The 56,041-nt window shown below is 68.8% G+C and carries 53 protein-coding genes (2 of these 53 only partly in view); 29 read left to right on the forward strand and 24 right to left on the reverse strand.

Features of this window, described 5'->3' with window-relative positions; translation table 11 throughout:
* The 3 genes in view from IB269_RS14860 to IB269_RS14870 are tightly spaced (each overlapping or abutting the next) and all read left to right on the forward strand, a layout consistent with a single transcriptional unit that may run on beyond the window.
* Positions 1-174, forward strand: partial view of a LysR family transcriptional regulator gene (locus tag IB269_RS14860; protein ID WP_192367488.1) — the end only. 864 nt of this gene lie to the left of the window's left edge; 174 of the gene's 1,038 nt are visible here — the last part of the coding sequence; its start codon lies beyond the left edge, outside the window; it ends in the stop codon at positions 172-174.
* A complete protein-coding gene (locus tag IB269_RS14865; RefSeq protein ID WP_017405896.1) occupies positions 155-883 on the forward strand; it encodes a HipA family kinase in 729 nt (242 codons plus the stop codon). Before IB269_RS14860 ends, IB269_RS14865 begins: the two co-directional genes overlap by 20 nt.
* Positions 880-1,713, forward strand: a complete 834-nt coding sequence (locus IB269_RS14870) for a DUF3037 domain-containing protein (protein ID WP_099734931.1) — start codon at positions 880-882, stop codon at positions 1,711-1,713. Before IB269_RS14865 ends, IB269_RS14870 begins: the two co-directional genes overlap by 4 nt.
* Before the next feature lie 49 nt (positions 1,714-1,762).
* Here the strand turns inward: IB269_RS14870 and IB269_RS14875 are convergent, their stop codons facing one another.
* Positions 1,763-2,782 carry a LacI family DNA-binding transcriptional regulator gene (locus IB269_RS14875; protein WP_318652157.1) on the reverse strand — a complete coding sequence of 340 codons (1,020 nt, stop codon included), beginning with the start codon at positions 2,780-2,782 and terminating at the stop codon, positions 1,763-1,765.
* A gap of 177 nt (positions 2,783-2,959) precedes the next feature.
* Between IB269_RS14875 and IB269_RS14880 the strand changes: the two genes are divergently transcribed.
* Genes IB269_RS14880 through IB269_RS14905 form a run of 6 tightly spaced genes read left to right on the forward strand, consistent with a single transcriptional unit; the run spans position 2,960 to position 9,027 of the window.
* A complete protein-coding gene (locus IB269_RS14880; RefSeq protein ID WP_192367490.1) occupies positions 2,960-3,949 on the forward strand; it encodes a substrate-binding domain-containing protein in 990 nt (329 codons plus the stop codon).
* A gap of 13 nt (positions 3,950-3,962) precedes the next feature.
* The gene (locus IB269_RS14885) at positions 3,963-5,462 is read left to right on the forward strand and encodes a sugar ABC transporter ATP-binding protein (RefSeq protein ID WP_192367491.1); all 1,500 of its coding nucleotides are present in this window, start codon (positions 3,963-3,965) and stop codon (positions 5,460-5,462) included.
* Positions 5,455-6,489: an ABC transporter permease gene (locus IB269_RS14890; RefSeq protein WP_192367492.1), complete on the forward strand. Its 1,035-nt coding sequence runs from the start codon at positions 5,455-5,457 to the stop codon at positions 6,487-6,489. Before IB269_RS14885 ends, IB269_RS14890 begins: the two co-directional genes overlap by 8 nt.
* Complete coding sequence (locus IB269_RS14895; RefSeq protein WP_192367493.1) at positions 6,486-7,523, forward strand: ABC transporter permease; 1,038 nt, start codon at positions 6,486-6,488, stop codon at positions 7,521-7,523. The genes IB269_RS14890 and IB269_RS14895 overlap by 4 nt, the downstream gene beginning before the upstream one ends.
* Positions 7,520-8,389, forward strand: a complete 870-nt coding sequence (locus tag IB269_RS14900) for a sugar phosphate isomerase/epimerase family protein (protein ID WP_192367494.1) — start codon at positions 7,520-7,522, stop codon at positions 8,387-8,389. Before IB269_RS14895 ends, IB269_RS14900 begins: the two co-directional genes overlap by 4 nt.
* The gene (locus tag IB269_RS14905; RefSeq protein WP_192367495.1) at positions 8,386-9,027 is read left to right on the forward strand and encodes a nucleoside/nucleotide kinase family protein; all 642 of its coding nucleotides are present in this window, start codon (positions 8,386-8,388) and stop codon (positions 9,025-9,027) included. Before IB269_RS14900 ends, IB269_RS14905 begins: the two co-directional genes overlap by 4 nt.
* A gap of 22 nt (positions 9,028-9,049) precedes the next feature.
* On the opposite strand, the gene IB269_RS14910 is transcribed toward IB269_RS14905, so the two are convergent.
* Entirely contained in the window at positions 9,050-10,651 is a 1,602-nt protein-coding gene (locus IB269_RS14910) for a gamma-glutamyltransferase family protein (protein WP_192367496.1), read from the reverse strand.
* A gap of 157 nt (positions 10,652-10,808) precedes the next feature.
* Positions 10,809-11,816, reverse strand: a complete 1,008-nt coding sequence (locus IB269_RS14915) for a Bug family tripartite tricarboxylate transporter substrate binding protein (protein WP_043825478.1) — start codon at positions 11,814-11,816, stop codon at positions 10,809-10,811.
* A 153-nt stretch (positions 11,817-11,969) separates the two neighbouring features.
* Here IB269_RS14915 and IB269_RS14920 point away from each other — a divergent pair, with 153 nt between their 5' ends.
* From IB269_RS14920 to IB269_RS14940, 5 genes are all read left to right on the forward strand, one after another.
* Complete coding sequence (locus IB269_RS14920; RefSeq protein WP_034389667.1) at positions 11,970-12,890, forward strand: LysR family transcriptional regulator; 921 nt, start codon at positions 11,970-11,972, stop codon at positions 12,888-12,890.
* Positions 12,891-13,326: 436 nt separating this feature from the next.
* Positions 13,327-13,995, forward strand: coding sequence for a hypothetical protein (locus tag IB269_RS14925; RefSeq protein WP_034389665.1), 669 nt, complete (start codon positions 13,327-13,329; stop codon positions 13,993-13,995).
* Positions 13,992-14,540, forward strand: a complete 549-nt coding sequence (locus IB269_RS14930; RefSeq protein ID WP_043820163.1) for a GTP-binding protein — start codon at positions 13,992-13,994, stop codon at positions 14,538-14,540. Before IB269_RS14925 ends, IB269_RS14930 begins: the two co-directional genes overlap by 4 nt.
* Positions 14,530-14,913: a roadblock/LC7 domain-containing protein gene (locus IB269_RS14935; protein ID WP_016449547.1), complete on the forward strand. Its 384-nt coding sequence runs from the start codon at positions 14,530-14,532 to the stop codon at positions 14,911-14,913. Before IB269_RS14930 ends, IB269_RS14935 begins: the two co-directional genes overlap by 11 nt.
* A gap of 95 nt (positions 14,914-15,008) precedes the next feature.
* Entirely contained in the window at positions 15,009-15,368 is a 360-nt protein-coding gene (locus tag IB269_RS14940) for a hypothetical protein (protein ID WP_047219048.1), read from the forward strand.
* Positions 15,369-15,395: 27 nt separating this feature from the next.
* Here the strand turns inward: IB269_RS14940 and IB269_RS14945 are convergent, their stop codons facing one another.
* Complete coding sequence (locus tag IB269_RS14945; RefSeq protein ID WP_192367497.1) at positions 15,396-16,109, reverse strand: Crp/Fnr family transcriptional regulator; 714 nt, start codon at positions 16,107-16,109, stop codon at positions 15,396-15,398.
* 87 nt (positions 16,110-16,196) lie between these two features.
* Between IB269_RS14945 and IB269_RS14950 the strand changes: the two genes are divergently transcribed.
* A complete protein-coding gene (locus tag IB269_RS14950; RefSeq protein ID WP_192367498.1) occupies positions 16,197-18,230 on the forward strand; it encodes an alkyl/aryl-sulfatase in 2,034 nt (677 codons plus the stop codon).
* Here the strand turns inward: IB269_RS14950 and IB269_RS14955 are convergent.
* The 11 genes from IB269_RS14955 to IB269_RS15005 form a co-directional block, all read right to left on the reverse strand.
* The gene (locus IB269_RS14955) at positions 18,224-18,955 is read right to left on the reverse strand and encodes a uracil-DNA glycosylase (RefSeq protein WP_192367499.1); all 732 of its coding nucleotides are present in this window, start codon (positions 18,953-18,955) and stop codon (positions 18,224-18,226) included. The genes IB269_RS14950 and IB269_RS14955 overlap by 7 nt on opposite strands.
* A gap of 157 nt (positions 18,956-19,112) precedes the next feature.
* The gene (locus IB269_RS14960) at positions 19,113-20,606 is read right to left on the reverse strand and encodes a fibronectin type III domain-containing protein (RefSeq protein ID WP_192367500.1); all 1,494 of its coding nucleotides are present in this window, start codon (positions 20,604-20,606) and stop codon (positions 19,113-19,115) included.
* A gap of 18 nt (positions 20,607-20,624) precedes the next feature.
* Complete coding sequence (locus IB269_RS14965) at positions 20,625-21,359, reverse strand: hypothetical protein (RefSeq protein WP_225614107.1); 735 nt, start codon at positions 21,357-21,359, stop codon at positions 20,625-20,627.
* 194 nt (positions 21,360-21,553) lie between these two features.
* Complete coding sequence (trpC, locus tag IB269_RS14970) at positions 21,554-22,357, reverse strand: indole-3-glycerol phosphate synthase TrpC (RefSeq protein ID WP_012202702.1); 804 nt, start codon at positions 22,355-22,357, stop codon at positions 21,554-21,556.
* Positions 22,358-22,407: 50 nt separating this feature from the next.
* Positions 22,408-23,442 (reverse strand): anthranilate phosphoribosyltransferase, encoded by a 1,035-nt coding sequence (trpD, locus tag IB269_RS14975; protein WP_013804671.1) that lies wholly within the window; start codon positions 23,440-23,442, stop codon positions 22,408-22,410.
* Positions 23,443-23,471: 29 nt separating this feature from the next.
* Positions 23,472-24,059: an anthranilate synthase component II gene (locus IB269_RS14980; RefSeq protein WP_012202700.1), complete on the reverse strand. Its 588-nt coding sequence runs from the start codon at positions 24,057-24,059 to the stop codon at positions 23,472-23,474.
* A gap of 398 nt (positions 24,060-24,457) precedes the next feature.
* Positions 24,458-25,081: a hypothetical protein gene (locus IB269_RS14985; protein WP_099752556.1), complete on the reverse strand. Its 624-nt coding sequence runs from the start codon at positions 25,079-25,081 to the stop codon at positions 24,458-24,460.
* A gap of 28 nt (positions 25,082-25,109) precedes the next feature.
* On the reverse strand, positions 25,110-26,720 hold the full coding sequence (locus IB269_RS14990) for a vWA domain-containing protein (protein ID WP_192367548.1): 1,611 nt from the start codon (positions 26,718-26,720) through the stop codon (positions 25,110-25,112).
* A 2-nt stretch (positions 26,721-26,722) separates the two neighbouring features.
* Positions 26,723-27,967 (reverse strand): toxic anion resistance protein, encoded by a 1,245-nt coding sequence (locus IB269_RS14995; protein ID WP_192367502.1) that lies wholly within the window; start codon positions 27,965-27,967, stop codon positions 26,723-26,725.
* A 22-nt stretch (positions 27,968-27,989) separates the two neighbouring features.
* Positions 27,990-29,102, reverse strand: a complete 1,113-nt coding sequence (locus IB269_RS15000; RefSeq protein WP_192367503.1) for a hypothetical protein — start codon at positions 29,100-29,102, stop codon at positions 27,990-27,992.
* Between the two features lie 139 nt (positions 29,103-29,241).
* A complete protein-coding gene (locus IB269_RS15005) occupies positions 29,242-30,738 on the reverse strand; it encodes a hypothetical protein (RefSeq protein ID WP_192367504.1) in 1,497 nt (498 codons plus the stop codon).
* A gap of 382 nt (positions 30,739-31,120) precedes the next feature.
* Here IB269_RS15005 and IB269_RS15010 point away from each other — a divergent pair, with 382 nt between their 5' ends.
* The 10 genes from IB269_RS15010 (at position 31,121) to IB269_RS15055 (ending at position 44,438) form a co-directional block, all read left to right on the forward strand.
* Entirely contained in the window at positions 31,121-31,285 is a 165-nt protein-coding gene (locus IB269_RS15010; protein ID WP_192367505.1) for a hypothetical protein, read from the forward strand.
* 15 nt (positions 31,286-31,300) lie between these two features.
* Entirely contained in the window at positions 31,301-32,068 is a 768-nt protein-coding gene (gene fabI, locus IB269_RS15015; protein ID WP_099752560.1) for an enoyl-ACP reductase FabI, read from the forward strand.
* Positions 32,069-32,101: 33 nt separating this feature from the next.
* Positions 32,102-33,577, forward strand: a complete 1,476-nt coding sequence (locus IB269_RS15020; protein WP_192367506.1) for an efflux transporter outer membrane subunit — start codon at positions 32,102-32,104, stop codon at positions 33,575-33,577.
* A 17-nt stretch (positions 33,578-33,594) separates the two neighbouring features.
* Positions 33,595-34,686, forward strand: a complete 1,092-nt coding sequence (locus IB269_RS15025; RefSeq protein WP_012202692.1) for an HlyD family secretion protein — start codon at positions 33,595-33,597, stop codon at positions 34,684-34,686.
* The gene (gene rbbA / locus IB269_RS15030; RefSeq protein ID WP_192367507.1) at positions 34,683-37,439 is read left to right on the forward strand and encodes a ribosome-associated ATPase/putative transporter RbbA; all 2,757 of its coding nucleotides are present in this window, start codon (positions 34,683-34,685) and stop codon (positions 37,437-37,439) included. The genes IB269_RS15025 and rbbA overlap by 4 nt, the downstream gene beginning before the upstream one ends.
* Position 37,440: 1 nt before the next feature.
* Positions 37,441-38,571, forward strand: coding sequence for an ABC transporter permease (locus IB269_RS15035; RefSeq protein WP_097204274.1), 1,131 nt, complete (start codon positions 37,441-37,443; stop codon positions 38,569-38,571).
* Positions 38,572-38,624: 53 nt separating this feature from the next.
* Positions 38,625-39,134 (forward strand): hypothetical protein, encoded by a 510-nt coding sequence (locus IB269_RS15040; protein ID WP_013804682.1) that lies wholly within the window; start codon positions 38,625-38,627, stop codon positions 39,132-39,134.
* A 137-nt stretch (positions 39,135-39,271) separates the two neighbouring features.
* Complete coding sequence (locus tag IB269_RS15045) at positions 39,272-41,743, forward strand: DUF3141 domain-containing protein (RefSeq protein ID WP_192367508.1); 2,472 nt, start codon at positions 39,272-39,274, stop codon at positions 41,741-41,743.
* On the forward strand, positions 41,740-43,194 hold the full coding sequence (locus IB269_RS15050) for a bifunctional enoyl-CoA hydratase/phosphate acetyltransferase (RefSeq protein ID WP_192367509.1): 1,455 nt from the start codon (positions 41,740-41,742) through the stop codon (positions 43,192-43,194). The genes IB269_RS15045 and IB269_RS15050 overlap by 4 nt, the downstream gene beginning before the upstream one ends.
* Positions 43,191-44,438 (forward strand): acetate/propionate family kinase, encoded by a 1,248-nt coding sequence (locus tag IB269_RS15055; protein ID WP_192367510.1) that lies wholly within the window; start codon positions 43,191-43,193, stop codon positions 44,436-44,438. Before IB269_RS15050 ends, IB269_RS15055 begins: the two co-directional genes overlap by 4 nt.
* 13 nt (positions 44,439-44,451) lie before the next feature.
* On the opposite strand, the gene IB269_RS15060 is transcribed toward IB269_RS15055, so the two are convergent.
* Positions 44,452-44,802, reverse strand: a complete 351-nt coding sequence (locus IB269_RS15060; protein ID WP_016449526.1) for a chorismate mutase — start codon at positions 44,800-44,802, stop codon at positions 44,452-44,454.
* Entirely contained in the window at positions 44,799-46,298 is a 1,500-nt protein-coding gene (gene trpE, locus IB269_RS15065; protein WP_013804687.1) for an anthranilate synthase component I, read from the reverse strand. The genes IB269_RS15060 and trpE overlap by 4 nt, the downstream gene beginning before the upstream one ends.
* Positions 46,299-46,655: 357 nt before the next feature.
* Here trpE and IB269_RS15070 point away from each other — a divergent pair, with 357 nt between their 5' ends.
* From IB269_RS15070 to IB269_RS15080, 3 genes are read left to right on the forward strand one after another with little or no spacing between them, the layout of a single operon-like run.
* A complete protein-coding gene (locus tag IB269_RS15070) occupies positions 46,656-47,051 on the forward strand; it encodes a hypothetical protein (RefSeq protein WP_063327577.1) in 396 nt (131 codons plus the stop codon).
* Positions 47,048-47,497, forward strand: coding sequence for a hypothetical protein (locus IB269_RS15075; RefSeq protein WP_034389628.1), 450 nt, complete (start codon positions 47,048-47,050; stop codon positions 47,495-47,497). Before IB269_RS15070 ends, IB269_RS15075 begins: the two co-directional genes overlap by 4 nt.
* On the forward strand, positions 47,497-48,477 hold the full coding sequence (locus IB269_RS15080; protein ID WP_013804689.1) for a CBASS cGAMP-activated phospholipase: 981 nt from the start codon (positions 47,497-47,499) through the stop codon (positions 48,475-48,477). The genes IB269_RS15075 and IB269_RS15080 overlap by 1 nt, the downstream gene beginning before the upstream one ends.
* Positions 48,478-48,525: 48 nt before the next feature.
* Here the strand turns inward: IB269_RS15080 and IB269_RS15085 are convergent, their stop codons facing one another.
* On the reverse strand, positions 48,526-48,840 hold the full coding sequence (locus IB269_RS15085) for a hypothetical protein (protein ID WP_034389625.1): 315 nt from the start codon (positions 48,838-48,840) through the stop codon (positions 48,526-48,528).
* Between the two features lie 1,133 nt (positions 48,841-49,973).
* Between IB269_RS15085 and IB269_RS15090 the strand changes: the two genes are divergently transcribed.
* Entirely contained in the window at positions 49,974-50,570 is a 597-nt protein-coding gene (locus IB269_RS15090) for a chalcone isomerase family protein (protein ID WP_013804690.1), read from the forward strand.
* On the opposite strand, the gene IB269_RS15095 is transcribed toward IB269_RS15090, so the two are convergent.
* The 6 genes from IB269_RS15095 to IB269_RS15120 form a co-directional block, all read right to left on the reverse strand.
* Positions 50,545-51,960 carry a sensor histidine kinase gene (locus IB269_RS15095; RefSeq protein ID WP_192367511.1) on the reverse strand — a complete coding sequence of 472 codons (1,416 nt, stop codon included), beginning with the start codon at positions 51,958-51,960 and terminating at the stop codon, positions 50,545-50,547. The genes IB269_RS15090 and IB269_RS15095 overlap by 26 nt on opposite strands.
* Positions 51,929-52,615: a response regulator transcription factor gene (locus tag IB269_RS15100; RefSeq protein WP_013804692.1), complete on the reverse strand. Its 687-nt coding sequence runs from the start codon at positions 52,613-52,615 to the stop codon at positions 51,929-51,931. Before IB269_RS15100 ends, IB269_RS15095 begins: the two co-directional genes overlap by 32 nt.
* Positions 52,593-53,093, reverse strand: coding sequence for a hypothetical protein (locus tag IB269_RS15105; RefSeq protein ID WP_034389620.1), 501 nt, complete (start codon positions 53,091-53,093; stop codon positions 52,593-52,595). The genes IB269_RS15100 and IB269_RS15105 overlap by 23 nt, the downstream gene beginning before the upstream one ends.
* A gap of 170 nt (positions 53,094-53,263) precedes the next feature.
* Positions 53,264-53,956, reverse strand: coding sequence for a hypothetical protein (locus tag IB269_RS15110; protein WP_192367512.1), 693 nt, complete (start codon positions 53,954-53,956; stop codon positions 53,264-53,266).
* Positions 53,957-54,199: 243 nt separating this feature from the next.
* Positions 54,200-55,495 carry a polyamine aminopropyltransferase gene (speE, locus tag IB269_RS15115; protein WP_065347164.1) on the reverse strand — a complete coding sequence of 432 codons (1,296 nt, stop codon included), beginning with the start codon at positions 55,493-55,495 and terminating at the stop codon, positions 54,200-54,202.
* 147 nt (positions 55,496-55,642) lie between these two features.
* Positions 55,643-56,041 carry the 3' portion of a phosphoglycolate phosphatase gene (locus IB269_RS15120; protein WP_404826771.1) on the reverse strand. It continues 273 nt past the right edge of the window, so only the last 399 of its 672 coding nucleotides appear in the window; its start codon lies off the right edge, out of view; it ends in the stop codon at positions 55,643-55,645.

Below are 56,041 nucleotides of genomic sequence, written 5' to 3' on the forward strand. Positions count from 1 at the left end.
CAGGCGCAGGTGGATTTCACGGTGATGCCGGGGTTGGTGGGGTCAGGGCCGCACGCCTCGCCGCATCACACTCGCAGCAAAGGCCATCCAGCCGAAATCGGGCAAGATGGCACTTGGAAGCAGACCTCCCCCAACCTGTACGACACAGACGAAGATGCCGCCTGCCATCGCTGAAGTCATTGAAATCCAGGGCCGCTCCGAGCAAGGCGCGCAAAAGCCGTTTCTGTGCCGGGCCGACGATGGCCAGACCTACTACGTCAAAGGACGGCAGACGGATCGGTCCAGCCTGTGCAACGAGTGGATCTGTGCGCATCTGGCCGTGCAGTTGGGCCTGCCGCTGCCGCCCTTCAAGCTGCTGCATGTCAGCCAGGAACTTCTGGACGAGGCGCCCAGGCCATGGCGTGAATTGGGCTGCGGCATAGCGTTCGGCTCGCAGCGTCATCCCGGATGCACCTGGTTCGACAAAGCCCAGATCCTGCATGTACCGCAGGACCTGCAGGCCAACATCCTCGCCTTCGACTGGTGGGTACAGAACGTGGACCGCATGGACGGCAACTCCAACCTGCTGTGGGATGCGCATCGCAGCGCATTGGTGGTCATCGACCACAACCTCGCCTTCGACCCGCATCTGGACGCCGCAACCTTTATCGAGAATCACATTTTCAGAGGCTGCTGGCAGAAGACAGATCTTGTGTCGCGCGACCGGCTACAGGATCAACTTTCCGAGGCGATGGATGCCGTTTTCCGCTTTGCCTGCGACAATATTCCACCGGAATGGCATTGGAACAACCCGGAATGCGACATCCCCGCCAGGGTGGACATCAATGCCATTGCCGCGACGCTTGCGAAGTGCAAATCGCCCGACTTTTGGAGGTTCACATGAAGCCTCTTGCCTGCCGCTATTCGATAGTCCAATTTGTCCCGTATGCCGAGACCGGCGAGTTCGCCAACGTCGGCATTGTGCTGACCTGCCCGCAAAGCGGGTACTTCGGTTTTCTGCTGCAAAGCCGCAAGTCCAAGCGCGTCACCGATTTCTTCGATGCGCTTGACAGGGATTTTTACAAGAGCGCAGTCAAGGCCGTGGAGGAAGAGTTGTCGCGGCTCGAGACCCTCGCCCACAGCCTGGCGCCGCAGGCGAAGACAGATGCTTTGAGGGGGATGATGGCCGCGCTCGAGCAGCCACGTGAAGCCATTGTGCGCTTCAGCCCCGCCAAAGTGGTGCTCACCCAGGATCCGGCCCGGGAGTTGCAGCAGCAGTTCGACCACTATGTCGACCATGCTTTTGCCACGCCCGAGTACGTGGAACGCACGATGAACGAACGCCTGAGGGCTTTGCTGGGCGGCCTCGAATTGGATGCGCCGTTCAGGCCGGCGCGCATAGGCAACGAGTACGTCAGTGCCCGGTTCGACTTCGTGCAGACGGTGGGCGACAAGCCCCGCAAGATCATCAAGGCCCTGCATCTGGGCCAAAGCGATGCCAACGACATTGCTGCGCATGGCGACGTCTGGACCGGCAAGATCGCGCGACTGATCCGGCAGCGTGAATTGCCCGGAGACATCCTCGTCAACGTGAACCTGCCTCCACAGGACAAGCAGGCTCACAGGGAAGTCAGCCAGGACATCATGCGGGAGCTCGAGCACCACAAGGTGATCGTGGTGGCTGGCGAAGGCCAGTCCGCCATGCAGAGTATCAAGGAATTCGCGCAGCACTAGGCGCAGCCCTGCCGACCGCGCGTTTACTGGGCACAGCGCCGTCCAGCGGTCAGCCCTCCCCCCACTCCACCAACTGCGGCCGCACCTGCACCACCTGCCCCGCGCGCAGGCCTTCGCCGTCGATGGCGCGGAAGGCCTCGGCCATCAGGCCTTCGACGTTCTGGCGCACCATGTGCACCGGAAAGCGCAGGCATTCGGCATAGGGGTCCCAGTCGTAGCTGCCAAAGCTGCATTGCGCCAGTTCCGCATCGGGCAGTGCGCGCAGGAAGCGGATGGCGCCCTGCAGCGTGATGCCCGATGAGAACAGCAGGGCGCGCGGCAGGCCGCCCAGGCGCTGGTAGAGCGCTGCCATGGCAAGGCGGGCCGCTTCGGGGTCGTAGCCGCAGCAGAGGATGTGCTCGTCCGCCACCGGCGTGTGGGGCGCCAGGGCTTCGCGAAAACCGGCCAGGCGCTGCTCGGTGGCGTACTCCTTGCGGACGCCGCCCAGAAAGCAGATGGCGTCCTGCGGCGCACCTGCCGGTGGCCTGGAGCGCGCCAGCAGCAGGCGTGTGAGTTCGGCCGCACCCCAGCGGTTGTCGCTGGTGACGGAGGGCGCCTTTTTCCCGGGCAGATCCACGTTGACATGGCGCACGCCGGCCTTGCGGCATTCGGCGCTGATGGCGTCGGGCCGGGTGGCGCCCGTGACGATGAGGTGCTCCACGCGAAAGGCGATCAGCGAGCGCACGGTCTCCACCTCCAGCGCGCCGTCGCGCAGCGTGCTGACCACCAGCGGGCACAGGCCGCGCCCATGGGCCAGGCGCTCGAAGGCCTGGGACAGCGCGCCGAAGAAGCGGTCCTCGTGCGTGGGAATCACCATGCCGATCAGCCCCGAGCGCTGGCGGCGCAGGCCGCTGGCCTGGCGGTTCACGGCAAAGCTGTGTTCCTGCGCGAGCTGCTGCACGCGGCGCGCGGTCTCCTCGCTGATGCGCCGCGACTGCCAGCTGCCGTTGAGGATGGCGCTGACCGTCGAGGCCGAGGTGCCGGCCAGTTCGGCCAGGTCGTAGATGGTGGAGGTTCGGGGGCGGTTCACGGTGCTCTGCAGGGGTTGGGACGGGAGCGCTCGGCGGCCATCGTAGCCGCTGCGGCAGCGATTCGGGCGGACCGGCACCGGCACGCAGCAGCGGCCCGGGAAATCCCGCATCGGCAATGGAAGTCCATCTGTCTATAGTTTGCGCAATCGATTGTGCAAAACACAGGGAGGAGCGCCATGTTCCATGGATTCAGCCGGTTCTCGAGGGCACTGTTGGCTTGCACCCTGACGGCGCTGGCAGGCACCGCCGGTGCCGAGGATGTGTCGGTGGTGGCCAAGGTCGGGGGCATTCCGTGGTTCAACGCCATGGAGACCGGCATCCGCAAGGCAGGCCGCGAGCTGGGCATCTCCAGCGGCATGGTCGGCCCCACCGAGGCCGATGCGGCCCAGCAGGTGCGCGCGGTCGAGGACCTGATCGCACGCCGCAGCAAGGTCATCGCCGTGGTGCCCAACGATGCCAGGGCGCTGGAGCCCGTGTTCCGGCGTGCGCGCAGCGCGGACATCAAAGTGCTCACGCACGAGTCGCCCGACCAGAAGGGCGCCGACTGGAACATCGAGCTGAGCAGCGTCGCGGGCTTTGGCGAGCGCCACATGGACAGCCTGGGCAAGGCCATGGGTGGCGAAGGCAAGTACGTGGTCTTCGTGGGCTCGCTGACCGTGCCGCTGCACAACGCCTGGGCCGATGCGGCCATCGCCCACCAGAAAAAACAGTGGCCGAAGATGCAGCTGGTGTCCGAGCGCTTCGGCGTGGCCGAGAGCCTGGACGACTCCTACCGCAGCGCCCAGGACCTGATGCGCGCCCATCCCGACCTCAAGGGCTTTCTGGCCTTCGGCAGCCAGGGCCCCATTGGCGCGGGCCGCGCGGTGGCCGATGCGCGCAAAGCCGACCGCATTGCCGTGGTGGGCTCGTTCTCGCCGGGCCAGGGCGCAAAGCTGGTGCGCGACGGCGTGATCCGCGAAGGCTTCATCTGGAACCCCGCGCTGGCCGGCGAGGTGATCGTGCATGTGGGCAAGATGCTGATCGACGGCCGCGAGCCCACGGACGGCATGGAGATACCGGGCCTGGGCAAGGTGCAGGTGGACCGCGAGCGCCGCAACATCCAGGGCCAGAAGCTGGAGCCGATCAACCGGCAGACCATAGACCGGCTGGTCGGCCTGGGCCTGTGAGCCGCGCGCTGCCATGGATGCCACCACAACGGCGCTGGTCCGCATGCAGGCGGTCACCGTGCGCTTTGGCGACGCCACCGCGCTGCATGCGCTGGACTGGGACGTGATGCCCGGCGGGGTGCACTGCCTGATGGGCAGCAACGGCAGCGGCAAGAGCACGGCGATCAAGGTGCTCAGCGGCGTGCACGCGCCGCAGCCGGGCGCGCGCATCGACATCGGCGGACAGCCCGTGCAGCGGCTGGACCCGGCGCTGGCCAAGTCCCTGGGCATCCAGGTGATCTACCAGGACCTGTCGCTGTTTCCCAACCTGAGCGTGGCCGAGAACATCGCCTTCGACCAGGCCATGGGCCGCTGGTGGGCGCCCGTGCGCCGCAGGCGCCAGCGTGAGGCGGCCCAGGCCGTGATGCGGCGCCTGGGCATTGCGCTGCCGCTGGATGCGCGGGTGGGCGACCTGCCCATTGCGGGCCGCCAGCTCGTGGCCATCTGCCGGGGCATGGCGGCCCGGGCCAGGCTGCTGTTCATGGACGAGCCCACGGCCTCGCTCACGCGCACCGAGGTCGATGCGCTGCTGGCCGTGGTGCGCCGGCTCCAGGCCGATGGCATGGCCATCGTCTTCGTGAGCCACAAGCTGGACGAGGTCATGGAGATCGCCGACCGCGTCACCGTGCTGCGCGACGGGCGCAAGCTCGGCACCTGGCCCGCCGAACAGTTGTCGGGCAGGCAACTGGCCGCGCTGATGACCGGACAGGAAGTGGATGAACGCCTGCATGCGCGCGACATGTCCGCCGCGCCCGCGCTGCTGGAAGTGCGCGGCCTGGGCCGCGACGGCGACTACGAGGACGTGAGCTTCGATGTGCGCGAGGGCGAGATCCTGGGCCTGACCGGGCTGCTGGGCGCGGGCCGCACCGAGCTGGCCCTGGGCCTGTTCGGCATGCGCCGGCCCGATCGCGGCAGCATCCGCCTGGGCGGCCGCACGCTGGCGCTGCGCAGCAACCGCGACGCCATGGCGGCGGGCATTGCCTATGTGCCCGAGGACCGCCAGTCCATCGGCCTGAACCTGCGCCAGTCCGTGCAGGACAACCTGGTGCTGGCCATGCTGCCGCGCCTGTCCGGCCCGCTGGGCTGGCTGCCCGCCAGCCGCCGCGCCGCCACTGCGGCCCAGTGGCGCGACCGCCTGCACATGCGCCTGCCCGCGCTGGACGCGCCCGTGCACCAGCTGTCCGGCGGCAATGCCCAGCGCGTGGTGCTGGCCCGCTGGCTGGCGACCGCGCCACGCCTGCTGATCCTCGACTCGCCCACCGTGGGCGTGGACATCGGCAACCGCCAGGGCATCTTCGAGATCGTGCACGGGCTCGCCGCACAGGGCATGGCGGTGATCGTCATCTCGGACGAGGTGGCCGAGGTCCATGCCCACTGCGACCGCGTGTTGCACATGCGCGGCGGGCGCATCGCCGGCGAGTTCCTGCCACGGGCGCATTCCGAACGCGAGATCGAGGAGGCCGTCCATGCCTGAACACGCACACGCGCTGCTGCACCACCCCGTGGCCCGGCTCGGCCTGGCCATTGCCGCCATGGCCCTGCTGTTCGGCGCCCTGGCGCCGGGCTTCTGGACGCTGGGCAACTGGATGGACGTGGCCGAGGGCGCATCGGTCACCGCCATCATGGCCGTGGGCCTGCTGGTGGTGCTGGTCGCGGGCGGCATCGACATCTCGTTTGCCGCCACGGCCACGGTGGCGCAGTACCTTGCGGCCCTCGCGGCCACACGCCTGGGCTGGGCACCGGCGGCCAGCATCGCGCTGGGCCTGGCCACGGGACTGGCGCTGGGCGCATTCAACGCCCTGCTCATCCACCGCCTGCGCGCCACCTCCATCATCATCACCATCTCCACGCTGAACCTGTACTTCGCGCTGCTGATGCATGGCACGGGCGGCCGGTCCATCTACGACCTGCCGTCGTGGTGGAGCGATTCCGTGGTGCTGGCCCGCTTCGCAAGCGCCGACGGCGCAGACCCCGTGCGCCTGACCCTGCCCATCGCCGTGGCCGCTGCGGCCGCCCTGCTGACCGCGCTGCTGCTGGGCCACAGCGCGCTGGGGCGGCGCCTGTACGCCTTCGGCGGCAACCCCGAGGCCGCCCACCGCATGGGCATCGGGCTGGGCGCCATCCAGGGCGTGGCCTATGGCTGGCTCGGCATGATGGCGGCCATCGCAGGCCTGGTGCAAGCGCACCGCGTGGGCGAGTCGGTGCCCAACGCCCTGGTCGGCACGGAGCTGTTCGTGCTCGCAGCCGCCGTGCTGGGCGGCGCCAGCCTGTTCGGCGGCACGGGCAGCGTGGGCGGCGTGCTGATGGGCGTGCTGCTGCTGGCCGTGCTGCGCAACGGGCTGAACCTGCTGGGCGTGTCGCCGTATTTCTTTCAGGTGCTGCTGGGCGCCGTGGTGCTGGCCTGCGCCGCCGCAACGGGACTGCGGCGCACGCAGCGACGCAACCAGCAGCGCAGCGCTGACGCCACTCCTGCAGCGCGCTTGGCGGGGGCCGCGCCATGAACCGCAGCACTGGCGCGCCGCTGGGCCTGATCGCGCTGCTGGCGCTGCTGTGCGCCGTGTTCACGCTGCTGCTGCCCGGCAGCTTCGCCACCCTGGGCACGCTGCAATCGGTGCTGCTGCAAATCCCGGAACTGGGCCTGCTGGCACTGGCGCAGATGCTGCCGCTGGTCAGTGGCGGCATCAACCTGGCCGTGGTCGCCAGCGCCAACATGGCGGGCCTGGCCATGGCCTGGGTGCTGGTGGGAGGCCTGTCGGCGCTGGGCCTGGACCTGTCGGGCCATGAGGGCCTGCTCATCGCCGCAGCACTGACCGTGGGCGCCCTCGCCAGCCTGCTGGTGGGGCTGGCCAGCGGCTGGCTGGTGGCGCGCGTCAACGCCCATCCCATCCTCGTCACGCTGGGCACCATGTCGCTGATCAACGGCCTGTGCGTCTGGCTCACGCGCGGCAAGCCCATTGCAGGCTTTCCCGAGGCCTTCCAGGCCCTGGGCTCGGCCCAGTGGCTGGGCCTGCCGCTGCCGTTCTGGATCTTCGCGGCCGTGTGCCTGCTGGTGGGCCTGTACCTGGGCAGCACACGCCACGGGCTGGCCATCCGCATGGTCGGCTCCAATGCCGAGGCCACGCGCCATGCGGGCATCGATACGCGCCGCGTGCTGATCGGCGTCTACACCCTGTCCACGCTGCTGTGCTGGATCGCGGCCGTGCTGATGATGGCGCGCTTCAACTCGGCCAGTGCGGGCTACGCCCAGTCCTACCTGCTGGTCACGGTGCTTGCGGCCATCCTGGGCGGCACCGATCCCATGGGCGGCTTCGGCCGGGTGTCGGGGCTGTTCGTCGCCCTGCTCATCCTGCAGGTGCTGTCCAGCGGAGTGAACCTGCTGGGCGCCAATGCCCAGCTCACGCAGGCCCTGTGGGGCGCCACCATGATCGCCGCCGTGGCCGCGCGCCACCTGCTCGCGCGCTGGCGGGGCCGTGCCCGGGCACCCGCCGAACCCTCCCCTTCACGCTCTCGCAGAGTCCACCCGGAGCCCCTATGAACCCCCTCGGCATCCACGCCCTTGTCTGGGCCGGCGACCTGTCGCCGGCCTCCACCCGCCATGTGATCGAGCAGACGCGCCAGGCCGGTTACGACCTGGTCGAGCTGTCCCTGCACGGCCCCCGGCTCATGGACCTGGCGCTCACGCGTGATCTGCTGCAGGAGCATGGACTGGCCGTGGGCTGCTCGCGGGGCCTGACCTTCGAGGCCGATGTCTCCAGCGAAGACCCCGCCGTGGTCGCGCGCGGCCAGGCGCTGCTGCAAGAGGGCGTGGACATCACGGCGCGCCTGGGCGGGCGCTACTTTGGCGGCATCCTCTACGGCGCCATGGCGAAATACGGCCACCCCTGCACGCCGCAGGGCCGGCGCAACGCGATCGAGGCCGTGCGGCGCATTGCAGACTTCGCGGGCGAGCGCGGCGTCACGCTGGGCCTGGAGGTGGTCAACCGCTACGAAAGCAATCTGCTGAACACGGCCGCGCAGGCGCTGGAGTTCATCGACGAAGTCGGCCAGCCCCATGTCTGCGTGCACCTGGACACCTACCACATGAACATCGAGGAAGCCGACCTCGCCGCCCCCGTGCTGGCCTGCGGACAGCGGCTGGGCTATGTGCACATCGGCGAGAACCACCGCGGCTACCTGGGCGCGGGCCACATCGACTTCGCGCAGTTCTTCGGTGCGCTCGCGCAGATCGGCTACCAGGGCACCGTCACCTTCGAGAGTTTCTCGTCGGCCATCGTCAACGAGCAGCTGTCGAACGCGCTGGCCATCTGGCGCCCGATGTGGCAAGACGGCATGGACCTGGCCCTGCACGCACGCGACTTCATGGCCGACGGGCTGGCCAGCGCGCAGCAGGCACGCGCATGACGGCCATCCTGCCGCCCGAGGCCCTGGCGCGTGCGTTTGCGCTGGCGCGCTCCGGCCCCCGCCGCCTGCTGGGCCTGGCTGGCCCGCCCGGCGCAGGCAAGAGCACGGTCTGCGCCGCCCTGCTGCAGGCGCTGGGCCCGCTGGCGGCGGCCGTGCCCATGGACGGCTTCCACCTGGCGCAGTCCGCGCTGCAGCGCCTGGGCCGCGCGCAGCGCAAGGGCGCGCCCGACACCTTCGACTCGGCCGGCTACGTGGCGCTGCTGCGCCGCCTGCACACGCCCATGGCCGGTGAAACGGTCTACGCCCCCGAATTCCGGCGCGCCATCGAGGAGCCCATTGCAGGCGCCATCGCCATCGCGCCCGGCGTGCCCCTGGTCATCACCGAAGGCAACTACCTGCTGATGGATGAACAGGATGCGCCGGGCACGCGCTGGCATGCCGTGCGCGCGCTGCTGGACGAGGTCTGGTACGTGGACATGGACGACCGCCTTCGCATCGAACGCCTGACCCGCCGCCACGAACTCCACGGCCGCAGCCCCCAGGCCGCACGCGACTGGGTGGCGCAGGTGGACGAGCCCAATGCGCGCCGCATTGCGGCAACGCGGGGGCGGGCGGATTGGGTGTTGCGCTGGGGGTGAGACTGCCGAACGCAGCCCCCGCTCAGAACGCCACCACGCCCCCGTCCTTGCGCGGGTCCGATCCGCCGATGTAGTGGTCGCCGTCGCGCAGAACCAGTTGTGCGCCGCCGAAGGCGAAGACGCCATGGCCTTCCTCCACCGTGACTTCGTGGCCGCGTGCGCGCAGGGCGGCGACGACTTCGGCATCGAAGGCGGGTTCCACGGCCACGCCCTTGCCGCCCGTCACGCGCCAGCGCGGTGCGTCGGCGGCGGCCTGGGGGTTCTGGCCGTAGCGCAGCACGCGCAGGGCCATCTGCAGGTGGCCCTGGCTCTGCATGGGACCGCCCATGACGCCGAAGGCCATCTGGGGCGTGCCGTCGGCGTTCATCGCAAAGGCCGGGATGATGGTGTGCGAGGGGCGCTTGCGCGGCGCGACCTCGTTGGCATGGCCGGCTTGCGTGGTGAAGCCGTGGCCGCGGTTTTGCAGGCTGATGCCGGTGCCCGGCACGACCACGCCAGAGCCGAAGCCCATGTAGTTGGACTGGATGAACGAGACCATCATGCCGCTGGCATCGGCCGTCGCCAGGTAGACGGTGCCGCCCGGGCGCGGTGCGCCGTAGGTGGGCGCGCTGGCGCGCTCGCGGTCAATGAGCGCCGCGCGTTCGCGCAGGTAGCCGGCGTCCAGCAGATGGGCGGATTCGACGCGCATGTGGTCGCCGTCGGCGTTGTATTCGTGCAGGTCGGCCAGGGCCAGCTTCATGGCCTCGACCTGCAGGTGCACGGACTCCACGCCGTCCAGCGGCTCGGCGCCCACGCCCAGTGCGTCCAGCATGCCCAGCGCCATCAGCGCGGCAATGCCCTGGCCGTTGGGCGGGATCTCGTGGATCACCGAATCGCCAAAGGTCTGCGACACCGTGCCGACCCAGTCGGCCTGGTGGGCGGCCAGGTCGGCCTCGGTCATGGCGCCGCCGCAGGCCTTGGCGTGCTCGGCCATCGAGCGCGCCAGTGCGCCACGGTAGAAGGATTCGCCCTTGGTGGCGGCGATCTCCTCCAGCGTGCGCGCATGGGCTTCGCTGCGGAACACCTCGCCCGCCTTGGGGGCCTTGCCATCGGGCAGGAAGCACTCGGCAAAACCGGGCTGGTCGCCGAGCTTGGCTCCGCCCAGCGCCCACAGCGTGGCGATGGTGGGCGAGACCGCAAAGCCGTCTCGCGCATAGCGGATGGCGGGCTGGGCCAGTTGCTCGAACGGCAGCTTGCCGAAGCGGCGCGACAGCTCCACCCAGGCCGAGACGGCGCCGGGCACGGTGACGGCGTTCCAGCCCTTCTCGGGGATGCCGCCCAGCGCGGCGAAGTACTCGGGCGTCCAGGCTTCGGGCGAGCGGCCCGAGGCATTGAGGCCGTGCAGTTCCTTGCCATCCCACAGGATGCAGAAGGCATCGCTGCCCAGACCGCAGCCCGTGGGCTCGACCACGGTCAGCGCCATGGCCGTGGCAATGGCCGCATCCACGGCATTGCCGCCGGCCAGCAGCATGGACAGGCCGGCCTGCGCGGCCAGCGGCTGCGAGGTGGAGACCATGTTGCGGCCCAGCACCGAAGAGCGGTGCGAGGCGTAGGGAAGTGTCCAATCCGTAACAGTGCTTGTCATATCAATTTCCATAGCGCCAACGCGCCACCGATAGCTTGAGGAACCGCAGGCACGGCCCAGCTCAGGGACGCCAAGCAAGGGCCGCCCCGCAGCAAGGGCGTCGTCCCCCTCCCGCAGGAGAGGGGGAAGCGGCAAAGCCGCTCAGGGGGTGCTTCACTCAATCCAATGTGATTTTGTTGTCTTTGATGACCTGCGCCCAGCGCGCGCTGTCGGCCTGCACCATGGCAGCGAACTGCGCGGGCGTGCGGGGCGATGCGGCCTCCACGCCCTGCTTGGCCAGGCTGGCCACCACCTCGGGATTCTGGATGGCCTTGTTGAAGGCCTGATTGATCCGCGCCACCAGCTCGGGCTTCATGCCGGCCGGGCCATAGACGCCGAACCAGGTGACCGAAGAATAGCCAGGCAGGCCGGACTCGGCCACCGTGGGCAGGTCGGGCGCCAGCGCGCTGCGCTTGTCGCCGGTCACGGCCAGTGCGCGCAGGCGGCCGCTGGCCACATGGGGCATGCCGGTGGGAATGGAGTCGAACAGCAGGTGCACCTGGCCCGCGGCCAGGTCGGTGATGGACTGGGCCGTGCCCTTGTAGGGCACATGGGTCAGCTGCAGGCCCGCGCGCGCCGCGAAGGCCGCCGCGTTCAGGTGGACGATGGTGCCATTGCCGCTGCTGGCGTAGTTGAGGGCGCCAGGATGGGCCTTGGCATAGGCGATCAGCTCCTGCACGTTGCGCACGGGCAGCGAGGGCGTGACCAGCAGGATGCTGGCCGCGCCGCCGATCTCGGCAATGGGCGTGAAATCCTTGTCGGCCTTGTAGGCCAGACGGGTCATCAGATGCGGCGAGATGGCATGCGTGCTGCTGGTGGTGAACAGCAGCGTGTAACCGTCCGGCGAGGCCTTGGCGGCCTCGCCCGTGCCGATGGTGCCGCCCGCGCCGGGGCGGTTGTCGATGACCAGCTGCTGGCCCAGGTCCTGGGACATGCGCTGCGCCACCACGCGCGCCACGAGGTCGGTGGCGCCGCTGGCCGGAAAGGGCACGACCAGGCGCACCGGGTGCGAGGGCCAGGACGCCTGGCCCTGTGCCACGGCGGGCAGGGCGATGGCGCCAGCCAGGGCACAGGCTGCAGCCACGATGGCGCGGCGTGGAAGTAAAACGCTGGGCAATGCCTTCATGGGCACACTCCTGGACAGGGGTTGGACGGCTGCAGCCGCTGCTCCCCAGCAACGCCGCAACAGGCCATCGTAGAACCCTCGCCCCTTTGCCGCCATCAGCAAATTTGCAAACCTGCGTTGCCTCTGCGGCAAATTGATGACAATCGGGGCGACATGCCCGACGCCCGCCACCTTCTTTTGCAGGACACCGCGCTGCGCTACTTCCACGAAGTGGCGCAATGCGGATCGCTGACCGAGGCCTCGGCGCGGCTGCATGTGGCGGCCTCGGCCATCAGCCGCCAGATCGCGGCGCTGGAGGGGCTGCTGGGCACGCCGCTGTTCGAACGCCACCCGCGCGGCATGGTGCTCAATGCGGCCGGGGAGATCCTGGCCGACCATGTGCGCCGCGCCGGCCTGGACGCCGAGCGCGCGCTGGGCGAGATCGAGGCCCTGCAGGGGCTGCGCAGCGGCCGCGTGCGCATCGCAAGCTCCGACGCCTTTGCCAACGAGTTCCTGCCGCGCCTGTGCGCAGCGTTCCAGCGCGCGCATGCCGGCATCGTCTTCGAGGTGATGGTGCTGCCCACGCCTGCCGTGCCAGAGGCCGTGCGCAGCGGCACGGCCGACATCGGCCTGTGCTTCAGCCGCGCGCCTGAAAAAGGCATTGCCGTGGCCTGCCGCGTGGCGGCGCCCCTGGTGGCCCTGGTCGCACCCGGCCATGCCTTGGCCCAGGCGCGCCGCCTGTCGCTGGCCCAATTGGTACGCCACCCCCTGGCACTCACACCGGCCGATACTGCCGTGCGCCAGTTGCTGGACGCGGCCTGCAGCCGCCAGGGCCTGATGCTGATGCCGGTGATGGAGAGCAACCACGGCAAGACCCTGCTGAACTTTGCAGCCCAGGGCGCCGCCGTGGCCGTGGCCAGCGAGATCGCCGCGCGCCACATGGTGGCCACAGGCGCACTGGTGGCCGTGGCGCTCAGCGACCGGGGCATGGACCTGCGCGACATCGAGGTGCAGACCCTGGCCGGCCGCACGCTGCCCCATGCGGCGCAGTCCTTCCTGGAAATGCTGCAGCTGCGGTTGCCCGGTCCCTGGTAACCGGAGGGCATCGCGGGCAGCGCCCGCCAGACACCACGGAAACAGGGCCGGCCAGAAAAGAGACCACAGTCCGAACATGGGCGGAGGGGCAAAACTCGGAAAGCTCCGGTTTTTACTGCCCTGCAGACCCGTGATTCCTCCATCGCCCTGATCGGTCCACCGAAGACGGGAGCGGATCGGGCATGAATCGGATAGGACTACTCTGATTCTGACTCAGCCGATTCGGATTCTCCTGCGCGACCGGACAGCCAGCCGCCGGCGCCGTTCCTATCATTCGCATCTCTGTCGCCGGGCTTCCTTTACGGAACCCCTTGACTCCCGCTCCTGAATGAATACACGGACAACCCGGCCATCGCCGGACCTGCAAACAAGAGGCAAGGCATGTACACGAACCAGGCCGGAGGGCGCAAGCGGCAATTGCAGCGGGAGGCACAGCATGGATGAGCGAACCGAACTGACCTTCATGCTGCATGGCCTGTCGGACCGCGACGCCAAGCTGTTCCGCTCCTATGTGCTGATGGTGAATCACCGCACACGGCACCGCTGGACGTGGCGCGAATCCCAGGCGGACATGACGGTGGCGCATGGCGAACTGGCCGAAGCGCCTGCCGCCCCGCCCGCGTTGACGCTGCGCGTGGGCGGGCAGCCCAAGGGGGCCTTTCCTGCGGGCGGCCATCTGAGCATGCCCCTGCGCGCCGATGCGCTGGAGGAATGCCTCAACACCATGGGCGCACGCATCCTGTCGGTGCACGGCAAGCCGGCCAGCGCCAAGGCACACGCCAGCGGCCTGCACACGCAGCATCAGCTGATGCTGCTGCAGCTGCGGCGCTGGCCGTCGCCGCAACTGCTGACGAGATCCCACCATATCCGCCTGGCCACCTTGCTGACAGGCCAGCCCACGACGATGCAGACCCTGTGCCAGCGCTCGGGCCTGCCGCCCGAGATCTGTGCCGGTTTTCTGAACGAGCTGGACGCCGCCGGCCTGCTGCGCTGGGCCTCGGCCCGCCCGCCCGCCGCACCGCCCCCCGGCAACCCTGCGCCGGACAGGGGCGTGCTCGAACGCATACGCCTTCGCCTGGCCCGGTTTGCAGGAGCGCGCCCATGAGCGAACTCAAGATCCTGATTTCCGGCCCTCCAGGCGCAGGCAAGACGACGGCCATCCGCTGCGTCAGCGAGATCGCCCCCGTGAGCACCGACGTGCGCAACACCGATGACACCCTGGACAAGGCGCTGACGACGGCCGGCATGGACTATGGCGAGTTGACCCTGGACAACGGCGAGAAGCTGTACCTCTACGGCACGCCCGGGCAGGAGCGCTTTGACTTCATGTGGCGCATCCTCTCGCGCGGCGCGCTGGGCGTGATCTTGCTGATCGACAACAGCCGCTCCGATCCGCTGGCCGACCTGGATATCTATGTCCAGGGCCTGTCCGATGTCTTGCGCAGCACGGCATGCGTGGTGGCGGTATGCCGCATGCAGGAGTACACGGCGCCTGATCTGGACAGCTTTGCCGTGCACCTGCAATCGCGCGGCCTGCTGTGCCCCGTGGTGCCGGCCGATGTGCGCAACCCCCAGCAGGTGGTGGCCCTGATCGAGCTGTTGCTGCTGCAGATTGAAGCCCTTGCCCAGGAGAAGTCCCATGAAGAATGACGCTGCCTTGAAGGCTGCAGCCCAGGCGGCGGTGCAGTCGCTGATGAGCAGGTTGCACGGCGTGCGTGGCTGCGTGGTCAGCACCGAGGACGGCTTCGAGGTGGCCGCCCGTGCGCAAGGCCAGGGCAGCACGGCGCGGCTGTCGGCCATGGCCAGCTCGATGGCGGCGCTGGGCATGATCGCCGGCGAGGAGAACCAGCTCGGGCATTGCGCCAACGTGGTGGTCGAGGCGGCCGAGGGCTTCATCGTCATGCTGCAGGCACAGCGCCCGGGCCTGACGCTGGTCATCAGCGTGGTGGCCTCGCGCGAGGCCGTTCTGGGCCAGGTTCTCTATGTCTCGCGCGAGGCCGTGCGGACGCTGGAACAAGCGTGATGGCAAAGGCAGGCAAGGGCTGCTCATATGCATCCGGCAAGAAGGCACCGCGAAGGTGCAGAACATTTTCGCAACACAAGGGAGTTAGGAAAACAATGGCCAATATCAAGCAAACCATGGATGAACTGATGCGCTGTGACGGCGCCATGTGCGCCGCACTGGTGGACTACAACAGCGGGATGATCCTGGGACAGGACGGATCGGGCGTGGACCTGGAGCTGGCTGCCGCCGGCAACACCGAACTGGTGCGCGCCAAACTCAAAACCATGCGCTCGCTGGGCCTGGAAGACACCATCGAGGACATCCTCATCACGCTGAGCAAGCAGTACCACATCCTGCGCCCCTCCACCCACCACGAGGGCCTGTTCCTGTACCTGGTGCTCGACAAGACCAAGGCCAATCTCGCGCTGGCGCGCCGCAAGGTGCAGGACGTGGAGAATGCGCTGGTGGTCTGAACAACAGCCCTTGACTGGCTGCGCCGCTCAGAACCGCTCGGCGCACAGCGCCTGCCACTGCAGGATCTCGATCTCGCCGCGCTGCACCCGGATGAGGCCCCGCGCCTGCAGGCCCTGCAGCAGCACGTTGGTGGTCTGGCGCGAGATCGACAGCATGCGCGCCAGCTGCTCCTGCGTGATATCCAGGCGCGGCCGGGCCGGCACATCGTCCAGCCGCTCGCCGTAGCCGCGCGCCATGGCCACCAGGCGGCGCGCCAGCCGCTGGGGAGCGGGCAGGAGGGCCAGATCCTCCAGCGCCGCAAAGGCCGCCCGCATGCGCCCCGACATCAGCACGCCCAGGTCATGCCAGTGCGCGGGGTGCTGCTGCAGCCAGTCCAGCAGCGGCTGGCGCGGCACCTGCAGCACCACGCTGGGCTCCATGGCGTGGGCATCGTGGGTGCGCGGCGAACCGTCGAACAGCGCGATCTCGCCAAACCAGGTAGCCGGTCCCATGCGCGTGAGCAGGGCCTCGCGCGCATGCTCGCTCTGCCCACCCACACCAGAGAAACCGATGCTGCCCCGGACCACGGCGAACAGCCCACCCTCCAGCGCATCGCCGCGCAGGAACAGGGCCTCGCCCGTCTTCAGGCTGCGCGGCTGGGCCAGCGCCAGCAGCAAATCGGCAAACTGCGGCGCCAACGCGCTGAACCAGCGGCCGGCGCGCAGCGTGGGCAGGTAGGAAAAGGCGTGGGCAGTTTGCATGAGAGGGGACGTCGGGTGGCTGACAGACACAGCCGGCGGGCCTGCGTATTTTCGCCGCTGACATCGAACATGCCAGGAGACCTTTCCATGCAAGCCTCACACCCCCTGCCCCGCGCGCTGGCGCGCCCTTCCCGCCTGCTGGCCAGCCTGGCCACAGCCGCTTTGCTGGGCGCTTGCGCCCACGGCAGCCTGCCCGTCTCCGACATGGCCAGGCCCCAGCCGGCCAGCGCCGCCACGCGCGCGGCCCAGCAGGCGGCCTTGGCGCAGCAGCCGCTGGACGATGCGCAGGCCATGGAGGACGCCCGGCGCGGCCTGATCGCACCGGCCGACACCCTGGTCGTGCGCAATGCCCAGGGCCGTCCCATCTGGAGCATGCAGTCCTATGCCTTCCTGGAGCAGGACCAGGCGCCCGACACCGTGCACCCCGCGCTGTGGCGCCAGGCCCAGCGCAACCGCGTCAGCGGCCTGTTCCAGGTGACCGACAGGCTCTACCAGGTGCGCGGCCTGGACCTGTCGAACATGAGCATCATCGAGGGCGAGACCGGCCTGATCGTGGTCGATCCGTTGATGTACACCGAGACCGCCCAGGCCGCCATGGACCTGTACTTCCAGCACCGCCCGCGCAAGCCCGTGGTGGCCGTCGTCTACTCGCACAGCCATGTGGACCATTTCGGCGGCGTGCGCGGCGTGGTGCGCCAGGAAGAGGTGGATGCGGGCCGCGTGCAGGTCATCGCGCCGGCGGGCTTCATGGCCGAGGCCGTGGGCGAGAACGTGATCGCCGGCCACGCCATGGGCCGGCGCGCGCTCTACCAGTTCGGCATGCTGCTGCCGCGCGATGCCAGGGGACAGGTGGACGCAGGGCTGGGCAAGGCGGGTGCGCCCGGCACCATGGGGCTGATCGCGCCCACGCGCGTGATCGACAAGCCGCGCGAGACCCTGCGCATCGACGGCGTGGACATCGAGTTCGCGCTCACGCCCGAGGCCGAGGCGCCGGCCGAGATGATCATGTACTACCCCCAGTTCAAGGTGCTGAACATGGCCGAGATCGCCGTGCACACCCAGCACAACCTGCTGCCGCTGCGCGGCGCCCAGGTGCGTGACGCGCTGGGCTGGTCCCGCCACCTGAACGACGCCCTGCACGCCTATGGTGGCAAGGCCGAGATCCTGATCGCCCAGCACCACTGGCCGGTCTGGGGCCAGCCCCGGCTGCAGCACCTGCTGGCCGGCCAGCGCGACACCTACAAATACCTGCACGACCAGACCGTGCGCCTCATGAACCACGGCTACGTGGGCTCGGAGATCGCCGAGATGCTCAAGATGCCCGAATCCCTGGCCCGCGACGGCGCAACGCATGCCTTCTACGGCCACCTGCGCCACAACATCCGCGCCATCTACCAGCACTACCTGGGCTACTACGAAGGCAACCCGGCCCAGCTGGAGGCGCTGCCGCCCGTGCCCGCCGCGCGCAAGACCGTGGAATACATGGGTGGCGCCGACGCCGTGCTGCGCCGTGCGCAGGCCGACTACGAGCGCGGCGAATACCGCTGGGTGGCGCAGATCGCCTCGCAGCTGGTCTTTGCCGACCCGGCCAACCAGGCCGCGCGCCGGCTGGCGGCCAATGCCTATGAACAGCTGGGCTACCAGATGGAATCGGCCACGGCCCGCAACGCCTTCCTGCAGGGCGCGGCGGAACTGCGCCAGGGCGTGCCCCAGCTGCCCAGGCCCGGCAGCACCGCGCGCGACCTGGTGCGCAGCCTGCCGCTGGAGATGTTCTTCGACTACCTGGGCGTGCGGCTGGACGCGGGCAAGGCCGCAGGCCAGCGCATTGTGCTCAACTGGACCTTCACCGACACCGGCGAGCAGCGCAGCCTGAACCTGGAGAACAGCGCCCTCACCCAGAGCCCGGGCCTTGCGCCCGCCGCCCATGCCAGCCTGCGCCTGACGCGCGCCACGCTGGACGCCATTGCAGGCCAGGAGACCACGATGGCCGAGGCCATCAAGAGCGGCCAGCTGCGCATCGAGGGCGACGCCTCCAAGGTAGCGGCGCTCATGTCCATGCTGGACCGCTTCGACAGCGTGTTCCCCATGGTGGAGCCACGCCCCGAGCGGGCCGCTCAGTAACCGTGCTGGGCGCGGAAGTCGCGCGCCTTGCCGAAGTGCCCGTTGCCGATGAAGGGCACGGGCGGGCGCAGCGCCGACAGCGGCGAGGGATGGTTGCTGGTCAGCACCAGATGGCCCCGGTCGGCCGGAATGAAGGTGCGCTTGGACTGCGCATGGCTGCCCCAGAGCATGAAGACCACGGGGCGCGCGCCCTGGGCGATGTGCCGGATCACCGCATCGGTCAGCAGCTCCCAGCCCTTGCCCGAGTGGCTGGCCGCCTGGCCTTCCTCCACCGTGAGGCAGGTGTTGAGCAGCAGCACGCCGTTCCTGGCCCACTTGACCAGGCTGCCGCCCGGGTTGGGAAACGGCGGGAAGGGCACGCCCAGGTCACGCTGCATCTCCTTGAAGATGTTCTGCAGCGAGGGCGGCATGCGCACGCCCGGCGCCACCGAGAACGACAGGCCTTCGGCCTGTCCCCGGCCGTGGTAGGGGTCCTGCCCCAGGATGACCACGCGCACTTCCTCGGGCGGGGTCAGCTCCAGCGCGCGCAGCGGCTGGGGCGGAAAGATCACCGCGCCGGCTTCCAGGCGCTGGTGCAGAAAGGTCAGCAGCTGCTGGCCCGTGGCACCCGCGAAGAAGTCCTCGACCAGGGGCTGCCAGTCGGGCGCAACGGGCCAGTCGGCGGGATCGGCGGATTGGAGTTGGTCGGCTTGCGCCGGGGCGATTGCGTCGTCTTGAAGGGCCATGGCGGATGGGGCACCAGCGCACGCACGGCGCGCGATGGTGGTTCCTCGAAGGTACGAAAGAAACGGGAATGCACCGGCGCGCGGCCGGTGCATTGATGTCCTGAGGATACCCGCAGTCGCACAGCCGCCCGGCCTGTGCGACATGCACGTCAGCGCATCAGCGCGTCCGGCGGCGCCGGCGCATTGCCGCCATGGCCAGCAGCACCGAGGCCGATGTGGCCGCCAGACCCGCGAGGTTCCACACGGGAATGGCGGCAGCAGAGGTCGCCGCCATCACCATCAGACCACCCGGATCGACCACCACGCCATTGGCCTGCAGGTCATCGTCGCCCAGGCCGCCGTCCTGGACTTCCAGGGTATAGGTATTGGCCGAGGTCACCTTGAAGCCGTCGTTGAAGGCATACCAGTGCGGTGCCGGGTTGGCCGCCGTGGGACCGTACTTCCAGTACTGGGCACCCGCAGGCAGGGCCTGCGGCATGGTGACGCTGAGCTTCAGCGTCGCGCCTGAGTTGCAGCCCGACGAGCGCAGGTCCAGCACACCCAGCGGATAGGCCGCCGCACCCTGGGGCGGCGCCGTGGGCAGGCTTTGCGCGCGCACCAGCGATGCCGATTGCAGGCTGCAGCCGCTGGCCGGATTGCTGACGGTCAGCGTCGCGCTGCCGCCTTGCAGGGTCGAGATGGTGGTGGCGCCAGCGACAGGGGCGTTGACCGTCAGGGGCTGCGAGGCGGGCCCCGCACCGCTGCTGGACTGTGCCGCCACGCTGCAGTTGTAGGCCACGCCGGGTGTCAGGCCGTTGACCGCCACCGTCGGAGTGCTGGACGTGCCCGTCAGCACCGCGCCGCCGCCTTGCGGGACACATTGCGCCACATAGCCCGTGACCGTCTGGCCGGGGATGGAGGCCACCGGATCGAAGGTCAGCTGCACGGCCGTGCCCTGCGCGAAAAAGCCCGTATCGGCAGGTGGCTGAAGTGCGCCCGGAACGCTGCCGGACCAGACGCTCATCGCATCCACGCCGAAGAACAGGCTTTGCCGGTTGTCCACCTCGGCAATGCGCAGGCGCACGGTCTGGCCCGCGTAGGCCGACAGGTCGAACTGCAGCGACTGGTAGCCGCTGCCGCTGTCCGAAGGACCGGGCGCCGTGGCCGGCAGCCACTGGAAGACGTTGGCCAGCACACCGGCGCCCAGGCTGTCGGGCGCGGCGGCAGGGTTCATGATGTCGATGCGCACCTGCTGGTTGGGCGCAGCCACCGTGTAGTCAAGCGTGGCCGGCGCCGCAGCGACCTTGGCCGCATTCTGGACATGGACGCGGGCGCTCAGCATGGCCGGGCTGCCCGCCGGAATGGCGACGTCCTGGTAAAGCACATGGCTGCCGGGGCCGGGCTGGTCGCTCATGAGGGCAAACGCCCCGTCGGGAGGTGCAGGCACGGCCACGGGCGTGATGGCGCCCCTGGTGCCTTGCTGGGCGGCGAAGCCGCCCTTGGAGCCGGCCTGGGACACGGATTGCCAGCCCGTGAAAACCAGGGAACCCGGACCGGAGTTCTGCTCGAAACTGCCGTTGGCCAGCAGTTCGGCGGCTTGCGCCGGGCCCAGGGCCGCAAACACCGCAAGCCCCAGACAGGACTTGCGGGCAACGCCTTTTACGCTGTGCATGATGCTGCCTTGCGCCGATCAGCGTTCGTAGACGGTGTCGGTGGGCGCGCTGTCCTGGGTGTTGCCCATGACCCGGTTGTTGTTGAACGAGGTGATCTTCCCGCCTGCCACAGCGTTGAACGCCTTGTCATTGCCGAACACCGTGGTGTTGGACAGGTAGACCTGGGCGGTCGTGCTCTGGACACTGATGGCGGCGCGTTCCGGCTCGCCCTGTGCTGGCACTACATTGCCCAGCAATTGCGAGCGTTGCACCAGAACAGACACAGAAGTAGCGCTCGTCTCGACCTTGACCGCCGCCTGCGTGAAGCCCTGGATCCTGACGTTGTCCAGCACCACTTTGCCTGCCTGGAAGATTCTGACGCCGAACGTTCCTGTGCCGTTGCCGACGATGTCCAGATCCCGCAGCACCACGGTGTCAGAAACACCCGCGTTGATGGTGATGCCCGCAGTACCTGAGACCAGCACGCCGGCAAGCACGCCTGTGCCGTCCACCTGCATGGACTTGGTGATGGTGACTCCACCGACGCCCGCAGGATCCAGCACGTTGATCTCGCCATTGGCGGCCGTCCTGGCGATGGCGCCCGCAAACGTCTTGCAGGGAGCCGTGCGGCTGCAGGGGTTGGCGTCATCGCCCACGCCCGAGACCCAGGTGCGCGTGGCCTGTGCCCAGGCGCCGGACGATGCCAGCGCGGCCGATGCGCAAACGATGAGGGCAGCCCAGCCGCGGCTGGACAGGAAAGGGGCACGGGGCATGAACGACATCGAAGTCTCCGTAGGCGATGGGCTGCGGCCATGTTGCCGGATCGGCATTTCATGCGCATTGTCAATAATTATCATGCAAACGAAAAACTTTTAGAAACACTATTTGCACAAAAAAAAGCCCGCACGCATGGCTGCGGCGGGCTGCTTCGGTGGCGCTCCACCGAGGGACCGATCCGGTCTTGGCTTCAGGCAAACAGCTTGGCCAGCGCCTCTCCCGGCTCCTTGGCGCGCATGAAGGCCTCGCCCACCAGGAAGCTGTGGATGCCGGCATCGCGCATGGCCTTGACGTCCTCGCGGCTGCCGATGCCCGACTCGGTGACCAGCAGGCGGTCGGCGGGCACGTTCTTTTGCAGGTCCAGCGTGGTCTGGATGCTGACCTCGAAGCTGCGCAGGTTGCGGTTGTTGATGCCCACCAGCGGCGTCTTGAGCCGCAGGGCGCGGTCCAGCTCGGCGCCGTCATGGACCTCGACCAGCACGGCCATGTCCAGGCTGTGGGCGATCTGTTCCATCTCGGCCATCTGCGCGTCGTCCAGGCAGGCGGCGATCAGCAGCACGCAGTCGGCACCCATGGCCCGCGATTCGTAGATCTGGTAGGGATCGACCATGAAGTCCTTGCGCAGCACGGGCAGGTGGCAGCTGGCGCGCGCCTGCTTGAGATAGTCCACGCTGCCCTGGAAGAACTGCTTGTCGGTCAGCACCGAGAGGCAGGCGGCGCTGACGCCCTTGCCGTCGCCATCGGCATAGCTTTGCGCGATGTCGGCGGGGATGAAGTCCTCGCGGATCACGCCCTTGCTGGGGCTGGCCTTCTTGATCTCGGCGATCACGCCGGCCTGGCCGGCGGCGATCTTGGCACGCAGCGCGCCCACGAAGTCGCGCGTGAGCACGCGGCTTTCGGCGTCGCGGCGCATGTCCGCGAAGGGCATGCGCTTCTGGGCGGCGGCCACTTCCTGCACTTTCACGTCGCAGATTTGCTTGAGGATGTCGGACACGTTGCTTTCCTTGGTTTCTTGTATTCGGTGGTCGATGGGGGCTGCGCGGCTCAGGCCGTCAGCCGGGCCGTGTAGGCCACGAGTTCGTTGAGCTTGGCCAGGGCCGCGCCGCTGTCCAGCGCCGCCTGGGCGCGGGCCATGCCGTCCTCGATGCTGGAGGCCACGTTGGCCGCATACAGGGCGGCACCCGCGTTCAGGCAGACGATGTCGCGCGCGGCACTCTTTTCGCCATGGAGCACGCCCAGCAGCATGGCCTTGGATTCCTCGGGATTGTCCACCTTGAAGGCGCGCGTGCCCACCATGCGCAGGCCGAAGTCCTCGGGATGGATCTCGTACTCGCGCACCACGCCGTCCTTGAGCTCGCCCACCAGGGTGCCCGCGCCCAGGCTGATCTCGTCCAGGCCGTCGCGGCCATAGACCACGATGGCGTGCTCGGCGCCCAGGCGCTGCAGCGCGCGCACCTGGATGCCGACCAGGTCCTCGTGGAACACGCCCATGAGGATGTTGGGCGCGCTGGCCGGATTGGTCAGCGGGCCCAGGATGTTGAAGATGGTGCGCACGCCCAGCTCCTTGCGCACGGGCGCCACGTTCTTCATGGCCGGGTGGTGGTTGGGCGCGAACATGAAGCCGATACCCACGTCGGCGATGCTGCGCGCGATCTGCTCGGGGCTGAGCTGGATGTTGACGCCCAGCGCCTCCATGGCGTCGGCGCTGCCGCTCTTGCTGCTGACGCTGCGCCCGCCGTGCTTGCTGACCTTGCCGCCCGCCGCCGCGATCACGAAGATGGAGCAGGTGGAGATGTTGAAGGTGTTGGCGCCGTCGCCGCCTGTGCCCACGATGTCCACCAGGTGGCGCTTGTCCTCCACATGGACCTTGTTGGAGAACTCGCGCATGACCTCGGCCGCGGCCGTGATCTCGCCGATGGTCTCCTTCTTCACGCGCAGGCCGGTGACGATGGCCGCCGTCATCACGGGCGACAGCTCGCCGCGCATGATCAGGCGCATCAGGTGCAGCATCTCGTCGTGGAAGATTTCGCGGTGCTCGATGGTGCGCTGCAGCGCTTCCTGGGGGGTGATCTGGGTCATTGCGGTGTCTCGGTTGGGTGCCGGCCTGCTCAGGCCTTCTGTTCCAGGAAATTCTTGAGCATGGCGTGGCCATGCTCGGTGAGGATGCTCTCGGGGTGGAATTGCACGCCCTCGATGGCCAGGCTGGTGTGGCGCACGCCCTGGATCTCGCCGTCCTCGCTGGTGGCCGTGATCTCCAGGCATTCGGGCAGGCTGGAGCGCGCAATGGCCAGCGAGTGGTAGCGGTTGACCGTGAACTGTTCAGGCAGGTCGGCGAACACGCCCTTGCGGTCGGTGGTGATGACGCTGGTCTTGCCATGCATCTGCTGGCCCGCGCGCACGATGTCGCCGCCGAAGGCCGCGCCAATGCTCTGGTGGCCCAGGCACACGCCCAGGATGGGCAGGCGGCCCGCGAAGTGCTGGATGGCGGCCACGGAAATGCCGGCTTCCGCCGGCGAGCAGGGGCCGGGCGAGATCACCAGGCGGTCGATCTTCTCGCGCTCGACCAGGGCGATCACCTCGTCCAGCGTGGCCTCGTCATTGCGCACCACGGTGACATCGGCACCCAGCTCGCCGAAGTACTGGACGATGTTGTAGGTGAAGCTGTCGTAGTTGTCGATCATCAGCAGTCTGGTCATACCGGCTCCTGGGTCTCAAAGGGAAAAACGGGTGGCGCGGGCATGCCGCAGCGAAGGCTGGCGCGGGAATGCGCGCAATGCTGCCTGGGTCTGGAAGGGGGAATCTGAGGGCATCTGGGCAATCTCCTGGGTTCTGGGAGCCGCCGTGCCGGGGAGCCATCTGCTGGGTGAGCCTTGCTGCCGTCACGGCGGCAAGGCGCGGTACGCAACCGCAACGACGTGCCGCTTCCTTATTGGAAGCGCCACCACTGTGCAACGATGATCGAAACGGGCGTACCGTTCATGGCTGTCTTGGATCGAGAGTTCAGGTGTCTGGAAGACGGGAATGCAGCAGGCTGCATGGCGGAGCATGCTAACACAGGGTCCGCGCAGCGTGGCGGGACGACCCTGCGGGCGCCTCACTTCAGGAAATCCGGCTGGTCGAACTTCTGCTTCAAAAAGCGCCCGTTGGCCAGCAGCGCCTGCGCATCGCTGGCCGCCACATGGGCCACCACCTGCTGCATCTGCCCGGCCAGCAGCGCCAGCTGCTCGGTCAGCAGTTGCCTGGCCGTCTTGCCGTCCTGCACGGGCTGGGTGACACGGAACAGCGGCGGCAGCGCCGCATAGTGCGACAGCGTGGCGGGCAGGTACTGCAGCACCGTCTCGCGCACGGTGAACAGGCCGTCGTTGAAGACCGGGCCGGCGTCGGCCAGCGAGGGCAGCACCTCGTGCACCGAGCCGCGCACGCTGTCCAGGTGCTTTTGCATCTCGGGCGTGAGCATCGGGCGGGCCTTTTGCACCAGCTCGTCGATGCGTTCGCGGATGTCCTCGGCGCTCCAGTGCTGCTGCAGCGCCCGCTCGAAGCTGGCGCCCGCAGGCTGCAGGGCCCAGCCCAGCAGCAGGCCCGCGACGTACAGCCCCAGCGTGATCCAGCCCCAGCCGCCGCCGATCACGCCGGCAAACAGCAGCACCGGCCCCAGCAGGGCCAGCGCCAGGCCGGCGAGGTTGCCGTTGCCGTAGAAGAAAAGCTGCAGGCGGCGCATCAGGCGGGTCCGATCGGTGGCGGCGCTGTCACTGGTAGCCCCGGATTTCCTTGAACACCAGCGGCAGCCCGCTCTTGCCGGTGTTGCGCGCATCGAAGGCACGCCCGCCCGTCAGCGCGGCCAGGGCCTGCATTTCGCCGGACTGCGCCTCGCCAAAGATGATGGGAAAGACGCGCACCAGCGGCGCGCCGCCGTCGCGCGCCATGCGCTGCTCGCGCTCGAATGCGGCCCAGTCGCGGCCGGCCGTGTTGGCGCCATCGGTCAGCAGCACGATGCTGACGAAGCGCTCGGGATCGGCCCGCAGTTCCTGGCGTGCCTGCTGCTGGGCCAGCGTGAGCGCGTCGTAGATGGCCGTGCCGCCGTCGGCCACCAGGCTGTCGGCATAGGCCAGCACCTGGGCGCTTGCGGCCTGCAGGTCGCCCGCCGCGAACTGCACGCGCGCGGGCTGGCCGACCAGGCCCGAGAACGGAATCAGCAGCACGCGCTCGCGCGCCTGGAAGGCGGCATAGCGCTGGCTGGCGGCCGAGGCCTCGGCGCCGGACAGCAGCTTGAGCGCCTCCTTCATCTGCGCCAGCCGCGCACCCTTCATGGAGCCGCTCACGTCCAGCACGAAGATGCTGGTGGCCGGGCGGCGCAGATCGCTCTGGTAGGCCGAGAGCACGGCATCGATCACCTCCAGCCGGTTCGGAAAGCTCAGCTCCACCACGGGCGCCGTGGGCAGCGCCTGGCTGGCCTGCGCCTCGGGGCTGGCGGGGCGCAACTGGGCCTGGCGCAGCGGCTGGCCCTGGAAGGCGGGGGCCTTGAACTGGGCGACCAGCCGGTCATAGTCGGCGCGCCGTGCCGCGTTGAGCAGCATCAGCGGATAGTCGGCCGAGATCACGCCGTCGCGCGGGTAGACCAGGGTGAGCCGGTCGGCGGCGGGCAGCTTCTCGTTCAGGCGCAGGATCACGGCCTCGTAGTTGACCAGCGCATCGACGGCGCCGGGCTCGCGCTCGAAGGCCTCGGCCAGCCAGCCGGAGCTGCCGGCGGTGAGCTTCTGACCCGACAGGAAGTCCTTGAGCACCTTGGCATTGACCTCCCTGGCGTCCAGGTCCTCGGTCTTGCCGGCCACGGCCGAGGCCACGGCGAACAGTGCGCTCATGCCGGTGTTGGAGCTGGCCGGATTGGTCATGCCGTAGCGCAACCGGCCCTGGGCGGCAGCGCGTGCGATGTCGGCCCAGGTGGGCGGTGCCTTGTCCCAGCCCAGCTTTTGCAGCACGGGGGCCTTCACGCCCAGGGCCACGCGCGAGTAGAAAAGCTTTTCGCGCGCCAGCGGCTTGTTCGCCAGCGCCAGCGCGGGATAGGCGCCATTGGGCGGCAGGATGGCGTCGTACTGCTCGCCCGCATTGATGCGCTCGACCATCTCCAGCGTGCCTGCATAGCTGAGCTTGAGCGGCACGCCCGCCGCCGTGGCGGCCTGCTCCAGCGCGGGCGCCACGTCCTTGAGTTCGGAGCCGGCCAGCACGGTGAATGCACCCTGGGGAGCGGCGGACGGATCGGACTTGGCGGCGGCCTGCGGCGCGGGTTCGGGCGACTTGCCGCAGCCGGCCAGGGCCAGCGCAAGGCCCAGCAGCCACCAGGCCGCCAGGCGCCGGAACATGCTCACAGCACCACCTCGCCGGCGGGCGCCTGCAGCGCCTCGCGCACGTCCTCGCGGCGGCTCTTTTCCAGATAGGCGCGGGACTTGTCCACCTCCTGCGACAGCGTGTCCACCGTGGTCTGCATGGAGGCCAGGGCCTTGACCTTGAAGTCGGCCATGGCGTCCATGGTCTGGTAGATGTTGCCGAAGGCCTGCTGCAGCCTGGCGATGTCGATGGTGCTGCTGGCCGCCTGCTCGTGGATCTTCCCGCTTTGCTCGCGCAGCAGCTCGCTGGTGCCGGCGATCAGGTTGCCCGTGGTGGTGTTCAGCGCCGTGATCTGGTCCAGCACCAGCTTCTGGTTGGCCAGCGCCTGCGCCACGATGACGGCCGTGCGCAGCGCGGAGACCGTGGTGGTGGTCGCGCGGTCCACGCCCTTGGCCAGTTCGAGGTTGTTCTTGCGCACCAGGTCCAGCGCCAGGTAGCCCTGCACGTTCACCGCCATCTGGGTGAGCAGGTCGGTGACCTTCTGGCGTGCGTAGAACAGCATGTCCTCGCGCACCACGCGCGCCTTTTCCGGGTCGCTGGCGTCCAGCTGTGCCGCCTTGGCCTCCAGCGCCGCGTCCAGCTTCTTGCCGATGTGGATGTATTTCTCCAGCCGCTCCATCAGGCCCCACAGGTTGGCCTTTTCCTGCTCGATGGCGGCGTTGTCGCGCAGCAGCTCATCCTTGCCGCGCTTGAGGCTGTCGATGATGGCGTTCAGGTGGCTCTGGCTGGACTGGAACTTGTCGAAGTAGTCCACCAGCCTGTTGCCCATGGGGATCAGGCCCAGCAGCTTGCGCGGCTTGAACAGGTCGTCCTGGCGCGAGGGGTCCAGCGCCTCCACCTGGCGGCGCAGGTCGATCAGGCCCTGGCCGATCTGGCTGCCCTGGTCGAACAGGCCGTTGTTCAGCGTCTTGACGGGGCGCTCCAGCATGCGGTTGGAGACGGCGGCAGCGGCCTGCACCTCCTTGTTGCCCATGCCGTGGATGCGCTCGACCGCGCCCTTGAAGGCGGGCGACTGGCTGTCGTTGGCGGTGATGTCGTCGATGAACTGCGCCACCTGCGCGTCCAGCTGCTGCACTTCCTCGGCCTTGAGGCGGACCTTGCCGCTGGCCGACTCGATGGGCACGGGCAGGGCGGGCGCAGGCGGCTCCAGCACGAAATCCTGCTCCTGTGCAGGCACGGCCACGGCGGCGCTGGCAGCGGTGGTCTGGGGGGTGTTGCTCATCGGTTGCTCCTGGAACGTTCGGTCATTTGAAGCGCTGCTCCATGTCCACGATCATTCGCTCCAGCCACTCCTGGCTGGGCGGTTCGATCACATCCACCAGCTGCGCGGGCGCCTGCACGCCCTGCCCGGCCCAGCGCTCGGGCCCGTGCGTGTCGCCGCCGGTGCGAAAGCCGTATTCCTGCGCCAATGCGCGCAGTTGCGGATCGGATTCGAGCAGCTGGCCCACGCGATCGCCCGCAGGCGTGTAGGGCACGAGCACATGCTTGGAATACAGCGTGGGCTGTGGGTAGAGCATCACCATCTCGCCGCTCCTGCGCTGCGGGTGGCGCAGCAGGAACTCCACCAGCTGCGATTCATAGGCCACCAGCAGCGGCGCCTTGCCCATGCCCAGGGCCAGGTAGTCCTCGAAGGGGCCGGCCGACGAGCTTTCCTGGAAGCCCTGGCGCAAAAACAGCGGCGCCACCTGGGGCATCACGCGCTCCAGGTCGGCCGGGCTCTGCACCACCTGCTGGCCGTTGAGCACATAGCTGGCCAGCGCCAGGTACATGGCGGCGCTGTTGGAGCTGCGCACATCGGTGCTGGCGGGCAGCACGGCCTTGCCGGTGGCAAAGGCGCCGGAGGCCTTCAGGTCACGCCAGCGCGTGCCCTTGCCGGCCATGGCCAGCAGGGCGGGAAGATCGGTCACGTAAAAGAAGTCGCCCTGCTTTTGCACAACGCCGTTGGCGATCAGGATCTCGGCAATGGGCCGCCAGCTGGCGAACACGATGGGCGTGTAGAACGGCGTATAGACCGTGCCGGCCCTGGCCGCCGCCTTGAGCTGGGCCGCAGCCGGCGCCCCCGAGGGAAAGCCGAAGTCGTACTGCTTGGGGTCGTAGCTGTTGGCAATGCTGCGCGAGCCGGCCTTTTGCACCGTCACCGTCACGCCGTGGCGCGCCAGCACGTCGCGCACGCGCTCGTCCTGGAAGAAGGCTTCCTTCTCGGAGCCGATCAGGCCGCGTGCCGTCACGGACTGCTGCTGCGTCAGCTGCGCCTGGCGGTCCTGCACCAGGGCCGTGCGCGAGTACCAGACGCCGCCGCCCACGGCCGCCAGCAGCAGCGCCGCCAGCCCCGCCGCCAAAGCACGGCGCGCGTTCATTGAGAGGCTCCGCCCTGGATGACGGCAAGATGAAATTCGGTCATGAACGCGCGGGCCGTTGTCATGTCTTGTTCAAAAAAACTTCTTATACGGAAGTTTTGTGACACAACGACGACACGCGGCCCGGCCCGCGCCGCGACTACCTCAGCGCGAGTTGCTCAGTGAAGCTGCGCCCGCCGGGCGTTTCGCGGTGCTGCTGGGTGCGGTGCTCCACCAGCTGGTCCCACGTCTGCATCTGGCGCTCTTGCGTCTTGCGCAGCGCGCCGGTGACCTGCTTGCCGGCTGTCTCGATCAGCGTGGTGATGGTGCGGCTGTCCTGTACCTTGGTCAGGTCATAGTTGCCCGACTGCAAATCCAGCATGCTGCGGTTGCGCGCCTTTTTGGACTCGGCGTTCAGGGACTCGGTCACCACCTGGGCGATCGACTCGCCCTCCCTGCCGCGGGACTGCCGGGTGGTCTTCTGGCCCACCTGGTACTCGGCGCGGCCGATTTCGGTCACGGCGCCGAATTCATTGGTGTTCTCGAAATCACCGCTGAAGCTGGCCTGGAAATCGGCCAGGCCGCTTTGCAGGGACTGCACGGAACGCTCCAGCCCGGAGAGCGCGACGATGGCGCCCGGCGCGGCCGGCGCCTGCGCGTTGTGCAGCTGACTGAAGGCACTCTTGAACATGTCCACCAGCGCCGCATCCGCACGGCCGCGCTGCGCGGCGGCATCAAAGCGCTTCAGATGCTGGTCCAGCGCGGACTGGCGCTGTGAAGCGCTGGCGCCCACGGGGGCATCGGACTCCAGGTTGACGGCCAGCTCGCCCGCCGCGCCCTTCATCGCCACCGATCGGCCATCGGCGCCCACATGCAGGCTGAACGAGGACAGGGGCTGCGAAGGCTTGGGGTTCTTGATGTCCAGGTCCAGGCCGGACAGCACGCTGCGGTCGAAGTCCATCAGCTTGCCCAGTTCCAGCTGGGGCTTGCCCGGCTTTCCCAGGCCTTCCAGCGCTTCGTCCAGCCCGTCGGCCAGCTGGGCAATGGCCGCGCTCTCGGCCTTGCTCAAGGTGCCGGAACTCTTGACCTCGACCCGCAGCCCGCTGCTGCTTCCCGCTTCGCTGCCGTCGTTCGTGGCAATCCGCAGCTCCACGGTCTGGCCCGATTGCGTGCGGATCTTCAGGCTCACGGTGGCAGCGCCCACGGACACATCGCTCAGTGCGGACTTGTCCAGGGCCTGCGCATCCGCGCTGCCTGCGACGGAGTCGGCCGCCGTGGGCGCCTGGTACTCCGCCACCGTCTGTTGGTAGTCCGACGGCGTGGCCGCAAAACGCGACAGCAGGGCGCCGCCCAGGCCGCGCCAGCGGTCGGCCAGGCTGGCCGACGGGCCCAAGCCCAGGTTGCGCGCCATCAGGGTGCTGATGTCGTCCCTGTCTTGCGAGGCCCAGGCCCGGGTCAGCCTGAACTGGCCCAGTTCCACGGGCTGCGGTTTGGCATAGATGACGCTGGACCCTGTGGACTGGCCCAGCGTGACCTGCGTGCCCGGTTCGGCGGGTGCAGCAGCTGCCGTGGTCGCTGACGACCTCACGGACACCGTGGGCCGCATGCCCGCTGCGCTGGCGGCAAAGCTGGCGCCGGTGGATGAAATGCTGGTCATGGATTGATCGTCTTCCTTCGGTCTTGTCCTGACTGAATGTGGCGGCCCAAGCCTTTGCAGGCAGGGGATTTTCTCTGTTCATGGAGCATCGGCAGATTTCCGATTTTCTTTACCCCCCGTGCACCAATATGGTGTGAAAACCTTGTATTCATTGAAATCCGGCCAATACAGGGAATGTTTGGCTGTTGGCGCAAAAAAGACGCCATTGCTCTACTGGACGCAGCGGCCGGCGGCAAGCGACATCCTCTCAGTGAGGCCGCCCTCTTTGACCTGAGTCAAGACTATGAAGTGAACTGCATCGATATAACGAAACGGCATCGCCAAAATCGGTCGCTGCAGTGCAACATAGATAGAATGAAAAAGACCAGGAGACGATATTGGCATGCAAACCTTTGATTTGCATGCATCAAAACAAGCTATCAAAAGCTTCGTAGTCACAGGAAATACAAACATTCGCCGTGGCGCATATGTCGGCAATGCCGCGCCATGCCTCGTGATTCCTGACGAAGCCGCCCCAAGGCGGCCTGTTTCCCGGCAGACCTTCTGATCTGGAGCATTCGAGATGACGCTATTGGCTGGCAAAAAAGGCCTGATCGTCGGCATCGCCAACCGCGACAGCATTGCCTGGGCCTGTGCCCGGGCCATGCATGCGGCGGGCGCCGAGATCGGCGCGACCTGGCAGAACGACAAGGCCCGTGGGCATGTGGAGCCCCTGCTCGACGAGATCGGTGCCGAGCTGCGCATGCCGCTGGACGTGGGCGACGACGAGCAGATGCGCGCACTGTTCGATGCCGCCGCCGTGCGCTGGGGCCGGCTGGACTTCGTGCTGCACGCCGTGGCCTACGCCCCGCGCAAGGACCTGCAGGGCCGCGTGGTGGACAGCTCCCGCGAGGGCTTTGCGCTGGCCATGGACATCTCCTGCCACTCCTTCATCCGCATGGCGCACCTGGCCGAGCCGCTGATGGCCGCCAGCGGCGGCAGCCTCATGACGCTGAGCTACCTGGGCGCCAGCGAGGTCATGCCGCACTACGGAATCATGGGCCCGGTCAAGGCCGCGCTGGAGTCCACCACGCGCTACCTGGCGGCCGAGCTCGGCCCCTCGCGCATCCGCGTCAATGCCGTCTCGCCCGGGCCCATCGCCACGCGCGCGGCCTCGGGCATTGCCGCGTTCGATGAACTCGTGGCCGACAGCGTGCGCCGCTCGCCCATTGCCGGCGAATTGCAGCCCGACGACGTTGGGCCGCTATGCGCCTTCCTGGCCTCGGACGGGGCGCGCGCCATCACGGGCTGCACGCTGTATGTCGATGGCGGCCACCACATCCTCAACTAGCGGCTGCCGCACCGGCGCCCCGCAGCACTGCAGATGACCCTCCCATTCCCCCGAACCGCCGCCGCCGCGCTGGCAGCCGCACTGGCCGCCGCCCTGGCGGGATGTGCCTCCCTGGCGCCGCCGCACGAGCCGCCGCCCCTGCCCACGCCCGAGGCCTGGCCTGCCCATCTGCAGGCGGGCGCCCAGGGTGTCGCCGCCGCCGGCCTGCCCTGGCGCGACTACTTCACCGACCCCGTGCTGCGCCAGCTGATCGCCACCGCGCTGGAGCACAACCGCGACCTGCGCGTGGCCGCTCTGCGCGCCGAAGAGGCGCGCGCGGCCTTCCAGATCCAGCGCTCCGAGCTGTTCCCGGCCATTGGCGTGGGCGGCCAGGCCGCACGGGCGCGCGTGCCTGGCGACCTCAACCTCTCGGGCCGCTCCGTGGTCAGCGGCGAGTACCGCGCCGAGGTCGGCTTCAGCAGCTGGGAGCTGGACCTGTGGGGCCGCGTGCGCAGCCTCAAGGACGCGGCCCTGCAGACCTGGCTGGCCAGCGATGCGGGCCGCCACGCGGTGCAGACCGCGCTGATCGCCCAGGTGGCCGACGGCTACCTGGGCCTGCGCGAGCTGGACGAGCGCGTGGCCATTGCGCGCGAGACGCTGGCCACGCGCCAGGAATCCTTTCGCATCTTCACGCGCCGCGAGGCCGTGGGCGCCAGCTCGCGCCTGCAGCTGGCCCAGGTCCAGACCCTGCTGACCCAGGCGCAGGCCCTGCTGGCCCAGCTGGAGCTGGCACGCGCGCAGCAGCTGCACGCCCTGGCGCAGCTGGTCGGCGCCCACCCGGGCCCGCTGCCCGCCGCCGCACCCTTTGACGACGCCCTGGTGCTGGCCGAGCTGCGGCCGGGCCTGCCCTCGGAACTGCTCACGGCGCGGCCCGACATTGCCGCGGCCGAGCACCAGCTGCGCGCGGCCCGGGCCCAGATCGGCGCGGCGCGCGCCGCCTTCTTCCCGCGCATTGCGCTCACGGCCCGCTGGGGCACGGCCAGCGCCGAACTCGACGGCCTGTTCGACGGCGGCAGCCGCGCCTGGGCCTTCGTGCCCACGGTGTCCCTGCCCATCTTCGACGGCGGCCGGCGCCACGCCAACCTGGAGCTGGGCGAGATCCGCAGCGACATGGCCGTGGCCCAGTACGAGAAAGCCATCCAGACCGCCTTCCGCGAGGTGGCCGATGGCCTGGCCGCGCGCCGCTGGCTGTCCGAGCAGATCACCGTGCAGCGCACCGCCGTGCAGGCCCAGGCCGAGCGTGCGCGGCTGGCGCAGCTGCGCTACGACAACGGCTCGGCCGCCTACCTGGAGGTGCTGGACGCCCAGCGCGACCTGCTGGCCGCACGCCAGCAACTGGTGCAGGCGCGGCGCGCCCTGCTGTCCAGCCAGGTGGGCCTGTATGCCGCCCTGGGCGGCGGCAGCGGGGCGGAACCTGCCGCGCTGCCAGCCACCCTGCCGGCCACGCCTGCCGATCCCCCGAATTCCTGAAGCCTCCGGACCCGCCCATGGACAAGAACACCTCTCTGAAGAACAAGATCGTGCCGATCGCCGCCGTGGCGGTCCTGGCCCTCGTGGCCTGGTGGGCCTGGAAGACCTTCACGCCCAAGGGCCCGGGCGAGGGCTTCGTCGGCAGCAACGGCCGGGTCGAGGCCACCGAGATCGACATCTCCACCAAGCTGCCCGGCCGCGTGGAGGAAATCCTGGTGCGCGAGGGCGACTTCGTGCAGGCCGGCCAGCCCGTGGCGCGCATGCAGATCGACACCCTGCGCGCCCAGCGCCAGGAAGCCGACGCCATGCGCCAGCAGGCCGAGCACAGCGTGGCCGCGGCCGAGGCCCAGGTCACCCTGCGCCGCAGCGACCTGGCCGCCGCCCAGGCCCTGATCGTGCAGCGCGAGACCGAGGTGGACGCCGCGCAGCGCCGCTTCAAGCGCTCGGAAACGCTGGCGCGCGAGGGTGCCTCTTCGGTGCAGGAGCTCGATGACGACCGCGCCCGCGTGCGCGGCAGCGAGGCGGCGCTGGCCGCCACGCGCGCCCAGGCCGCCGCTGCCCAGGCCGCCGTGAAGGCGGCCGAGGCCCAGGTGGTGGGCGTGCGCTCCCAGGTGCAGGCGGCCACGGCCACGGTGGCGCGCGTGCAGGCCGACATCGACGACGGCGTGCTCAAGGCCCCGCGTGACGGCCGCGTGCAGCTGCGCGTGGCCCAGCCCGGCGAAGTGCTGGGCGCAGGCGGGCGCGTGCTCAACCTGCTGGACCTGTCCGATGTCTATATGACCTTCTTCGTGCCCGAGACCGCCGCCGGGCGCATCGCCCTGGGCAGCGAGGTGCGCCTGGTGCTGGACGCCGCGCCCGAGTACGTGATCCCCGCCCGCGTCTCCTTCGTCGCCAGCCAGGCCCAGTTCACGCCCAAGACCGTGGAGACCGCCAGCGAGCGCCAGAAGCTGATGTTCCGCGTGCGCGCCCAGATCCCGCCGGAGCTGCTGCGCCGCCATCTGGAACAGGTCAAGACCGGCGTGCCCGGCATGGCCTGGCTGCGCACCGATGCCAGCCATGAGTGGCCCGCCAACCTGGCCATCAAGCTGCCAGCCCAGCCCGCGCAATGAGCGAGAGCACGACGCCCCATGCCAGCGGCTGGGTCGTGCGCCTGAAGGGCGTGCACCAGCGCTATGGCCAGGTCGAGGCGCTGGCGGGCATAGATCTGGACATTCCCGAAGGCCGCATGGTCGGTCTGATCGGGCCGGACGGCGTGGGCAAGTCCAGCCTCATGGCGCTGATCTCCGGGGCGCGCAAGATCCAGGAAGGCAGCGTCGAGGTGCTGGGCGGCGACATGGCCCAGCGCCGCCACCGCGAGGCCGTCTGCCCGCGCGTGGCCTACATGCCGCAGGGCCTGGGGCGCAACCTCTATCCCACCCTGTCGGTGGAGGAGAACCTGCAGTTCTTCGCGCGCCTGTTCGGCCATGACGCGGCCGAGCGGCGCCGGCGCATCGACGACCTCACCCAGGCCACGGGCCTGCGCAAATTCCTGGAGCGGCCGGCCGGCAAGCTGTCTGGCGGCATGAAGCAGAAGCTGGGCCTGTGCTGCGCGCTGATCCACGACCCCGACCTGCTCATTCTTGACGAGCCCACCACGGGCGTGGACCCGCTGGCGCGCGCCCAGTTCTGGGACCTGATCGCGCGCATCCGCCGCCAGCGCCCCGGCATGAGCGTGCTGGTGGCCACGGCCTACATGGACGAGGCCCAGCGCTTCGACTGGCTGGTGGCCATGGACGAGGGCCGCGTGCTGGCCACGGGCACGCCGGCCGAGCTGCTGCAGCGCACAGACAGCCGCTCGCTGGAAGAGGCCTTCATCGCCCTGCTGCCCGAAGAGAAAAAGCGCGGCCATGCGCCCGTGACCATCGCCCCCCTGCCCGAGGGCGGCGAGGACGACATCGCCATCGAGGCCAGGGACCTGACCATGCGCTTTGGCGACTTCGTCGCCGTGGACCATGTGTCCTTCCGCATCCGCCGTGGCGAGATCTTCGGCTTCCTGGGCTCCAACGGCTGCGGCAAGAGCACCACCATGAAGATGCTGACCGGCCTGCTGCCGGCCAGCGAGGGCCAGGCCTGGCTGTTCGGCCAGCCCGTGGACCCGCGCGACATCGACACGCGCCGCCGCGTGGGCTACATGACCCAGGCGTTCTCGCTGTACGGCGAGCTGACCGTGCACCAGAACCTGGTGCTGCATGCGCGCCTGTTCGGCGTGCCCGAGGCGGACATCCCCGCGCGCGTGGCCGAGATGCTGCAGCGCTTCGACCTGCAGGCCGTGCAGCACAGCCTGCCGGCCGCCCTGCCGCTGGGCATGCGCCAGCGCCTGTCGCTGGCCGTGGCCATGGTGCACAAGCCCGAGCTGCTCATCCTGGACGAGCCCACCTCGGGCGTGGACCCCGTGGCGCGCGATGGCTTCTGGCGCCTGCTGGTGGAGCTGTCGCGGCGCGACCGCGTGACCATCTTCATCTCCACCCACTTCATGAACGAGGCCGAGCGCTGCGACCGCATGTCCATGATGCATGCGGGCAAGGTGCTGGACAGCGACACGCCCGCGCGCCTGGTGGCCAAGCGCGGCGCGGCCACGCTGGAGGAAGCCTTCATCGGCTACCTGGTCGAGGCCGGTGGCGGCGAGGCCCCGGCCGAGGAACAGCAGGCCGCACCAGCCACCCCCGCTGCCGTGGAAACGCACACTGCGCGCCGCCGCCATTTCAGCGCCCAGCGCATGCTCAGCTATGTCTGGCGCGAAGCGCTGGAGCTGCAGCGCGACCCGGTGCGCGCCACGCTGGCCCTGGTGGGCTCGCTGATCCTGATGTTCGTGATGGGCTACGGCATCAGCCTGGACGTGGAGGACCTGCGCTTTGCCGTGCTGGACCGCGACCAGACCACCATCAGCCGCAGCTATGCGATGAGCCTGTCGGGCTCGCGCTACTTCATCGAGCAGCCGCCGCTGACCGACTACGACGCACTGGACCGCCGCATGCGCAGCGGCGAGCTGACCCTGGCCATCGAGATCCCCCCGGGCTTTGCGCGCGATGTGCTGCGCGGCGGCTCCGTGCAGGTGGGCGCGTGGTTCGACGGCGCCATGCCCACGCGCGCCGAGACCGTGCGCGGCTACCTGCAGGGCATCCACCAGCACTGGCTGACCGAGCAGGCGCGCGAGCGCCTGGGTGTGACGCCGGCCGGCCTGATCGACATCCAGACGCGCTTTCGCTACAACCCCGACGTGCGCAGCCTGCCGGCCATGGTGCCGGCCGTCATGCCCCTGCTGCTGCTGCTTTTGCCCGCCATGCTGACGGCGCTGGCCGTGGTGCGCGAGAAGGAAAGCGGCTCCATCACCAACCTCTACGTCACGCCGGTCACGCGCACCGAATTCCTGCTGGGCAAGCAACTGCCCTATGTGGTGCTGGCCATGCTGAACTTCCTGCTGATGTGCCTGATGGCCGTCACCCTGTTCGGCGTTCCCGTGACGGGCAGCTTTGCCACGCTGGCCCTGGCGGCGCTGATCTTCAGCGGCGCCTCCACGGGCTTCGGCCTGCTGGCCTCCACGCTGACGCGCAGCCAGATCGCCTCGATGTTCCTGGTGCTGATCGGCACGCTGATTCCCACCACGCAGTTCGCGGGCCTGGTCGATCCCGTGTCCTCGCTGGAGGGGGCGGGCCGCATCATCGGCGAGGTCTATCCGGCCAGCCACATGATCGCCATCAGCCGCGGCGTGTTCAGCAAGGCGCTGGGATTTCGGGAGCTGGCCGGCTCGTTCGGGCCGCTGCTGCTGTCCGTGCCGGTGATCCTGGGCCTGGCCATTGCACTGACCAGAAAGCAGGAGAGCTGAAATGCGCACCCGCCTTTTCTCCAACATCTACCGGCTGGGCGTCAAGGAGCTGTGGAGCCTGTGGCGCGATCCCGTGCTGCTGGTGCTCATCGCCTATGTGTTCACGGTCTCCATCTACACGGCGGCCACGGCCATGCCCGAGAGCCTGCACAACGCGCCCATCGCCATCGTGGACGAGGACGGCTCGCCGCTGTCGCAGCGCATCGCGGGCGCCTTCTATCCGCCGCAGTTCGCGCCGCCGGCCATGATCGACCGCACGCAGATGGACCCGGGCATGGACTCGGGCACCTACACCTTCGTGCTCAACATCCCGCCCAACTTCCAGCGCGACGTGCTGGCGGGCCGCGCGCCCGAGCTGCAGCTGAACGTGGACGCCACGCGCATGAGCCAGGCCTTCACGGGCAACAGCTATGTGCAGCAGATCGTCACGGCCGAGGTCAGCGAGTTCGTGCGGCGCTTTCGGGGCGCCACCGCCCTGCCCGTGGACCTGGTGGTGCGCGCGCGCTTCAATCCGGCGCTGGACAAGGTCTGGTTCGGCGGGCTGATGCAGATCATCAACAACGTGACCATGCTGTCCATCATCCTCACGGGCGCGGCCCTGATCCGCGAGCGCGAGCACGGCACGGTGGAGCACCTGCTGGTCATGCCGGTGACACCGACCGAGATCATGCTGGCCAAGATATGGTCCATGGGACTGGTCGTGCTGGTCACCGCCTTTGCCTCGCTCAACCTCGTGGTGCGCGGCGCCCTGGGCGTTCCCATCGAAGGCTCGCTGCCGCTGTTCCTGGCGGGGGCCGCGCTGTGCCTGTTCGCCACAACGTCGCTGGGGATCTTCCTTGCCACGCTGGCGCGCAACATGCCACAGTTCGGCATGCTGCTGGTGCTCGTGCTGCTGCCGCTGCAGCTGCTGTCGGGCGCCATGACGCCGCGCGAAAGCATGCCCGGGCTGGTGCAGAACATCATGCTGGCCGCGCCGACCACCCACTTTGTCGAGCTGTCGCAGGCCATCCTCTACCGCGGAGCGGGGCTGGACGTGGTCTGGAAGCCCTTCCTCGCGCTGGCCGCGATCGGCTCCGTGCTGTTCGCCCTCACGCTCACCCGTTTTCGCAAGACCATCAGCCAGATGGCCTGATTTCGTTCCCGCCGCCAAGGCATCTTTCCATCTCAACCAGCAAGGAGTTTCATATGAGCGCACAGACCATTCCCCTCCATCTGCTCAAGGCACAGCTTGAACTGCAGCTGCACCTGAGCCGGCTGCTGCAGGAAAGCGGCCAACAGTGGCTGGAGCATGCCGCACGCAACGGCCCCGAGCGCATCGCCGAGACCGGCAGCGAGATCGAGGGCGTGCAGCAGACCAGCAGCTGGCAGGAGCTGGCCACCCTGCCCGCCCAGGCCTTCTGGCGCCACGCCCACCTGCGCATGGGCCATGCCCAGGCCCTGGCCCAGACCGCCATGGCCAGCCAGATGACCCTGGCCCAGGGCGTGCAACAGGCCGTGCACGACTGGCAGCAACAGGTGGCAGCCACGCTGGGCAACAGCACCCAGGGCGCAGCCGACACCGCCGTGCCGTGGAGCGACCTGCTCGCCCGCTGGACCTCGGCCGTGCAGTCCGTGGCCCAGCCCGCCCATGCGGCGCAGCAGCCCATTGCGGCAGCCGCCGCCGAAACGGCCCGCGACGCCACAGCCCAGGGCTGACGGGCCCCAAGGAAGCCGCCACGCGGTCCCGCAGGTTCGGGGCCGCATGGGCGCGGGGCGGCCATCCGCACCCAGCCACAAGCAATCACACGCAATCTAAGAGCAGGGCATGACATGCCGGTAAAGGAGTGGGCCAGATGAACGAGAACCTGCAGAGCCACGGCACCGTGGACGTGGGAGGGATGTGGGGCGATCCGATGAAGCTGTCGCAGGCAGCCGCGCAATACGCCACCGATGCCTGGCAGCGCTCGCTGCTGTATGCCGACATCCGGCGCCAGCGTGGCAACCAGTACCGCGAGCATCTGGCCGAGGAAGTGCCCAATGTGCTGAGCTTCCGGGCCGAGATCGTGATGTCGGGCCTGGACCTGCCGCGCCCCGTCAACTACGGCCTGGCACGCATCGCGCCCATGGAGGGCACGGTCATCGACCCGGCCAAGCGCCCCTTCATCGTCGTCGATCCGCGCGCGGGCCACGGCCCCGGCATCGGCGGCTTCAAGCCCGACAGCGAGATCGGCGCCGCGCTCAAGGCCGGCCATCCCTGCTACTTCGTGGGCTTCCTGCCCGACCCCGTGCCCGGCCAGACCGTCGAGGACGTGATGCGCGCCGAGGCCCAATTCGTGCGCAAGGTCGCCGAGCTGCACCCCGAGAGCCGGGGCAAGCCCGCCGTCATCGGCAACTGCCAGGCCGGCTGGCAGATCCTCATGACGGCTGCCGTCTGGCCCGAGCTGTTCGGCCCCATCATCGTGGCCGGTGCGCCGCTGTCGTACTGGGCCGGCGACAACCCCATGCGCTACGGCGGCGGCCTCATGGGCGGCAGCTGGATGACGGCGCTGACCAGCGACCTGGGCGCGGGCCGCTTCGACGGCGCATGGCTGGTGCAGAACTTCGAGAACCTCAACCCGGCCAACACGCTGTGGGAAAAGCAGTACCAGGTCTATGCCGACGTGGACACCGAGGGGCCGCGCTACCTGGGCTTCGAGAAGTACTGGGGCGGCTATGTCTTCCTGGAAGGCCGCGAGATGCAGTACATCGTGGACAACCTGTTCATCGGCAACCGGCTGGCCACGGCCGAGCTGACGACCTCGGACGGCGTGCGCATCGACCTGCGCAACATCCGCTCGCCCATCGTGGTGTTCTGCTCGCATGGCGACAACATCACGCCGCCGGGCCAGGCCCTGGGCTGGATCACCGACCTGTACCGCGACGACGAGGACATCGCCGCGCACGACCAGACCATCGTCTTCGCCACGCATGACAGCATCGGCCACCTGGGCATCTTTGTCTCGGGCGCCGTGGGCCGCAAGGAGCACCGCGAGTTCGCGGCGCACATCGACATCATCGACCTGCTGCCCGCCGGCATCTACCGCGCCGAGATCGCCGACCGCCCGGCCGGTGTGCCGGCACAGGATCTGACCGACGACGCCTACCTGATGAAGATCCGCCGCAGCGACCTGGCCGAGGTGCGCTCCATCGTCCGGCCCGACCCCGAAAGCGAGCGCCATTTCGCCGCTGCCGCGCGCGTCTCCGAAATCAACCTGGCCCTGTACCGCAACACCGTGCAGCCCTGGGTGCAGGCACTGTCCACGCCGCTGTCTGCGCGCTGGCTGCAGGCCATGCACCCGCTGCGCGTGGGCTATGAATGCTGGTCGGACTCGCACCCGCTGGCACCCGTCGTGGCCCAGGCCGCCGAGCATGCGCGCGAGGACCGCCACCCCGTCGAGCCCGACAACCCCTTCCTGAAGGCGCAGCAGGCCATGTCGCAGGCCGTGGTGCATCTGCTCGACACCTACCGCGACCAGCGCGATGCCATGCAGGCGCGGCTGTTCCACGCCATCTATGGCTCGCCCCTGGTCCAGGCCCTGGCCGGCCAGAGCCGCCAGGACGACGGCCCGCCGCGCCCGCACCCCGGCGAATCGCCCGAGCACTGCCAGTACATGCGCCAGGAGCTGGCGCGGCTGCACGAAAGCGTGGCCCAGGGCGGGCTGTACGAGGCCGTCATACGCGCCCTGTTCCACGTGCTGCGCGCACGCGGCGAGGCCGATGAGCGCCACTTCCGCCACGCCTGGCGGCTGCTGCAGGACCACCTGGGCGGCGTGCCGCCCGACATGGCGCAGTTCCGCCGCATCGTGCGCCGCCAGGCCCTGCTGATGCAGCGCGAGCCCGACGCCGCCATGGCCGCCATCCCCCGGTTGCTGGCCGCCTCGCCCGCCGCCGACATCCGCTGGGGCATGACCACGGTGGACGAGCTGGCCAACCAGGGCGGCAACCTCAGCGATGCCGAGCACCAGCGCCTGCTGCAGGCCATGGGGCATTTCGTGCAGGCGCTGGAGGCGGCCGAGTCCAGGCAGGCGAAAGAGCAGGCCGAGCGGCACCCGGCCATCGCGCCAGCCTCGGCGGCCGAGCCTGAACCCGCACCTGTGTCGGCACCTTTGACGGCACCCGTGACGGCACCTTCGGCAGCGCCTCTGACCGCCCCTGTTGCGGCTCCTGCTGCAGCTCCTGAACAGGCCCCCGAGCCCGCACCTGTTCCCGACTCCGCGCCTGCCGCCAAGCGCCCCGCACGCGCCCAGGCCAGCCGCGCACACCCCAGCCCCCGGAAAAAGCGATGAACCTCTCCCCCGATTCCGATGCGGCCCTGCCGCCCGAAGACCTGGCCCTGCTGCGCAACCACAGCTTTGACGAACTGGGCGTGGGCGACAGCGCCAGCCTGGAACGCACGCTGAGCACCCAGGACCTGCGCCTGTTCGCCGCCCTGTCGGGCGCGGCCGTGGCCGACGGCGCCGGTGCCGGTGCCGGCACGGTTGCCGGCGCCGACGATGACGACACAGCCCTGATCGCCCACGGCATGTGGGGCGGCATGCTGCTGGCCTCGGTGCTGGGCACGCGCCTGCCCGGCCCGGGCACCACCCTGGTTGGCCAGACGCTGCGCTTTCTGGCGCCGCTGGCCGCAGGCGACCGGCTGACCGTGCGCGTGGAGGTGCTGGCCAAGCAGGCCGAGCAGCGCCAGGTCACGCTGGCCGTGGCCTGCACCAACCAGCATGGCGCCGCCGTGATCGAGGGCCAGGCCACCGTGCATGCGCCTGCGCGCCACATCGAGCGCCAGCGCACCAGCCTGCCCGAGATCCGCCTGGAGGCCGGTGGACGCGACGGCTTGCAGCGGCTGCTGGCCCATGTGGCCGGCCTGCCGCCCATCCGCGTGGCCGTGGTCCATCCTTGCGACGAGCCCAGCCTCTCGGCCGCGCTGGACGCGCGCCGCGAAGGCCTGATCGACCCCGTTCTGGTGGCCCCGCGCGCGCGGCTGGAGGCCGTGGCGGCCGAGCACGGGCTGGACCTGGGCGGCCTGCGCATCGAGGACGTGCCGCACAGCCACGCCGCCGCCACGCGCGGCGCCGAGCTGGCCGCCTGCGGCGAGGTCGAGGCCATCATGAAAGGCAGCCTGCACACGGACGAACTCATGGCCGAGGTGGTGGCCGCCGCCGCCGGCCTGCGCACCAAGCGCCGCGTCAGCCACTGCTTCGTGCTGCAGACGCCGCACTACCCGCGCCCCTTCATCGTCACCGATGCGGCCATCAACCTCGCGCCCGACCTGCAGCAAAAGGCCGACATCGTGCGCAACGCCATCGCCCTGGCCCATGCCATCGGCGTGCCCGAGCCCAAGGTCGCCATCCTGGCCGCCGTGGAGACCGTGAGCCCGCACATGCCGGCCACGCTGGACGCTGCCGCGCTGTGCAAGATGGCCGACCGGGGCCAGATCGAAGGCGGCGTGCTCGACGGGCCGCTGGCCTTCGACAACGCCGTGTCCATGGCCGCCGCGCGCACCAAGGGCATCGATTCGCCCGTGGCGGGCCAGGCCGACATCCTGGTCGTGCCCGACCTGGAAAGCGGCAACATGCTGGCCAAGCAGCTCATGTACATGGGCGAGGCGGCCAGCGCCGGCATCGTCATGGGCGCCAAGGTGCCCGTGATCCTGACCAGCCGCGCCGACAGCCGCGCCTCGCGCATCGCCTCCTGCGCCATCGCCCTGCTGCTGGCCCACCGCTACCGGAACTCCCCGCCATGATCCCTGCCCACACCGCATCCTCCCCCGCCCGCGAACTGGTCGTGGTGCTCAACTGCGGCTCATCCAGCATCAAGTTCGCCGTCTTCGACGGTGCCCAGCGCCCGCTGCCGCGCAAGCCGCTGTGGAACGGCAAGGTCCAGGGCATAGGCGGGCCCGCGCCCGACTTCGGCGAGAGCGGCGTGCCGCCCTTTGCCATTGCCCTGGATGCCGCCCACCCCTACCGCGCCGCGCTGCAGCTGATCCGCGAGCGCATCACCGCGCGCCTGGCGCAGCTGGACGGCGCCCGCGTGGCCGCCGTCGCCCACCGCGTGGTGCACGGCGGCAGCCGCTACTTCGAGCCCGTGCGCGTCGATGCCGGCGTGCTGGCCGACCTCAAGGCCTTCATCCCGCTGGCGCCGCTGCACCAGCCCTTTGCGCTGGAGGCCATGGACATCCTGCTGCGCGAGCGGCCCGAACTGGTGCAGGTGGCCTGCTTCGACACCGCCTTCCACCACACGCTGCCCAAGGTCGAGCAACTGCTGCCCCTGCCGCACGCGGCCTGGGAGCGCGGGCTGCGCCGCTACGGCTTCCACGGCCTGTCCTACGAATACATGGCCACCGCCCTGCCCGAGAGGCATGGCGATCTGGCACGCGGGCGCACCCTGGTGGCCCACCTGGGCAGCGGCGCCAGCCTGTGCGCCATGCAGGGCCTGCAAAGCGTGGCGACGACCATGGGGTTCTCTGCGCTGGACGGCCTGATGATGGGCACGCGCACCGGCGCGCTGGACCCCGGCGCCGTGATCTACCTGATGGAAATCGAAAAGCTCAGCCTGCAGGAAGTGGGCCGCATCCTGTACCACGAGTCCGGCCTGCTGGGCGTCTCGGGCACCTCGTCCGAGCCGCGCGTGCTGCTGCCGCTGGAGTCGGGCACCGATGCCCAGGCCGAGCGCGCGCGCGATGCGCTGGCCCTGTACGTGCGGCGCATCGTGCGCGAGATCGGCGCCCTGGTCGCCGTGCTGGGCGGCCTGGACCTGCTGGTGTTCACCGCAGGCGTGGGCGAGCACAGCGCCGAGATACGGCGGCGCGTGTGCGAGGGCCTGGGCTTTCTGGGCCTGCGGCTGGACGCCGAGGCCAATGCGCGCGATGCGGCCGTGATCTCGGCCACCGGCAGCGCCGTCACCGTGGGCGTGGAGCCCACCAACGAGGAATGGGTGGCAGCGCGCCATGCGCTGCGCTGGCTGCCGGGCAACGCGATCCCCGCATGAGTGTGAACAGGCCCTAGGAACGATCGTCCTGCGCACCGCCTTCGCGCAGCCGCGCGAACTCGCGGTGCTCGTAGGCAATGCATTCCTCCATGAGGTGGCGGTACACCGCCTCCATCATGTCGGGCTGGCCGCCCTCGGCGGCCGTGCGCTCGCGCACGCGGCGCACGATGGCCTCGATGCGGCCCTCGTCGCGCACCTGGGCCGCATCGGCCTTGATGCGCGCGGCCTGCTGCATGTAGCCCATGCGCGTGACCAGCAGCGGCACCAGCACATCGTCCAGCGCATCCACATTGCGGCGCACATCCAGCATGTCGGTGCAGTGCTGCACCAGGTCGATGGCCTGCTTGGCGCGGTCCGTGCTCATTCCAGTCCTTCCTCCACCAGCTCGGCCGCGCGCATCAGTGCGCGCGCCTTGTGCTCGGTCTCTTTCCATTCCATCTCGGGCACGGAATCGGCCACCACGCCGGCGGCGGCCTGCACGTAGAGCGTGCCGTCCTTGATCACGCCCGTGCGGATGGCAATGGCCAGGTCCATGTCGCCCGCAAAGCTCAGGTAGCCGCAGGCGCCGCCGTAGATGCCGCGCTTGGTGGGCTCCAGCTGGTCGATGACCTCCATGGCATGCACCTTGGGCGCGCCCGTCAGCGTGCCGGCCGGGAAGGTGGCCTTGAACACGTCCATGTTGTCCATGCCGTCGCGCAGAATGCCCTCCACGTTGCTGACGATGTGCATCACGTGGCTGTAGCGCTCCACGGCAAAGGCCTCGGTCACCTTCACGCTGCCCGTCTTGGCGATGCGGCCGATGTCGTTGCGCGCCAGGTCGATCAGCATCACGTGCTCGGCGCGTTCCTTGGGGTCGGCCACCAGCTCCTTTTCGGTGGCCTTGTCGGCCTCGGGCGTGGCGCCGCGCGGGCGCGTGCCGGCCAGCGGGCGGATGGTGACCTTCTGGCCCTCGTCCGTGTTCTCCTGGCGCACCAGGATCTCGGGGCTGGCGCCCACCACATGGAAATCGCCCAGGTGGTAGTAGTACATGTAGGGGCTGGGATTGAGCGAACGCAGCGCGCGGTACAGGCTCAAGGGGCTGGCCGTGAAGCGCTTGTGGATGCGCTGGCCCACCTGCACCTGCATGAAGTCGCCCGCGGCGATCAGCTCCTTGGCCTTCTCCACGGCCGCCAGGTAGTCTTCCTTGGCAAAGCTGCGCTGGGCCGGGTGGCTCTCGCCGGCCTTGATCTGCGGCGCGCTGACCGAGTAGCGCAGCAGATCCTTCAACTGCCGCAGCCGCTTCTTGGCGCGCGTATAGGCCTCGCTCTCGCCGGGGTTGGCATAGACGATCAGGTACAGCTTGCCCGACAGGTTGTCGATCACCGCCACTTCCTCGCACTGCAGCAGCAGGATGTCGGGGCAGTTGAGCGTATCGGGCGGGCAGGAATCTTCCAGCTTCTTCTCGATGTAGCGCACGGCGTCATAGCCGAAGTAGCCGGCCAGCCCGCCGCAAAAACGCGGCAGCCCCGGGCGCAGCGCCACCTTGAAGCGCTTTTGGTAGGCAGCGATGAAATCCAGCGGATTGCCCTTGGCCGTCTCCACCACCTGGCCATCGGTCACCACCTCGGTGCATGCCGCATCGCCAAAGCCGCTGGCGCGCAGCAGCGTGCGTGCAGGCAGGCCGATGAAGCTGTAGCGCCCGAAGCGCTCGCCGCCCACCACGGACTCCAGCAAAAAGCTGTGCTTGCCGTCACCGCCCGCATGGGCCAACTTGAGGTAGAGGGACAGGGGGGTTTCGAGGTCCGCAAACGCCTCGACCATCAGAGGGATGCGGTTGTAGCCCTGCGCAGCAAGGCTCTTGAATTCGAGTTCGGTGATCACGGGGGAAGGCTCCGGATTGCGTGGCGCTGGCAGACCTGGTGTGGGTGCGGGCTGCGTATGGGTTGCGCCGATTCATTCGATTGGCCCGTAGGGCCTCGGGTGCACGCCGGGTCGCGCCCCGGGTGCTTCAGCTGTTCAGTTGGACAGGCTTGCGCCAGGGCCAGGCTCCCCGGTCTCCACAACCTGCAATGAACATGCGATGAATGAACATAGCGGGCAAGTGTAGCGCAGACGCGGCGGGGTACAAGTGCGGACCGGCGCCTTGCGGGGGCGCCGCAGGGGCCTGCCATGGCCACAATTGACACCCTGGTCAGCCTGACCAACAATGGCAGCACAACCTGACCAGAAAGGTCGACCATGCCGTCCCATTTCTCCGCCCGCACCGACGCTGCCTTGCCCGAGGGCGAACGCGACCCGCTGAACCGCGCCCTGCGGGACCTGAGCCATCAGGTCGGCTCGGCCATGCCGCGCAACACCACGCCCATGCCGATCTCGGTCTTCAAGGCGCAGTACGGCGCGGTGCTCAAACAGGCCGATCACGACGGGGTGGCCCTCATCTCCCAGGGCCGCAAGCGCTATGTGATCGTCAGCGAGGAGCACATGGTGGCCCTGTCCGCCAACGAGCGCGCCCCCCGCACGGTGGCCGACATCTGCAGATCGCTGCCGCTGCCGCGCCAGGCCATGGATCTGTCCGCTGCACAGATGTCCGGGGCGCGCGGCGATATCGACGTACCCGCCCGGCGCGCGCCATGAGCCGCTACCTGCTGGGCCCCCGCTGCCTGCTGTGGATGGCAAACCAGGAGCCCGCAACCCTGCAGTGGTTCTCCACCATCCGGCCGCTGGACTGCATCGTCAGCGACCTGTCCATGGCCATCGCCAAGGCGGCCGTGGCCGAGGCATTCCACGACCTGCGCGACCGCAACGAATGGTTCTCCCTGCTCGACGCGCTGTATGCCAACCTGCGCGCCGAAGGCGCCTCCATGCTGACCAGCGTGGACAACAAGGTGCTGGAGCGCTTCATCGAATGGCGCAACTTCGCGCCGCTGGACAGCCAGGGCCCGCAGGGCACGGCGCCCCTGGCGCAGGACCTGCGGCTGCTCATCGCCACGGCCGACCTGCTCAAGGTCTGCTACACCGAGCCCGCCAACCTCTACCTGACGCAGGCCGCCGCCCGGGGCGTCACCGTGCACGCGCTGTGATGGACTTCGACGTACCGCCCCTGTCCAGCGCGGTGCGCCAGGGCCTGCGCCGGCGCCGGGTCGTCCTGAGCCTGTCGGGCGGCGGCTATCGCGGCCTCTTCAGCGCCCATGTGCTGGAGCGCATCCACCGCGAATTCGGCAACGGCGACCTGCTGGAGAAAGTGGACCTGTTCGCCGGCACCTCCATCGGCGCCATCATCGCCACCGCCCTGGCCAGCGGCTGCCAGCCCGCGCGCATCAAGCAACTGCTGCTGGACCACGGCCCCGCCATCTTTCCCTCCAAATGGCTACCCGGCCTGCGCCAGGCCATGGGCAAGGCGCTCTATGACAGCGCCCCGCTGCGCGCAGCGATCAAGGAGGCCATGCCGCAAGCGGAGCAGTCCGCCCTGGGGCAACTGCAGGTGCCGCTGCTGCTGCCCGCCGTGAACTGGAATTCATCGCAGCTGCACGTGCTGGCCAGCGGCGCCCTGCCCGACAGGGACCGGCTGGGCCTGACGCTGATGGACGCCATGCTGGCCTCATCGGCCGCCCCCACCTACTTTCCCGCGCACGCCGCAGCAGGCCATGTCTTCGTGGACGGCGGACTCGCCGCCAACGCGCCCGACCTGCTGGCCCTGCAGGCCGCACGCCAGCTCTGGGGGCCGGCGGCCGACATCGTGATGATCAGCATAGGCACCGCCAACCCCCAGCAGGGCCAGGACCCCGTGGCCATGCCCCGGCGCGGGCTGACCCTGGTCAAGCCCCTGCTGGACCTGGTCATGGCCGCCCAGGAAGTCCAGGCCGTCAAGGCGGCCCGCCAGGAACTGGGCACCAGCAGCTACCTGCGCCTGAACTTCACGCAGCCCGCAGCCCAGCAAAAGCGCCTGGGCCTGGACATCGCCAACGCCGACAGCACCCGGCTGCTGCAGGCCCTGGGCGACGAATGCATCGCCGCCCTCACGGAGCAGGAAAAGACGCTGCTGAAGAACGTCCTGGGCTGAAACGCCAGGCCAAGCGAAGCGAAGGCCCGACAGGGCTTGCAAAGAGAATCAGCGCTCAAACGCCGCCGAAGCCGCAGCCATCCGCCGCAGATACGCCGGATCCTCCTGCAGGCAATGCACGTAGCTCACCTCGTCCTCCACCAGCTCCTCCATCCGCTGCGCAGCCCCGCAAATGGCCTGCAGCGCATTGGCCACCACCTCCAGATTGCGATGGCCCTCGGGCCGCTCCAGCCAGGCCAGCGCCAGCTGGCCCAGGGAATACACCTCGCTGCTGCCCTGCAGCGTCAGCCGGCCGATCTCGGTCACGGCATGGCTCAACTGCTGCGGCGTGGGCTGGGTCAGGGTTGTGGAAGCGGTACTCATGGCGCAACCCCTTCCACGGCAGACGCGCCAGAGTGAGGCGCTTGATGGGAGGAGGGGAAGGCAGAAATGGAAATGCCGTACATGATTTCGTACTCCTTTGCGAGAGAACAAAACCACCGGCCCGTGTTCTTACGCACAGACAGGTGGACGGGATGTTAAGAACACGTGCAAAGCCGTGCGGACGCCCTTGCGGGTAGCCCCATCCCGCCCGTAACCGCAGGGACGTGGGCATGCACCCACGATCCGACAATTCAGACGTGACAAGGCCTCGCTCACGGGGAGGCAGCACCGCTTTACACGCAGGTGTTCTTACGCACCAGCCCCTGAACAGGGGGCCGCCGCAATGATAGAGGCTTTCAAGACGGCAAACGCCCCAGCGCTCCAGGCCGAGCGAAGCGAAGGCCCGAACCCACTCCCCGTATGGCCGCGCCTGCGCCGGGCTGCCTGCGGGGTTGCAGTCCTGCCGAAGGACAGGACTGCTTCGTCATCTGACTCGCTGCGGTTGTCTGAGCGAAGTTCACGCAGTGAACGCAGCGAGTTCCGCAGCGAACCCCGCAGGCAGCCCGGCGCAGGTTGCCCCGCAGCGCAGCGAAGGGGACGCGGACATTCGGGCGCTTTTCTTTGCTCACTTTCTTGTAGCGAGACAAGAAAGTGAGTCGGCCGCCGGGCCGAAACCCGGCCTCGAAAAGAAACGCCCCGACAGGGGCTTGCAAACAGAATCAGCGGTGCAACGCACAGACAGGTGGACGGGATGTTAAGAACACGCATTGCGACGTGCGGACGCCCTTGCGGGTAGCCCCATCCCGCCCAAAACCACTGGGACGCAGGCTCGCGCCTGCGCTCCGGAAACAAGACGAAAGCCACGAGCCGGTGTTCTTACCCACAGACAGGTGGACGGGATGTTAAGAACACGCATTGAGCCGTGCGGACGCCCTTGCGGGTAGCCCCATCCCGTCCATAACCGCAGGAACGTGGGCATACACCCACGACAAGAAAGCGGACCGAGCAGGATGATAGCCACCCTCCATCGGCCCGCGAAAACCCTGTTGCCACCCCCACCCAATCCCCACAACATCTCGCCCGGACGTAACAAACCGCAACCGGGCCACAGCCCGCCCCCCGCAGGAGACACCATGACCGCCTTGCCCCGCTGGATGAAAACAGCCGCCCTGGCCATGGCGCTGGCGATGCCGCTGGCCGCCACTGCCCAGGAGCCGCCGCGCACCGTCGCGGGCGTGGCCTATCCCGCCCAGGCCGGGGTGGGCGGCCAGACGCTGCAGCTCAATGGCGCGGGCATTCGCTACAAGGCCATCTTCAAGGTCTACACGGCGGGCCTGTACCTGGAAAAGCCGGCCGCCAGCCTGCAGGAGATCGCGGCCCTGCCCGGCCCCAAGCGCGTGAGCGTGACCATGCTGCGCGAGATCGATTCGGCCGAGCTGGGCAAGCTGTTCGCGCGCGGCATCGAGGACAACATGGAGCGCGCGCGCTTCTCACGCCTGGTGCCCGGCGTGCTGCGCATGAGTGACATCTTCACGCAGCACAAGAAGCTGCTGCCGGGCGAGAACTTCTCGGTGGACTGGGTGCCGGGCCAGGGTGCCCAGGTCTTCGTCAAGGGCCAGGCCCAGGGCGCGCCCTTCCAGGAGCCCGAGTTCTTCCAGGCGCTGCTGGGCATCTGGCTGGGCCCGCACCCGGCCGACGATCAGCTCAAGAAGGCATTGCTGGGCGGTTGAACGGCTGCGCGGGCTCCTGCACCGGCCCGGCAAAGCGCGCCTGGATCTCCAGCCCCGTGGCACCGGGCAGGGCCGTGAGCGTCCAGCCGTGGGCGCGCGCAATCTCCAGGCAGATGGGCAGGCCCAGGCCTGCGCCCAGGTCGCGCCGCTCGCTGCTGCGCCAAAAGCGCTCGAAGATGCGCGGCAGGTCCTCGGGCGGCACGCCACGGCCCTGGTCCAGCACCGAAAAGCCCAGGCCGCAGGCCTTCACGGTGACGGTGGCGCCCTGCGGGCTGTGCTGCACGGCGTTCTCGATCAGGTTCTTGAGCAGCACGAAGAGCGCGCCCCGGTCGGCACGCCAGGCAAGGGCATCGTCCTTGACCTCGCAGTGGATGTGCACGCCGCATTTTTCGGAGGCGCGGGCCATGAAGTCGCAGACCTCGCCAATGATGTCGGCCGGCGCAATGTCTTCCATGCGGTAGCGCTGGTGTTCGCAGACCTCGGCCAGGTGCAGCAGCTGCTGGACCTGGCGCGCCATGTGGTCCACGTCCTTGAGCAGCTCGGGGCTGCGCCGGTCCTCGGGCTCCAGCTCGATCTGCACGCGCATCAGGGCCAGCGGCGTCTTGAGCTCATGCGCGGCCATGGACAGGAATTCCTGCTGGTTCCTGAAGCCGGCCTGCAGCCGGTCCAGCACGTGGTTGAAGGCCTCGACCAGGGGCGCGAACTCGCGCGGCAGGTCCTTGGGCTGCAGGCGCGTGCCCAGCGTCTGCGGGGTGATGCGCTGGGCATCCTGCGCGGCCACGCCCAGCGGCCTGAGCATGCGCTGCAGCGTGCGGTGCGTGGAGAACAGGAACACGACCAGGAAGACCACGCCGATGGCCACCATGCCCCGCCACAGCGCGGGCAGGCCCACCGATTCACGCAGCCAGTCCACCATGCGGTCGCTGACGGCTATCTGCACGTGCCACGTCGTGCCGTCGTGGACCAGCGTGGCCGTGCCCGCGCGCATGACCACGCCGCCGCGCTCGTAGGCAAAGGCCTTGAGCTCGGGGTCGAAGCCCCGGCCGGTCTGCGTCAGCGGCTGCATTTCGCCGTTGGGGGCGAAGACCACGCGGCCGCGGGCGTCGGTGATGCGCAACTGCATTTCCTCGCCCAAGCTGGTCAGCATCCAGGCCTTGAGTTCACGCTCGCTGAAACCCTGGGGCACGCCCTTGGCATCGAAGCTCACCCACTCGGCCAGCTTCTCGGCCGCATGCCCCATGCCGCGCTGCAGCGCGTAGCTGTCGAAGGGCTTGGCGACGAGGATCACCAGCGCGCCGACCAGCAGCGCGCTGAACACCATGCTCAACCCATAGACGGCCAGCAGCCGCGAGCGCAGGCTACCGGGCCAGCAAAGGTTCGCGAAGCGCATAGCCCTGACCCCGGATGTTGACGATTTCCATGCATGAGCCGGCCGCGGCCAGCTTGCGGCGCAGCCGGTGCAGGGCCACATCGAGGGCGTTGGGCGTGACCACGCTGCTCATGCCCCAGGCCGCCGCCTCCAGCGTGGAGCGGCGCACCGTGGCGCCGGCCTTGCGCACCAGGCTGAGCATGATCTGCAGCTCCGCCGGCGGCAGCGCGATGGCCGAGCCCGCGCAGTGCATGCAGGCCTGCTGCGGGCTGATGCTGATGTCGCCCAGTTGCGGCGCCAGCTCCTGCACCAGGGCCGGGCGGCGCAGCAGGGCGCGCACGCGGGCGATCAGTTCTTCCATGGGAAAGGGCTTGGTCAGGTAGTCGTCGGCCCCGGCTTCCAGGCCGCCCACGCGGTCGCTGAGCGCGTCACGGGCCGTGAGCATCAGGCAGGGCGTGGAGCGGCCTGCGGCGCGCAGGCGCTGCACCAGTTGCAGGCCGTCGCCATCGGGCAGGCCGCGGTCGATGACGATGACGCCGTAGTCGATGTCCTGCAGGGCCAGCCAGGCCGTGGAGATCTGGTGGAAGACGTCGGTCTCTATGCCGGAGTTGGCCAGCGAGCGGCTGACCAGCGTGGCCAGCCTGGCATGGTCCTCAATTAATGCGATGCGATTCATGGTTTCCGTCGTTGCCGCACAGGGACAGCAAATGCTCCCTGATCCCGGTGATGCGCTGCGGCGCCATGGGCTCCACCAGCACATGGATGACCCACAGGTCCTCGACCATGGCGCGGCATTGCAGGGCAATGTCCTCGGACACCAGATCGTCGGCGCAGGCCGCGTCCACGAAATCAAACCATATGTTCTGGAATCTTGCGCGGGTCAGCAACTGTGCGGCCGTCTTCTGGCCGCGCTGGCGGGACAGGGCATGCTCGCAGACGCAGCGCACGTAGGCGCGCAGGTGGCGTGCGGGGCCTGGCGGCTCCTCGGCCAGCGCCTGCAGCAGGTCCTCGCGGAACTTGAGGATGAGCAGCTCGAAGATCGTCTCCAGCCGCACGGCACGGTGCTGGCTGCATTCTTGGAAGCGCGAACCCAGGGAATACGCCTGGCCCGCCGCCTGGATACCTATCACGTCCTGGTAGATGGAGGCTTGCATTGCGATGGCACGTTCTGTCGTTTCAGGCTCCGTCGGTCCGCCGCGAGAGCGGCAAACCTTCGGGGAAAACGGCCATGCTCCCCGATTGCGTCTTACTGGCGACTTACCGGCCCCTGAATCTGGCCCATTACACCGGGAATATGCAGGCGGCCGGTTTGATCAATATTGGCTCAAATATCTTCCTGCCAGCCAGCAACATACCTGACCAGCGCCCACTGCGCCAGCCACAGCGCCATATAGCCAAAGGTCTCCACCAGCTCCTCCAGCACGATCACCTGATAATCAAACCATTGCTGCAGGACAATGAAGCCATGACCTTCCGCATTGGTGGATATCACCATGGCCGCGACAAATGTCGCCAGGCTGAATATCGGCAGCGCCTTCTCGCGCACCAGGCGCTTGATGACCTTGTTCCAGACACCGTGGCGCACAAACCAATAGCAGCAAAGCAGCAGCATGGCACCCACCACCCATTTGACGGCGGGCCGGTACCACAGCACCTGGGAGCTGATCACCGGCCCCCACTTGCCAGCCTCCAGGCTGGGCAGGAAAGCCGCGCCCCAGGCCAGTTCACGCCCCAGAAAGGCCAGCCAGAACAGGGAGGCGATCCACCACAGTGGCGCTGCAAAGGAGCCCTTTTGCCGCCGCGCCGCAACCAGGGCCGCCACCATGCCCAGCAGCAGGGTCACGGCCTGGATATTCTCCAGGAATCCATTTTCCCAGCTCAGGCTTTGCGGCAATACAAAGCTCAGGGGAAAACTCAATACCAGTCCCGCCAACAAAGCCCAATTCCAAAGCCGCAGCAAGGAATCATCGTGGTATTTGGACGTGGATATTCTTGTTTTTGAAAGGGAAGCAGTCATTTTGATACAGGGCGTCTGGCGCTTTATCTGTTGATATGGTTTTTGCAAGCACGCAATATCCCGGAATACTTACCAGGAAGCCGGAAAAATGGCGGGCGCACGGGCCTTCCCACCGTTTTTCATTACAGCAGACTTGCCACCAGATTGCAGCACTGTGTCAAATTTGCCCTGCCGGGCGCGCAGTTGCCACCGCAGCCCGGCCAGGGCGGGCCGGGCTCGGCCCGTTGCCAGAACGGGCTGGGCTCAGGCGACGCGGACCGCCCGCGGGGGCAGCGCCGCCAGGGGCGCGGGCTGCACCAGGTCGCGGTAATAGTTGGGCAGCGCGAACAGTGCGGGGTGCACTTCGGCGTTGTAGTAGCGCAGGTCGGGCAGGCGGCGCTCGGCCAGGCGCTGGCGCAGCTGGGCGGGGGGCAGCGCCGCCGCATCCAGCGTGTCGGAGGCCACGGCCAGGCCCCAGTAGGCGCCGTACAGGGGGATGTAGAGGCCGTAGCAGCGCACGATGGCAAAGCGCTCGCGCAGGCTGGCCACCAGCCGCGCCACCTGCTCGCCATGGAAGACGGGGCTGCCCAGGTGCAGCACCAGGGCGCCGCCCGGCGCCAGCACGCGCTTCATGCGCGCCAGGGCCTGGTCGGAGTACAGCGCGCTGGCAGGCGTGTCGGGGTCGGTGAGGTCCATGAGCGCGAGATCGAAACGCTCCTCGGTGTGCTCCACCATGGCCATGCCGTCGCCTATGCGCAGCTGCAGGCGCGGGTCATCGAACACGCCCCGGTGCACCTGCTGCAGGTGCGTGCGTGCGGCCTGGACCACGGCCTCGTCCAGCTCGGCCACCACCACCTGCTCCATGGACGGGTGCTTGAGCAGCTCCTCGGCCGCGCCGCCATCACCACCGCCCAGGATCAGCGCCTTGCGCGGCGCCGGGTGGGCCAGGGCAGCGGGGTGGACCAGGGCCTCGTGGTAGAAGAATTCCTCGCGTTCGGAGGTCATGAAGCGCCCGTCCAGGCGCAGCACCTTGCCGAACTGCGGCGTGTGCAGCAGCTCCAGTTCCTGATGGGGCGTCTGCACGGTTTCGCGCCGCGTGGCGCGCCAGCCAAAGCGCGCATGGGGCGTGAGCGCCTCCAGCGCCCAATCGCCTTCATCGGCCGCCGCCTCGTCCTTGGCGCCGGGGCCGATGTCGCCGCGCATGAGCTGCTGGCGCACGACGCGGCCCGGCGCGTAGGCGGCGATCACGCCCTCCATCAGCGCGCGGGCCTTGCCCGAGTTGTCGGCGGAGAAGTTGCAGACGTAGACATCGACGGTGACGCAGCCGGTCTCGGGCCAGGTGTGTATGGCCAGATGCGATTCGGCCAGCAGCACGGTGCCGGTGACGCCGCCGGGCTGGCCCTGGTAGTCCGGGAACTTGACCCAGCGGTCCTCCACCAGGGTCAGGCCGGCCTGCGCGGTCTGTGCGCGGCACAGGGCGGCGATGGCGTCGGCGTCGAGCATGTGGCGCGCGTCGCCCTGGCATTGGTAGAGATCGGCGGTCAGGTGCAGTCCGTGCATGTCGCGTGCTTCCTCCTTGTCTGTGGCCGGATCGCGGCCAGGATGGCAAAGCAGACGACTCTAGCAAAAACATAAATCGCACCGTCAAAGTGCGTTAACCATCGCCAAATCCCATTCTTTTTCCAACAAATTTGGAGGCTGCGCGTCTCAGGCCAGTTCGGTCAGCGCATCGACGAAGCCATCGGCATCGACCTGGCGCACGGGCTGGCCGTGGTTGTAGCCGTAGCTGACCAGCACCACGGGGCAGCCGGCGGCGCGCGCGGCCTGGGCGTCGTTGCTGGAGTCGCCCAGCATCAGCGTGCGCGCGGGGGAGGTGCCCAGGGCCTCGCAGGTCTTGAGCAGGGGCAGGGGGTCGGGCTTCTTGCGCTCGAAGGAGTCCCCGCCGAAGACCTGCTCGAACAGCGGCGCCAGGCCCTTTTGTGCCAGCAGCGGCTGTGCGAAGGACAGCGGCTTGTTGGTCAGGCAGGCCAGCCGCAGGCCGCGCGCGCGCAGGGCCTGCAGGCCTTCGAGCACGCCCGGATAGACCTCGGCGAACTGGCCGTTGAG

Origin of the sequence: Delftia sp. DLF01, assembly GCF_014852125.1 — a bacterium.
Lineage (GTDB): Bacteria > Pseudomonadota > Gammaproteobacteria > Burkholderiales > Burkholderiaceae_C > Comamonas > Comamonas acidovorans.

Excerpts from the sequence above, each read along its gene's own strand:
- IB269_RS14865 (WP_017405896.1), top strand. The coding sequence starts at position 155 with ATGCCGCCTGCCATCGCTGAAGTCATTGAAATCCAGGGCCGCTCCGAG.
- IB269_RS14870 (WP_099734931.1), top strand. The coding sequence starts at position 880 with ATGAAGCCTCTTGCCTGCCGCTATTCGATAGTCCAATTTGTCCCGTAT.
- IB269_RS14880 (WP_192367490.1), top strand. The coding sequence starts at position 2,960 with ATGTTCCATGGATTCAGCCGGTTCTCGAGGGCACTGTTGGCTTGCACC.
- IB269_RS14885 (WP_192367491.1), top strand. The coding sequence starts at position 3,963 with ATGGATGCCACCACAACGGCGCTGGTCCGCATGCAGGCGGTCACCGTG.
- IB269_RS14890 (WP_192367492.1), top strand. The coding sequence starts at position 5,455 with ATGCCTGAACACGCACACGCGCTGCTGCACCACCCCGTGGCCCGGCTC.
- IB269_RS14895 (WP_192367493.1), top strand. The coding sequence starts at position 6,486 with ATGAACCGCAGCACTGGCGCGCCGCTGGGCCTGATCGCGCTGCTGGCG.
- IB269_RS14900 (WP_192367494.1), top strand. The coding sequence starts at position 7,520 with ATGAACCCCCTCGGCATCCACGCCCTTGTCTGGGCCGGCGACCTGTCG.
- IB269_RS14905 (WP_192367495.1), top strand. The coding sequence starts at position 8,386 with ATGACGGCCATCCTGCCGCCCGAGGCCCTGGCGCGTGCGTTTGCGCTG.
- IB269_RS14910 (WP_192367496.1), bottom strand. The coding sequence starts at position 10,651 with ATGACAAGCACTGTTACGGATTGGACACTTCCCTACGCCTCGCACCGC.
- IB269_RS14915 (WP_043825478.1), bottom strand. The coding sequence starts at position 11,816 with ATGAAGGCATTGCCCAGCGTTTTACTTCCACGCCGCGCCATCGTGGCT.
- IB269_RS14920 (WP_034389667.1), top strand. The coding sequence starts at position 11,970 with ATGCCCGACGCCCGCCACCTTCTTTTGCAGGACACCGCGCTGCGCTAC.
- IB269_RS14925 (WP_034389665.1), top strand. The coding sequence starts at position 13,327 with ATGGATGAGCGAACCGAACTGACCTTCATGCTGCATGGCCTGTCGGAC.
- IB269_RS14930 (WP_043820163.1), top strand. The coding sequence starts at position 13,992 with ATGAGCGAACTCAAGATCCTGATTTCCGGCCCTCCAGGCGCAGGCAAG.
- IB269_RS14935 (WP_016449547.1), top strand. The coding sequence starts at position 14,530 with ATGAAGAATGACGCTGCCTTGAAGGCTGCAGCCCAGGCGGCGGTGCAG.
- IB269_RS14940 (WP_047219048.1), top strand. The coding sequence starts at position 15,009 with ATGGCCAATATCAAGCAAACCATGGATGAACTGATGCGCTGTGACGGC.
- IB269_RS14945 (WP_192367497.1), bottom strand. The coding sequence starts at position 16,109 with ATGCAAACTGCCCACGCCTTTTCCTACCTGCCCACGCTGCGCGCCGGC.
- IB269_RS14950 (WP_192367498.1), top strand. The coding sequence starts at position 16,197 with ATGCAAGCCTCACACCCCCTGCCCCGCGCGCTGGCGCGCCCTTCCCGC.
- IB269_RS14955 (WP_192367499.1), bottom strand. The coding sequence starts at position 18,955 with ATGGCCCTTCAAGACGACGCAATCGCCCCGGCGCAAGCCGACCAACTC.
- IB269_RS14960 (WP_192367500.1), bottom strand. The coding sequence starts at position 20,606 with ATGCACAGCGTAAAAGGCGTTGCCCGCAAGTCCTGTCTGGGGCTTGCG.
- IB269_RS14965 (WP_225614107.1), bottom strand. The coding sequence starts at position 21,359 with ATGCCCCGTGCCCCTTTCCTGTCCAGCCGCGGCTGGGCTGCCCTCATC.
- trpD (WP_013804671.1), bottom strand. The coding sequence starts at position 23,442 with ATGACCCAGATCACCCCCCAGGAAGCGCTGCAGCGCACCATCGAGCAC.
- IB269_RS14980 (WP_012202700.1), bottom strand. The coding sequence starts at position 24,059 with ATGACCAGACTGCTGATGATCGACAACTACGACAGCTTCACCTACAAC.
- IB269_RS14985 (WP_099752556.1), bottom strand. The coding sequence starts at position 25,081 with ATGCGCCGCCTGCAGCTTTTCTTCTACGGCAACGGCAACCTCGCCGGC.
- IB269_RS14990 (WP_192367548.1), bottom strand. The coding sequence starts at position 26,720 with ATGTTCCGGCGCCTGGCGGCCTGGTGGCTGCTGGGCCTTGCGCTGGCC.
- IB269_RS14995 (WP_192367502.1), bottom strand. The coding sequence starts at position 27,967 with ATGAGCAACACCCCCCAGACCACCGCTGCCAGCGCCGCCGTGGCCGTG.
- IB269_RS15000 (WP_192367503.1), bottom strand. The coding sequence starts at position 29,102 with ATGAACGCGCGCCGTGCTTTGGCGGCGGGGCTGGCGGCGCTGCTGCTG.
- IB269_RS15005 (WP_192367504.1), bottom strand. The coding sequence starts at position 30,738 with ATGACCAGCATTTCATCCACCGGCGCCAGCTTTGCCGCCAGCGCAGCG.
- IB269_RS15010 (WP_192367505.1), top strand. The coding sequence starts at position 31,121 with ATGCAAACCTTTGATTTGCATGCATCAAAACAAGCTATCAAAAGCTTC.
- fabI (WP_099752560.1), top strand. The coding sequence starts at position 31,301 with ATGACGCTATTGGCTGGCAAAAAAGGCCTGATCGTCGGCATCGCCAAC.
- IB269_RS15020 (WP_192367506.1), top strand. The coding sequence starts at position 32,102 with ATGACCCTCCCATTCCCCCGAACCGCCGCCGCCGCGCTGGCAGCCGCA.
- IB269_RS15025 (WP_012202692.1), top strand. The coding sequence starts at position 33,595 with ATGGACAAGAACACCTCTCTGAAGAACAAGATCGTGCCGATCGCCGCC.
- rbbA (WP_192367507.1), top strand. The coding sequence starts at position 34,683 with ATGAGCGAGAGCACGACGCCCCATGCCAGCGGCTGGGTCGTGCGCCTG.
- IB269_RS15035 (WP_097204274.1), top strand. The coding sequence starts at position 37,441 with ATGCGCACCCGCCTTTTCTCCAACATCTACCGGCTGGGCGTCAAGGAG.
- IB269_RS15040 (WP_013804682.1), top strand. The coding sequence starts at position 38,625 with ATGAGCGCACAGACCATTCCCCTCCATCTGCTCAAGGCACAGCTTGAA.
- IB269_RS15045 (WP_192367508.1), top strand. The coding sequence starts at position 39,272 with ATGAACGAGAACCTGCAGAGCCACGGCACCGTGGACGTGGGAGGGATG.
- IB269_RS15050 (WP_192367509.1), top strand. The coding sequence starts at position 41,740 with ATGAACCTCTCCCCCGATTCCGATGCGGCCCTGCCGCCCGAAGACCTG.
- IB269_RS15055 (WP_192367510.1), top strand. The coding sequence starts at position 43,191 with ATGATCCCTGCCCACACCGCATCCTCCCCCGCCCGCGAACTGGTCGTG.
- IB269_RS15060 (WP_016449526.1), bottom strand. The coding sequence starts at position 44,802 with ATGAGCACGGACCGCGCCAAGCAGGCCATCGACCTGGTGCAGCACTGC.
- IB269_RS15070 (WP_063327577.1), top strand. The coding sequence starts at position 46,656 with ATGCCGTCCCATTTCTCCGCCCGCACCGACGCTGCCTTGCCCGAGGGC.
- IB269_RS15075 (WP_034389628.1), top strand. The coding sequence starts at position 47,048 with ATGAGCCGCTACCTGCTGGGCCCCCGCTGCCTGCTGTGGATGGCAAAC.
- IB269_RS15080 (WP_013804689.1), top strand. The coding sequence starts at position 47,497 with ATGGACTTCGACGTACCGCCCCTGTCCAGCGCGGTGCGCCAGGGCCTG.
- IB269_RS15085 (WP_034389625.1), bottom strand. The coding sequence starts at position 48,840 with ATGAGTACCGCTTCCACAACCCTGACCCAGCCCACGCCGCAGCAGTTG.
- IB269_RS15090 (WP_013804690.1), top strand. The coding sequence starts at position 49,974 with ATGACCGCCTTGCCCCGCTGGATGAAAACAGCCGCCCTGGCCATGGCG.
- IB269_RS15095 (WP_192367511.1), bottom strand. The coding sequence starts at position 51,960 with ATGCGCTTCGCGAACCTTTGCTGGCCCGGTAGCCTGCGCTCGCGGCTG.
- IB269_RS15100 (WP_013804692.1), bottom strand. The coding sequence starts at position 52,615 with ATGAATCGCATCGCATTAATTGAGGACCATGCCAGGCTGGCCACGCTG.
- IB269_RS15105 (WP_034389620.1), bottom strand. The coding sequence starts at position 53,093 with ATGCAAGCCTCCATCTACCAGGACGTGATAGGTATCCAGGCGGCGGGC.
- IB269_RS15110 (WP_192367512.1), bottom strand. The coding sequence starts at position 53,956 with ATGACTGCTTCCCTTTCAAAAACAAGAATATCCACGTCCAAATACCAC.
- speE (WP_065347164.1), bottom strand. The coding sequence starts at position 55,495 with ATGCACGGACTGCACCTGACCGCCGATCTCTACCAATGCCAGGGCGAC.